The organism is Comamonas sp. BIGb0152, from assembly GCF_024809975.1.
In the GTDB taxonomy this organism is placed as follows: domain Bacteria; phylum Pseudomonadota; class Gammaproteobacteria; order Burkholderiales; family Burkholderiaceae_C; genus Comamonas.
In genome coordinates this window covers 394,818-450,627 of the sequence record NZ_JANUDY010000002.1, presented here as the reverse complement: position 1 = coordinate 450,627, position 55,810 = coordinate 394,818, and the positions used below count along the sequence as shown (strand labels likewise).

The window sequence follows — 55,810 nt, the reverse complement described above, 5'->3', positions numbered from 1 at the left end:
TCAACCTCGAAGACATTGCGGCTGAGCCCTTGATCACCTACCACCCGTCCTTTACCGGCCGGGGCAAGATCGATTCGGCCATGGCCGCCCGCCAGTTGACGCCCAAGATCGTTCTGGAGGCCATCGACTCCGATGTGATCAAGACCTATGTGCGCCTGGGCCTGGGTATTGGCATCGTGGCCGAGATGGCCATGCGCGACGACCCCATCAAGGACCTGGCCGTGCGGCCCATGGGCCATTTGTTTGGCGAAAGCGTAGCGCGCGTGGCTTTCAAGCGCGGTGCTTATATGCGCAATTTCGTCTACAAGTTCGCAGAGTTGATCAGCGATCGCCTCAGCCGTGATCTGATCGGCCGAGCCATGGTGGGCCATGTGGCCGACTATGAGCTCTGATCCGCAACCCCTTCACAACATCTCCTAGTTTGCGGCCCAGCTCTGCCAACGGGCCGCGCTCCTTCGTCCACCTCTGCAAGCCATGTCAGTCTCTGCCACCGCTCTCACCCCTTCCTTCCCCAGCCGCCTGCCCAACGTAGGCACCACTATTTTCACGGTCATGTCGGCATTGGCCACCGAGCACAAGGCCGTCAATCTGGGCCAGGGGTTTCCGGATTTTGGCTGCGATCCGGCCTTGATCGACAGTGTCAGCCGCGCCATGCAGGCCGGCCACAACCAGTACCCGCCGATGACCGGCGTGCCGGCGCTGCGCGAGGTGGTGGCGCAAAAAATCGCTGCCCTCTATGGCAAGCACTACGACGCCAACAGCGAAATCACCGTCACTGCCGGTGCCACCCAGGCCATCCTCACGGTCATTCTCAGCTGCGTCAGCCCGGGCGACGAGGTCATCGTGCTCGACCCCTGCTATGACAGCTATGTGCCCAATATCGAGCTGGCTGGCGGCGTGCCGGTGCGCGTGCCCCTCACGCCCAAAACCTTTCGCCCCGATTTCAGCAAGATTGCAGCAGCCATCACGCCCAAGACCCGCCTGCTGCTGATCAACACCCCCCACAACCCCAGCGGCACCACCTGGACCGCGCAGGAGATGCAGCAGCTCGAAGATTTGCTGGCGCCGACCAACATCCTGCTGCTGGCCGATGAGGTCTACGAACACATGGTGTTCGATGGCGAGCGCCATGAAAGCGCATCGCGCTACCCGGGCCTTGCTGCCCGCGCCTATGTGGTCAGCAGCTTTGGCAAGACCTTCCACGTCACCGGCTGGAAGCTGGCCACCGTGGCCGCACCCGCACCGCTGAGCGCAGAGTTTCGCAAGGTGCACCAGTTCAATGTCTTCACCGTCAATACCCCCATGCAGGTGGGCCTGGCGGAGTACCTGAAGGACCCCGCGCCTTACCTGAACCTGCCTGCCTTCTACCAAAAGAAGCGCGACCTGTTCCGTGCAGGTCTCAAAGGCTCACGCCTTCAACTGCTGCCCAGCTCCGGCACCTACTTTCAGTGCGTGGACATCTCGGACGTCACCGATGCCAACGAGGCCGATTTCTGCCAGCAACTGGTCAAAGACCTGGGCGTCGCCGCCATTCCGCTATCGGCCTTTTACGGCGATCGCTTTGACCAGCAGGTGGTGCGCTTTTGCTTTGCGAAAAAGGACGAGACCTTGTTGGCCGCGTTGGAGCGCCTGCGCAAGCTCTAATGCTCACCCCGCCATAGCAAAAGCCCGGCATGCAGAGAGCAAGCCGGGCTTTTTTGCTAGCGGCACTGCCTGGGTCTACAGCAGCACGATATCGTATTGGTCCGAGCCGTCCCGCCCCTCGGCATGCAGCGAGATGGGCTTGCCGATAAAGTCGGACAGCCCGGCCAGGTGCTGGCTTTCTTCATCCAGCAGCATCTCAATCACCGGAGGGGCCGCAAGCACACGGAACTCCTTGGGGTTGAACTGGCGCGCCTCGCGCAGAATCTCGCGCAGGATGTCGTAGCAGACGGTACGCACGGTCTTGACCTCGCCCACACCGCTGCACACGGGGCAGGAGGTGCACAGCATATGGGCCAGCGATTCGCGGGTGCGCTTGCGCGTCATCTCCACCAGGCCCAACTGCGAAAACTCGCCGCACATGGTCTTGACCCGGTCGCGCTGCAGCTGCTTGCGCAGCTCGCTCAGCACCTGCGCCTGGTGGTCCTCATGCACCATGTCGATAAAGTCCACGATGATGATGCCGCCCAGGTTGCGCAGCCGCAGCTGGCGGGCAATGGCATGGGCCGCCTCCAGGTTGGTCTTGAAGATGGTGTCGTCAAAATTGCGCGCGCCCACATAGCCACCAGTGTTCACATCGACCGTGGTCAACGCCTCGGTCTGGTCCACGATCAGGTAGCCGCCGGACTTGAGATCCACCCGCCGGCCCAGCGCCCGCGCAATTTCTTCGTCGACGGAGTAGAGATCGAAGATAGGCCGCTCGCCCTTGTACAGCTGCAGCTTGGGCAGCGCTGCGGGCATGAACTCTTGGCCAAACTGCTGCAGCAGTGCAAATTGCTCGCGTGAGTCAATGCGAATCGACTGGGTGTTCTCCGTCACCATATCGCGCAGCACCCGCTGCATCAGGCTCAGGTCCTGGTGCAGCAAGCTCTTGGCGGCCTGCTTGGCGGCGCTGTCCTTGATGCGTTTCCAGACCTTGCGCAAATAGCTGATGTCTTCTGCCAGCTCGTCGTCGCTGGAATCCTCGCCATTGGTGCGCAGAATAAATCCGCCACCACCGCCCGTCTCTGCCGTGCCTACCAACGCCTGCAAACGCGCACGCAGCGCGTCGCGCTCGTTTTGGGGGATCTTCTGCGACACACCAATATGGTCGTCCTGGGGCAGAAACACCAGCAAGCGGCCTGCCACGCTGATCTGGGTAGACAGGCGCGCGCCCTTGGTGCCAATCGGGTCCTTGATCACCTGCACCATGATCGACTGGCCTTCGAACACCTGCTTTTCAATCGGTACCTGGGGCTCACCCTTGCGGGCAAACATCGGTGCCAGCCCGCCTTCTTGCCGCTGCCAAACATCGGCCACATGCAAAAAAGCGGCGCGCTCCAGGCCAATGTCGATAAAGGCGGACTGCATGCCCGGCAGCACGCGCGAGACCTTGCCCAGGTAGACATTGCCCACCAGCCCGCGCTCCAAGGTGCGCTCGTGGTGCAGCTCCTGCACGGAGCCACCTTCGATGATCGCCACGCGTGTCTCCTGCGGCGCCCAATTGATCAAAATATCGTTTTGCATGGCAATTTTTCTCAGATGGCAAAGCCGGCTGCGCGCAGCACATTGGCGGTCTCGAAAACAGGCAGCCCCATGATGCCCGAATAACTGCCGTTGATCTTGGCAATATACGCTGCGGCCCTGCCCTGCACGCCATAGGCGCCGGCTTTGCCCATGGGCTCGCCGCTGGCGACATAGGCATCGATCTGCGCGGCATCCATGGGCGCAAACTGCACGGTTGACACGGACAGGGTCGTCAAACGCTTGCGCCCACTTTGCAATGCCACAGCGGTCAGCACCCGGTGCGTCTTGCCGCTCAGTGCTTGCAGCATCTCCTGGGCCTGCAGCGGCGTCTCGGGCTTGCCCAGAATATGCCGGCCCAACGACACGGTGGTGTCGGAGCACAGGATCGGCGCAGCCTCCAGACCGCGCCGCTCCAGCCGGGCCAGCGCCGCATCGAGCTTGAGCGCCGTCACGCGCTGCACATAGTCGCTTGCCGACTCGCGGGCCAGCGCCACTTCCAGCGCTTCCGGGTCCTGGGGCTCGGGGTCGCCATCCTGGGCGACCAGCAATCGGTGGTCGACACCGATCTGCTCTAGCAGTTGACGGCGGCGGGGGGATTGCGAGGCCAGGTAGACGAAGGGATGCATGATGGGGAGCAAAGCGTTGATTTGAAACAAGCGCTTGCGCCCATCTATTAAGCACAAGCAGCTATTATTTTTGCAGCATAACGCATCCGGCAGCCCACTGGCAAGCGCGGGGCTTGCAGCCCGCCCGGCAGCCGGCTAAGCCCAGCGCCGGCCTATTCGCGGTGGTAGGGGTGGCCTGCGTTCACCGACCAGGCACGGTAGAGTTGCTCGATGAGCAGCACCCGCACCATGGCATGGGGCAAGGTCATGTCCGACAGCCGGATGCGCTCGTGCGCAGCGGCCTTGAACTCGGGGTCGAGCCCGTCCGGGCCGCCAATGATCAGGGCCACATCGTCGCCTTCCAGCTGCCAGCCCTTGACCCGTTGGGCCAGCGCCTTGGTGGTCAGGTTGCCGCCGCGCTCATCGAGCACCACAATGCGCGTGCCACGCGGAATGGCCGCTTCGATGCGCTTGCGCTCGGCCGCATACAAGGTCTCCACCGTCTTGGAGCCGCGCGGCTCGGTCTTGACGGCCTTGAGCTCCACCTTCAACTCTGGCGGGAAACGCTTGGCATAGTCGTCATAGGCGGTCTGCGCCCAATCGGGCACATGCTGGCCCACCGCAACAATGAAAATCTTCATGGGGGATTCTCCAAAGAAAAAAGAGCTGTCCTGCCTGGCAGTACAGCTCTTTGGCGTGCTATCACGCGCTGGCACGCAGCGCGTGCAGGCTTTTATTTGGCCTTGCTGGGGGCGCGCTTGGCAGCGGGCTTTTTCACGGCAGACTTGGCAGGTGCCTTGGCGACTGCCGACTTGGCTGCGGGCTTGCTGGCCTTGGGCTTGTTGACCACCACGGTCTTGACGGTGGCAGCGGCCGAGGTCTTCTTGGCAGCAGGCTTCTTGGCCACGGTGCCCGAGATCTTCTTGACTGCAGGCTTTTTGACTGCGGCCTTCTTCACCGGTGCCTCTGCACCAGCATCAGCGGAAGCCGTCTTGCGTGCAGCGGGCTTTTTCTTGGGCTTGGCTGGTGCATCGTCGTCCAGCTCGGCCTTGGCCGCCTTGGGCTTGGGGGCACCGAGCTTCAGGCGCACAGGCAGATCGCCCCACATCTCTTCGAGGCGGTAGTACTGGCGAATCATGGGTTGCATGATGTGGGCCACAACAGCGCCGCAATCGACAATGATCCACTCGCCATTGCCTTCACCTTCGGTGCGCGGCTTGGGAAAGCCCGCTTCCTTGACAGCATCCTTGACGCTGGCGGCCAGCGCCTTGGTCTGGCGGTTGGAGGTGCCGGACGCCACGATCACGCGCTCGAACAGCGGCGACAGGTGTTCGGTATCGAAGACCTGGATATCTTGTGCTTTCACATCCTCCAGCCCATCAACGATGGCACGCTGCAGCAATTGCACAGATTTCTTGGCGGTGGATTCGGTTTTTTTGACGGTGGTCATCAGTTGTTGATGGATGAAAGTGGTTCTACTATAGCGCGTGTTGCAGTTATTGTTGATCGCGTCAACACGCAGTGGCAAAAGGGCAAAGCCTTGTAAAGAAGCCGCCGCGCCGCAAACCCGGAGGGATGCGCGCATTTGCAGCGTAGCAGCGATTATACGCAAGCTGGGTGAAAAACCTGCAGCGATGGCCCTGCAGCCACTCAAAGGCCGGTCTATAACCAGTCGCGCGGCTGCAGAAACTCGCTCAGCAGGCGCTCTTCCGGGGAGCCTTGCGGATCCTGGCGCTGGTAGCTCCAGCTGGCCAGCGGCGGCATGGACAGCAGAATCGACTCCGTGCGGCCGCCCGATTGCAGACCAAAGTGTGTGCCACGGTCCCACACCAGGTTGAACTCCACATAGCGACCGCGCCGGTACAGCTGAAACGCGCGCTCGCGCTCGCCATAAGTCAGCGCTTTGCGGCGCTGGACGATGGGCAAATAGGCTTTGAGAAAAGCATCGCCCACGGACTGGAGCATGGCCAAACCGCCGTCAAAACCCTGCTCGGAAAAGTCATCAAAAAAGATGCCGCCGATACCGCGCGCCTCATTGCGGTGCTTGAGGTAGAAATAGCTATCGCACCAGCGCTTGAAGCGGGGGTACAGCTCCGCGCCAAACGGCGCCACCGCATCGTGGCAGACCTGGTGAAAATGCACCGCATCGTCCGCAAAGGGGTAGAACGGCGTCAAATCCATGCCGCCGCCAAACCAGCAGGTGGCTGGCTGGCCGGGGTGGCCCGCGGCAATCATGCGCACATTCATGTGCACGGTTGGCACATAGGGGTTGCGCGGATGAAAGACCAGGGACACGCCCATCGCCGTAAAAGGCGCACCGGCCAGCTCGGGTCGGTGCTGGGTCGCCGACGGTGGCAGCTGCGGGCCGCGCACTTGCGAAAAGCCCACGCCCGCACGCTCAAACACGGCACCGCCTTCCAAGATCTTGGTCAGGCCCTGGCCTTGCAGCTTTTCCCCGGGCTCTTTTTGCCAGGCATCGGCCACAAAGCGGGCAGTGCTGCCCGCTTCGCGCTCCACGGCTTCGAGTGCCTCGGTGATCGAAGCCTGCAGCCCCTGGAGGTAGCCGACAACGGCCAGTGCCTGCGGCCCGGCGCTTAGTTGGTCAACGGACGATGGCAGCACGATCTTTCCTCACAGCGACAGCATGGCGGTCACTTGACCGCGCGGTAACCGATATCGTGGCGGTATTGCGCGCCATCGAAATGCACCTGCGCAGCCACGGCATACACGCGTTGCTGCGCCTGCTTGACGTTGTCGGCCAAGGCGGTGACGCAGAGCACGCGGCCACCGCTGGTAACGGGCTTGTCGCCCTCCACCGTGGTGCCGGCGTGGAAAACCATGACTTCGTCTCCATCCTCTGGCAAGCCGGTGATCACGTCGCCCTTGCGGGGTGCATCGGGGTAGCCATGCGCGGCCATCACCACGCCCAGCGCGGTGCGGCGGTCCCACTGCAGCTCGATCTGGTCGAGCTTGCCGTCGGTGGCCGCCTGCATCACATCGACCAGATCGCTCTTGAGGCGCATCATGATTGGCTGGGTCTCCGGGTCACCCATGCGGCAGTTGAACTCCAAGGTCTTGGGGTGACCCGCCTTGTCGATCATCAGGCCGGCATACAAAAAGCCGGTGTAGGGAATGCCGTCTTTTTCCATGCCACGGATGGTGGGCAGAATGATCTCGCGCATCGCGCGGGCATGCACATCGGCCGTCACCACCGGGGCGGGCGAGTAGGCGCCCATGCCACCGGTGTTGGGGCCCTGGTCCCCGTCCTTCAGGCGCTTGTGGTCCTGGCTGGTGGCCATGGCGGCCACGCTCTTGCCGTCGCACAGCACGATAAAGCTGGCCTCTTCGCCGTCGAGGAATTCCTCAATGACCACGCGGGCGCCGCCGTCGTTATGGGCAACGCCGTACTTGTTGTCCACCAGCATGAAGTCCACGGCATCGTGGGCTTCCTGGGCGGTGGTGGCTACCACCACGCCCTTGCCAGCGGCCAGGCCATCGGCCTTGACGACGATGGGCGCGCCGAGCTTGTCGATATAGGCATGGGCCTGCACCGGGTCGCTGAAGGTCGCGTACTGCGCCGTCGGGATGCCATGGCGGGCCATGAAATCCTTGGAAAAGGCCTTGGAGCTCTCCAGCTGCGCAGCGGCCTTGGTGGGGCCGAAGATCTTCATGCCATGGGCACGAAACTCATCGACCACGCCAGCGGCCAAAGGCGCCTCGGGGCCCACCACCGACAGTTGCACACCGTTGTCCTGCGCCCATTCGCGCAGCTTGACCACATCGGTGATAGGCAGGTTTTCCAGACGCTTGTCGCGTGCGGTACCTGCATTGCCCGGGGCTACATAGACCTTGGAGACCTTGGGCGATTGCGCCAATTTCCAGGCCATTGCGTGTTCACGGCCGCCGCCACCAATCACAAGTACCTTCATAGCGCCGCGTTATGGTAAACATCTTGCACATCATCCAGATCTTCCAGCGCGTCCAACAGCTTTTGCATCTTGGCCGCACCTTCCTCATCCAGATCTACGGTATTTTCCGGCCGCATCGTCACCTCGGCCACTTCGGGCTTGAAGCCCGCTGCCTCCAGCGCATTGCGCACCGCCTCAAATTCTGACGGCGAGGTCAGCACTTCGACAGCGCCCTCCTCATCGGTGATCACATCCTCGGCGCCGGCTTCCAGCGCCACTTCCATGATCTTGTCTTCATCGGCACCAGGGGCAAACACCAGCTGGCCCACATTGCGAAACTGGAAGGACACCGAGCCTTCGGTGCCCATGTTGCCGCCGTGCTTGCTGAAGGCATGGCGCACATCCGCCACGGTGCGCACGCGGTTGTCCGTCATGGTGTCGACAATGATGGCCGCGCCATTGATGCCATAGCCTTCATAACGGATTTCCTCGTAGGTCACGCCTTCGAGGTTGCCGGTGGCCTTGTCCACATTGCGCTTGATGTTGTCGGCCGGCATATTGGCTGCCTTGGCCTTGTCGATCGCCAGACGCAAACGGGGGTTGGCGCTCAAATCTGCGCCGCCCTGCCGCGCTGCGACCATAATTTCACGAATGATCCGGGTCCATACCTTGCCGCGTTTTTCGTCCTGACGACCCTTGCGGTGTTGAATATTGGCCCATTTGCTGTGTCCTGCCACAGAATTTCCTTTGCTATTGTTTTATCTAGCTAGACTGCGATTTTACTTTTGACTTTGATGCTGGAGAGGAAACCTACGATGGCTGAACCCCTACTGGTTGCCAAAAATGGCACGACGGCGTGTTTTTTACTGCCTGGCCTCGCCAATCGACACGGGCTCATCACCGGCGCAACCGGCACGGGCAAGACTGTAACCCTTCAGACATTGGCCGAGGGTTTCTCGGGCATTGGCGTGCCCGTTTTCATGGCCGACATCAAGGGCGATTTGACCGGCATTAGCCAAACCGGCCAGATCAGCGGCAAGCTGGCCGCCACCTTGCAAGAGCGCGGCATTGACCTGCCCAAGCCCCTGGCCTGCCCCACCACCTTGTGGGATGTGTTTGGCGAGCAAGGCCACCCGGTGCGCGCCACCATCTCCGACATGGGTCCCTTGCTGCTGGGCCGCATGCTGGATTTGAACGACACGCAGATGGGCGTGCTCAACCTGGTCTTCAAGATCGCCGATGACAACGGCATGCTGCTGCTCGACTTGAAGGACCTGCGCGCCATGCTGTCGTATGTGGGCGAGAACGCCAAGCAGTTCTCCACCGACTACGGCAACATCAGCTCGGCCAGCGTCGGCGCTATCCAGCGAGGCCTGCTGCAGATCGAGCAGCAAGGCGGCAGCAACTTCTTTGGCGAGCCCATGCTCAACATCGATGACATGATGCAGACCGTGGGCACCCAGGGGGTGGTCAACATTCTGGCGGCTGACAAGCTGATGAATTCGCCGCGCCTGTACTCCACCTTCCTGCTGTGGATGCTGTCGGACCTGTACGAGAAGCTGCCCGAGATCGGCGACCCCGACAAGCCCAAGCTGGTGTTCTTCTTTGACGAGGCCCACCTCTTGTTCAACGATGCGCCCAAGGTCCTGCAAGAGCGCATTGAGCTGGTGGTGCGCCTGGTGCGCTCTAAGGGCGTGGGCGTGTATTTCGTCACGCAGAACCCGCTGGACATTCCCGACAGCGTGCTGGCCCAGCTGGGTAACCGCGTGCAGCATGCGCTGCGTGCCTTCACGCCACGCGACCAAAAGGCGGTGAAGGCCACGGCCACCACCATGCGCGCCAACCCGGGCCTGAACATCGAGACCGCCATTACCGAGCTGGCCGTGGGCGAGGCGCTGGTGAGCTTTCTGGACGAGAAAGGCCGCCCCAGCGTGACCGAGCGGGTGTATGTGCTGCCCCCTGGCAGCCAGATTGGCCCCATCAGCACCGAGCAGCGCCAGTCTTTGCTCAAGGGGTCGCTGGTCGCTGGCGTGTATGACACTGCCGTCGATCGCGAATCGGCCTACGAGATTTTGAAAGCCCGCGCAGGCCAGGCCACATCGGCCGAAGGCGGCAAGGCCGGTGCAGGCACAGCAGGTGGTGCTGCAGCCCCGGAGGACGGCGGCCTGATGGGCAGCATCAACGACATGCTCTTTGGCACCACGGGCCCACGCGGCGGCAAAAAGGACGGCATTGTGCAATCGATGGCCAAGTCCACCGCCCGCTCCTTTGGCACCAAGCTGGGCAACCAGATTCTGCGCGGCGTGCTGGGCAGCATCATGGGTGGCAAGAAGTAGCGATAAGGCCTGCGCCTTCTCAGCACTGCAGACGTAGAAAAAGCCGGCAATGCCGGCTTTTTCGTGAACGACCTGTTGAGAAGCGCGTGCTCAGCTGCGATCGGCGCGCGCCATGTGGTTCTCCAGCGCCCGCAAGCCCAGGGTGAGCAAGAAAGTCATCAACCAATACGCCAGCGCCACGGCCAGGTAGGGCTCCCAGTAGCGGCCATAGGCACCGGCCACGGTGCGCGCAGCATAGGCCATCTCGGCCAGGCCGATGGCAGACACCAGCGAGGTGTCCTTGAGCAGCGAGATCATGTTGTTGCCCAGGGGCGGCAGCATGCGGCGGAAGGCCTGCGGAATCACCACATAGCGCATCATCTGGCCATGCGTCATGCCCAGCGACATGCCCGCCTGCTTCTGGCCCACGGCAATCGACTGGATACCGGCGCGGAACACTTCGGAGATGTAGGCCGCCGAGTTGAGCGTGAGCGCCACAACGCCAGACATCAGCGCGCCATGGTCCTGCTTGAGCGTTCGGGCCAGGTCCCCGCTGATGAACAAGCCATTGACCGGGTGCACAAACAAGGGCATCACCGCAAAGTGCATCAGCAAGATCTGCACGAACAAGGGCGTGCCCCGGAAAAAGCTGACATAGGCGGTCGATGGCCAGCGCAGCAGGTATTTGCACACGGCCTTCCAGGGCTGGTGGCGCGTATCAGCCAGGCGTGCCAGGGCCAGCATCAGGCCCAGGGCGCAGCCCATGATGATGCAGGCCACCGTCATGCCGATGGTGACCATGGCACCCTGCCAGAACATTTGCTTGTATTCCACCAGGATGTCGGGTCGGAACCAGCCGAACCACTCCACAGGGGTGTTGTTGTCCATCTCTCAATTCTTTCAAACAAAAAGACGGCCTCAGGGCCGTCATTGCAGCGGAAATCGCAGCAGCCTTATTGGGGCTTGTAGTCCTGGTTGAACCACTTTTTGTAGATCACGTTGTAGCTGCCATCGGCGCGGATAGCGGCCAGGCCGGCGTTGATCTTGTCTTGCAGGGCCTTGTCGCCCTTGCGCACGACGATGCCGAAATGCTCTTTAGGAAAGCTCGCGTCATCCACGGTCTTGAGCGCGGGGTACTGCGAGACGCGGTAGGCGATCACACCGTTGTCGCCAATGGCGGCATCCACGCCGCCGGCAGCCAGCTCGGAGATGATCAGCGGCGTGCTCTCAAAGCGGCGGATATTGGCGCTGGTCTTGCCCACTTCGCGGCTCATCACATCGTCACCGGTCGAGCCGCTGACCACCGAGACCTTCTTGTCCTTGAGGTCCTTGAGCGAAGCCACCGGGCTGTCCTTGGGCACCGCGATCAACTGGCGGGCATCAAAGTATGGCTGGGAGAAATCAAAGCTCTGCTTGCGCTTGTCGTTGATGGTGACGCCCGAGATGACAAAGTCCACATCGCCATTGTTGAGCGAGGCAAAGATGCTGCTGAACGGCGTGTTGACGATGCGCAGCTTCATGCCCTGCTGCTTGGCAATGGCGTTGACGATGTCGATGTCAAAACCCACGATCTGCTTGTCTTTGTTCTCGAAGGCGAAAGGGGCATAGGTCGCGCTGGAGGCCACCACCAGATCACGCCCTTGTGCCTGGGCTGCGCCCGCTGCCAGCACGGCGACCGCTGCGGCACCCATGGCCAGCGCAAATTTTTTGTTCAACATACCCCAAACCTTTAGCAACATAAGCCGATACAAGCGGCCGATTATACGTAAACGCCTACACGCAGCCGCTGCACAGCGCGGCGGCAGACCGGCAAGCCTTTGCCGTGGGCAGCGCGCCCGCCAAAGCGGCCACACAAGGGACACAACAATGCCAAAAAACCACTACCATGAATCCCCTCGACGCCTCCGCTCCTGATCGACCATGAACGCCACTGCCCCAGCCCCCGCCCTGCCCAGTTTTGATGATGTGCAAGCCGCTGCCCAGCGCCTGCAAGGCGTTGCCCACCGCACGCCGGTGCTGCGCTCGTCCACGTTAGATAAATTAACGGGCGCGGAGTTTTTCTTCAAATGCGAGAACTACCAGCGCATGGGCGCGTTTAAATTCCGAGGCGGTTACAACGCGCTGGCCCAGTTCTCGCCCGAGCAGGCGCGGCGTGGTGCGCTGGCCTTCTCCTCCGGCAACCATGCGCAAGCCATTGCGCTGTCGGCCCGCATTCTGGGTATGCCTGCCGCCATCGTCATGCCCGAGGACGCCCCGGCGGCCAAGCTCGATGCCACGCGTGGCTACGGCGCCGAGGTCATCACCTACAACCGCTTTACCGAAGACCGTGAAGCCATCAGCCAGCGCATTGCCCAAGAGCGCGGCATGACCCTGATCCCGCCGTACAACCATGCCGATGTGATTGCCGGCCAAGGCACCAGTACCATGGAGCTGCTGCAGGACGTGCCCCAGCTCGACTACCTGTTTGTCTGCCTGGGCGGCGGCGGCTTGCTCTCGGGCTGTTTGCTCGCTGCCAAGGCCATGGCGCCTGACTGCAAGGTCTACGGTGTGGAGCCGGAAGCGGGAAATGATGCGCAGCAATCGCTGCGCAAGGGCGAGATCGTCAAGATCGCCACCCCCAGAACCATTGCCGATGGCGCGCAGACCCAGGCGCTGGGCGATATCACCTATGCCATCATCCGCCGCGATGTGACCGACATCGTGACGGCCAGCGATCCGCAGCTGGTGGACTGCATGCGCTTTTACGCCGAGCGCATGAAGATGGTGGTCGAGCCCACCGGTGCCCTCAGCCTGGCCGGTGCGCGCTTTGGTGGCGTGGATTTGCAAGGCGCCCGCGTGGGCGTGCTGATCAGTGGCGGGAACGTGGATCTGGGCCGCTACGCCCAATTACTCGGTTCTGTCTGAGCCGGTGCGGAGCTAAAAGCCCACCATTTGGTAAATATATTCTCCGGCAGCAAACGCCGCCGGGCCTGCGCTGCTACCATTGCGCCCAAATTGATATTGGCAACTACCATGAGCACCGTTCACCTCATTGACCACCCGCTGGTCCAGCACAAACTCACCCTGATGCGCCGCAAGGAAGCATCCACCAACAGCTTTCGCCGCATGCTGGGCGAACTGTCTACGTTGATGGCCTACGAGATCACGCGCGATTTTCCGCTGCAGGATCTGGAGATCGAGACCCCGATGGAGAAGATGGTCGGCAAGGTCATCGATGGCAAAAAGCTGGCCCTGGTGTCCATCCTGCGCGCGGGCAATGGCTTTCTCGACGGCATGCTCAACGTGGTGCCTGGCGCCCGCATTGGCCACATTGGCCTGTACCGTGACCCGAAAACCCTGCAGCCGGTCGAGTACTACTTCAAGATGCCCGACAACATGGGCGAGCGCGATGTGATCGTCGTCGACCCGATGCTGGCCACCGGCAACTCGGCAGCGGCGGCCGTGCAGCAGCTCAAGGACAAGTGCCAGCCCAAGTCGATCAAGTTCATGTGCTTGCTCGCGGCCCCCGAGGGCATCAAGACCATGCAGGCCGCCCACCCCGATGTCGACATCTACACCGCTGCGGTAGACCGCCAGATCGATGACCACGGCTATATCCTGCCGGGCCTGGGCGATGCCGGCGACCGTATCTTCGGCACCAAGTAAGCCAAGCCGGGGCATGCCCACGATGCGCGGGGCATGCCAGACGCCGCAGCCTGCTTGCGCGTCAAGCACGTAGGACAAATCGCACATCCAACGCGCAGCAGCTTTGGTTAAATGACTTGCAGGGCATCCCTGCTTGGAGTCACACCATGAGCTACCACCTGCTGGTTTTTGCGCCCTCTGCCGCGCCCAAGGAGGCTGCTGCATTTGGCCTCTGGTTCCAGGCACAGACCGAATGGCCCGAGCACCATGACTACGAGGATCCGGCCGTAGCGACCCTGTCGCTCAAGGCCTGGTGCCTGGACATGATGCAGCGCTTTCCGCCCCGTAGCGGCCCCTACCGCGAAGAACTCCCGCCCGAAGACAAAAGCCTGCTGGCCGATTACAGCATTGGCCGCAATATCGTTTTTGTGGCTGTGCAGACAGCCCAGGCAGCAGCAGCACTGGCGCTGGCCCGCGAGCTGGCTGCGCAGCACTGCGTGGGTTTGTACGAGGCCAGCGCGTCCCCTGCGGCCGTGTGCCTGCCCGACGGCAACAATGGCTTGCGGCCCGCCTTCAACAGCAAGCCGGCCATGCCTTAACGTCGGTCTGAACAGTAGGGAGCGGCGCCTAGCGTGAAGCGTCGCTGTCGCGGGGTTTGAGCAGCATGCTGTTGCCTGAGATGCTCACATCAAAGTAGCGCAGGAAGTTCTGCCCCAACAGCGCATCTTTGGCGCTCTCGCCGGTGTAGCCGGTTCCCACCCGCAAGTCATTGACGGCCAAGGGGCCGACCTCAATGCGCTCTGCCCGGCTCATGCTGCCCTGGCGTACGCCATTGGCAGTCTGAAAGCTGATGGGCACGCCCTCGCCCAGGTTGGCGCGCTCGGCCACTGCATCGGTGATGCTGATCAGACTCGCGCCCGTATCCACCATGAACTGCACCGGCACGCCGTTGACGGAACCCGCTACGCGGAAATGCCCATCGCGGTCGCGTGGAATCTCCAGCACGCCATGGGCCATGACCTTGCCTTCATTGGGCTTGCGGTAGACCTCGGTCACCAGGTAGATGGCCACCATCACACCGATCCAGATGGCGACCAGCGTCCAGGTGGTGCGCCGGCTGGCCTCGGGCCCGGTGCTGGCAGGCATGGGCGCCAGGCGCCCAGCGCGCGCTGCAGGCGGCTGATTTGCGGTGGCAGGCGGCGTAGGACGGGCGGAATCGGAATGGCGGGTGCGTAATCGGCTCATGGATCAGAAATTTTGCCCACGCAAGCAAACTGTGCGCTGGCCGGTGACGAAGCATAAATCATACTGGTTATGCGCTGGGCCACGCCGCTGCACTGTGCGCAAGGGCATGCGGCGCTGGATTAGCACTCCCCACCTGCAACCCGGCGGACAGGGCCAGCAGCCTGGAGGACTGCGGTCTGGGTTAGGATGGCCGCCAGTTACCACCCTGCCCTGTTTTTCATGACCATCGACCGTCGCCACCTGCTGCAATCCCTGGCGGGTTTTACCGCTGCCGCCGTTCTGCCCGCCAGCTGGACCAGCGCCCATGCTGCAGATGCACACTGGCCCAGCAAACCCCTGCGCTTTATCGTCGGCTACCCCGCAGGTTCCTCGCCCGACATGCAGGCACGCATGATCGCCCAGCCTTTGGCACAGATTCTGGGCCAGCCCGTAGTGGTCGACAACCGGCCCGGTGCCAGCGGCAATATTGGCGCTGATCTGGTGGCCCGCGCCACGGACGAGCACAGCTTTGGCATTGTGGGCAATGGCCCGCTGACCTCCTCGCAGGCGCTGTATGCCAAGCTGCCTTACGACCCTGTGAAGGACTTCGCACCGCTGGCCCTGGTAGGCGTATCGCCCCTGGCCTGGGTGGTGCCGGCCAGCGCAGGTGCGCAAAGCGACAAGGCGCTGGCCAGCTTGCGCCAAAAAGGCAATGCGGCCAGCTACGGCTCTACAGGGCTGGGCTCGGGCGGCCATCTGGGCATGGAGCTGCTCAAGGATGCCTTGCATTTTGATGCCGTGCACATCCCCTTCACCGGTGCGCCCGGTGTTGTCGGCGCGCTGATGGGCGGCCAGCTTGACTGCGCGCTGCTGCCCATCTCGTCGGTGCTGCCGCTGGTGCAAAGCGGCAAGCTGGCCGCCTTGGCTGTTACCTCCGCACAGCGCACGCAGCTGATGCCCCAGACACCCTCGATGCGTGAAATCGGCGCCCAGGATGTGAATATCGAAGTCTGGAATGCACTGATGGCACCGGCTGGCATGTCCGCAGCCGTGCGCAGCAAACTCAGCGATGCGCTGCTGAAAATCATGAACAGCGCCGATATCCGCGATCAACTGCTGCGCCAGGCCTGGACTTTGGACGACGCATCACCGGGCGCGCTGCAGCAGCGCATCACCAGCGACCGCAAGATGTACAACACCTTGATTGCAAAGAAGAAGCTGCAGCTGGAGTGATCTGCACACTGCGATGGCACCGGGGCCCCTTTGCAGGGCCATTTTTTTGTCTTCCAGGGCCTGTAAGGCGCCTATCTGCCCTCTGTCTCTGGGCTGGGCCAGACGCAGCGTATCAGCGGCGCACCTGCAGGGCGCCGGGATTGACGATGTTCGAGGGCCGGCCTTTGATGAAGTTGACCACGTTGTCAAAGGCCACCCCAAAGTACTGCTCGTAGCTGTCCTGCTCGACATAGCCGATATGGGGCGTGCAGATGCAGTTCTCCAGGCGCAGCAGTGCATGGCCTTGCAAGATCGGCTCACTCTCAAACACATCGACCGCCGCAATGCCGGGACGCCCGCGGTTCAGCGCCGCAATCAGGGCATCGGGCTGCAGCAGCTCGGCGCGGGAGGTGTTGACAAAGGTGGCCGAGGGTTTCATCAGCGACAGATCCTCAAAGCTGATGCAGCCCTTGGTCTGCTCGCTCAGGCGCAAATGCACCGACAGCACATCGCTGTTGGCGAAAAAAAACTGCTTGCTGGAGGCCACCTTATGGCCTTCTGACAAGGCCTTGGCGCGCGAACTATCGCTACCCCAGACCAGCACCTCCATACCAAAGGCCTTGCCGTAGCCGGCAATCAGCTGGCCAATGCGGCCATAGCCCCAGATACCCAAGGTGCGTCCCCGCAGCACCGAACCCAAGCTGAAATTGGGCGGCATATTGGCCGCCTTGAAGCCCGACTGCTGCCAGGCCCCGTGCTTGAGGTTGGCAATGTACTGGGGCAGGCGGCGCGCTGCGGCCATGATCAGGGCCCAGGTCAGCTCGGCCGGTGCCACGGGCGAGCCCACGCCCTCAGCCACCGCCACACCGCGCTCGGTGCAGGCCGTCAAATCCACGTGCGAGCCGATGCGCCCGGTCTGGGCAATGAGTTTGAGACGGGGAAGCTTGTCGAGCAGCAAGCGGTTGATATGCGTGCGCTCCCGGATCAGCACGATGATGTCGGCATCCTTGAGGCGTACGGACAATTGTCCCAAACCTTTGACCGTATTGGTATAGACCTTGGCGGAATAGGCGTCGAGTACCGATGCGCATGGCAGCTTGCGCACCGCATCCTGATAATCGTCCAAGATCACAATATTCATAGGAGGACCATTTTCATCGAACGCCAACCAGGCGGCCTTGCCCCACGCATGCCGCCTGTCCACGATGCTCGCTGGCAACGAAAATTCTGGGAAAACCGATTTCCGAGCACAGCGGAGCACCGCATCAGCTATGAACATCATAGCATTGAATAATCCTGCGTCTTAGTCAAGCAATAAGGCTGGCGACAAGCCGCCACCCAACCGGCCCGGCGCAAGCGGCCATTGCCGGCACCCGACCTATCCCTCATGGCCTCTGTGGGCCCGATTTCGCTGTCATCGTGCAGGCCGGCTACTGCGTTATGCAGGCTGCATCCTACATAGCCAGACTGTTGCTTTCAGCGCAAAAATTGCCGCTCAAGCCCTGCAGCCCTAGCTTTGGCGGAAGTGAAGCGCTATAACAATTGCTTATCTCTTAGTTTTGTCGGTCGATACCACTATGACGAATTTGGTCGCTCCATCCCGCAGCCGTTGCCCGCAACAAATGTTCGCGCAAACCATGCAGGAATGGGGAGGAACGGAGGACCTTTGGGTCTTTGCTTACGGCTCCCTGATCTGGCGCCCTGAGTTCGAATTTCAGGAATGCCGCCATGCCAGGGTTTTTGGCTGGCACCGCGCGCTCAAGATGTGGAGCCACATCAACCGGGGCACGCCCGAGTGCCCGGGTCTGGTGTTTGGCATGTTCTCGGGCGGCAGCTGCCGGGGCATGGCCTTTCGTATCGCACGCCAGCACGTGGCGGAGATGATGCCCCGGCTGTGGCAGCGCGAGATGGCGACCGACTCCTATGACCCCAAATGGCTGGACTGCCAGACCGAAGACGGCCCCGTCAAGGCACTGGCCTTTACCCTGTCCAAATCCAGCCCCCGCTGCACCGGCACCCTGAGTGAAGAAGACTACCGCCGCATCTTTGCCCAGTCCTGCGGCATTTACGGCAGCACCTTGGACTATGCCGAGTCCACCTATACCGCACTGAAAAGTCGTGGCATCGAGGACCGTGCGCTGGAGCGCCTGCTGCGCCTGTCCGCCTCGCGCAGCGCAGCAGCGGCGAGCCAGGATGCCGCTGCCAAGCTCACCCTGCTGGCCAAACGCCCACTGATGGCGGCCAGCGCAGACAGCACCGCCGCCTGAAAGCCCGCATGCCAGGACAGCCGGAGCACGCAAGGCTCCGGCTTTTTGCTGCGCACGTGCGGTGCACCAGAAAAGCAAACACCCCGCCTTGGGGCAGCCCATTGGGCAGCGCAAGCGAGGTGCATATTGGGTGAAAAGCTGGACTTGCCTGCATTCTGCAGTCCAGGTTGGGAGCAAGCGCTGCTTGCAGCCTATTCGCAAGTAACGGCTCCAAGGGGGAGCCGTTTACGGGGTGGTTGCCGATAGCAGCGTATCGGCAAGCGGGAAAAAGAGTTACTGGCGCTGGGGCTTAGCGCTTGCGATCACGTTCGTCTTCTGGCCAGATGCTGAAAACATTTGCGGTGGTCATGTGAACAATCTCCTAAAGATGCGTGTACAACGCCGGTGCAAATCGGGCGGTTGACAGCGGAGTCATCATTTATGGATGTTTACTTTTTGTTTACTTTAATGACTTATACCCATGCAAAACAAAAGCATGACATCGGTCAAGATTCTCATGAATGCCAGGATTTTTCAGCTTTCATTTTATAAATCATGTACCTAAAGAGAAAACATCAAAAGTAACTTAAATTAACAGCACGGCCTGTGAGGCGCCTGCAATCGCAGCATTCTGTCGTTGAATTCGCCATTTAAAGCATCATTTAGATGATATTTTCTTGAATTTATCGTCAATAAGACGTAATTTTCGACAAAAAAACCAGCTTATGCCTGCCCTCACCGCTGCTGACAGCGTCTTTGGCGCATTCAAGTTTGGCGCAGCACCACCTGCGTTTGCGGATTCCAGCCATGGTTCAGCGGCCCATGGCCTTTGCCCGTGTGCACATCGGCGCCCGATGCGATAGCGCCCAGAATGTACTGGCGCGCCAGGCTCACCGCCGCCGGCAGCGGCTGCCCCAGTGCCAGCTGGCAGGCAATGGCCGATGACAGAGTGCATCCGGTGCCATGGCCGTTATGGGTCGTGATGCGGGTGGACGCAAGCCGCAAGCGCTCACCGTCTGCCGTGGCCAACAGGTCCACCACCTCGTCTCCAGGCAAATGGCCACCCTTGATCAGCACTGCCTTAGCCCCCAGAGCCAGCAAGTCCTGCGCGGCCTGCTCTAGCTGGTCGGCATGCACGAGGCTGCGGCCCAGCAACAAACCCGCCTCATCCAGATTGGGGGTGATGAGCGCAGCGCGCGGAAACAGCTCGCGCACCAGCTCCGCCACGGTGGCCTCGGCAATCAGGCGGTCGCCGCTGGTGGCCACCATGACCGGGTCCAGCACCACATGCGGCAAGGCATAGCGGTCAATCGCAGCGGCCACCACGGCCACAGTCTCGGGCGCGTGCAGCATGCCAATCTTCACGGCATCGCAGCCAATATCTTCCAGCACGGCATCGAGCTGCGCTTGCAAAAAGCCGGGCGGCACGCCGTGGATGGCTCGCACGCCCTGGGTGTTCTGTGCAGTCAGCGCCGTGATAGCTGTCATACCAAAGCAGCCCAGCGCCGACATGGTCTTGAGATCGGCCTGGATACCGGCCCCCCCCCCGCTGTCAGAGCCTGCAATCGACAGCACCCGCGCGTAACGCGGCAAGGAGACGGGAGAGAGTGGATTCATTGAGGCCATGGCTGCAGTCCAAAAACAATGCCGGGCAACACTGGCCCGGCCTGGGCAAAATTATCCACGATTGTGACCACGGCTTGACACAGCACCGGGTCCCCAGCGTAGCGCTGTGCTTTAATGCTGCCTGAGACGAAACAGGGGTGTCCCTGCAGCAGTTTGGCTGCAGCGCGACTGAGATTACACCCTGGGGCGCGCCACCATGGCCGCGCTCCGCAACCCGATCCAGGTCATGCTGGCGTGGGGAGTTTTCGGCAGTTGCGCGCACTGTTTTGTCTATTGCCAAGCACAAAACATGTCTTCTCAGCCACTCATTTCCCCCAACGCCCGCATCAGCATCCTGGGCGGCGGCCTGCTGGGCCGCCTGATGGCGCTGGAGCTGTCGGGGCGGGGCTTTTCCGTTGATCTGTACGACCGGGGCGGGCCCGATGCCGAGCATGCCGCAGCGCGCGTGGCGGCGGCCATGCTGGCGCCCCTGGCCGAATCGGCCGTCACCGAGCACGGTGTGGTGCGCATGGGCCAGTACGGGCTGCAGCGCTGGCCGCAGCTGATTGCCCAGCTGGATGCACCCGTGTTTCTGCAGCAGGCAGGCACCATGGTGGTCTGGCACCGGCAAGACGCGCCCGAAGCCCAGCGCTTTCACGGGATCTTGCAGCGCACCCAGGCGGCCATCCCCCAGCTGCCGCCCTTGCAAACCCTGGGCCGCACGCAGATGGCCGAGATGGAGCCGGCCCTGGCCGGGCATTTTCAATCCGCCTTCTACCTTCCCGGCGAAGGCCAGCTGGACAACCGCCAGCTGCTCGCCGCCCTGGTGCCGGCATTGCAGGCGCGCGGTGTGCGCCTGCACTGGCAGCAGCCCCGCGAATTGGATGATTTTGCGCCTGGCGAGCACGGCCAGCCTGACCTGCTGATTGACACGCGCGGCCTGGGCGCCAAGCCGCAGTGGGGCCAGCTGCGCGGTGTGCGTGGCGAGGTCTTGCGCGTGCATGCCCCTGAGGTACAGCTGCGCCGCCCCACCCGTTTGATGCACCCGCGCTACCCCATCTACATAGCGCCCAAGCAAGACCAGCATTACGTCATCGGTGCCACCGAGATCGAATCCGATGACATGTCGCCCGCCAGCGTCCGCTCGGCGATGGAGCTGCTCAGCGCTGCCTACACCGTGCACAGCGGCTTTGCCGAGGCGCGTATCCTGGAGATCAACACCCAGTGCCGCCCGACTTTGCCGGATAATCTGCCAGCCATCCGCCAAGTCCGGCCTCGGGTACTGGAGATCAATGGCCTGTACCGCCACGGCTTTATGATCTCGCCAGCCGTGCTGGACTGCGCGGTCGAGCTGCTGCTGACCGGCCAATCACCGCTGGCCACACGCTTTGATCTGGATGTGCGCCTGCTCGCGGGCGCCTGATGGCCCGCAGCCCCTGATGAGCCTAGACAAATGACGATACAGATTCTTTTGAACAACCAGGCCACGGCCTTGCCCGAAGGCGCCACCGTGGCCCTGGCCTTGGCACAGCTGCAGCCCCGCCCGCCGTTTGCCGTGGCCCTCAATACCATCTTCGTGCCCAAAGGCCAGTACGACAGCCGCCAGCTGCAAGCGGGCGACAAACTCGAAGTCATCTCGCCCGTCACTGGCGGCTAATCAGACAGGGGGCCATCCGCCCTTGCCAAAGCAGGCTGGATGCGCGACCTGTATTTACACCCAAGGCCTTTGCCATGAACGCCACTCCCTCCTCCGACGACGCCCTGGTGCTGTATGGCCAGCGTTTTCAAAGCCGCTTGCTGCTGGGCACCTCGCGCTATCCATCGCCCGCTGTGCTGGAGGCGGCAGTCGCCCGCTCCAAGCCGGCCATGGTGACCGCATCCTTGCGCCGCCAAGGCAGCAACGCGGCAGAAACCGGCAGTGATTTTTGGGCGCTGCTCAAGCGCCTGAATGTGCCCGTGCTGCCCAACACCGCAGGCTGCATGCGCCTGCAAGAGGCCATCACCACCGCCCAGATGGCCCGCGAGGTGTTCGAGACGCCCTGGATCAAGCTGGAGCTGATCGGTGACGACTACACCTTGCAGCCCGACACCCTCAACCTGGTAGAGGCCGCCTCCATCCTCATCAAGGACGGCTTCCAGGTGCTGCCCTATTGCACCGAAGACCTGGTGCTGTGCCAGCGCCTGGTCGATGTGGGCTGCCAGGCCGTCATGCCCTGGGCTGCGCCGATTGGCACAGGCCGTGGCCCCGTCAACCCCTATGCCATGCAGACCTTGCGCGAGCGCCTGGATGTGCCGCTGATCTGCGACGCCGGCCTGGGCTTGCCCAGCCATGCCTGCCAGGTCATGGAATGGGGCTTTGACGGCGTGCTGCTGAACACGGCCGTGGCGCTGTCGCAAGACCCCGTAGCCATGGCCGGCGCCTTTGCCGATGCCACCGCTGCCGGCCACGCCGCCTACCGCGCCGGCGCCATGCAAGCGCAGGACATGGCCCAGCCCAGCACCCCCGTCTTGGGCACCCCGTTCTGGCACCAGAGCAACTGATACCCCATGTCCATGCACACCAGCCCCACCGCAACCCAGATCCAGCAGGCCATCACGACCGCCCACCAGGCCGCCTTTGCCAGCTTTCCCCCACAACCCGCTCCTGCGCTTCCGGCAGATCGGCAGCTCGATGCCGTCTATGCCGGTGCCTTGGCCGCCTGCAGCGCCCTGGGGTTTATCGCCATCGATGCCGACTGCCTGGCCAGCGCCTGGAGCGCGCAGACCGCTCGCACGGGCCAGTTTGATGCCCAGACCTGGCCCGCGCAGGCGGCTGATTTTGGCCTGCTGCGCAGCGGCGGCCCCCAAGCCTTTGCGCCCTGCCCCCAGCAGCTGGGCCTGTATGCGGTTTTGCCCACGGCCGAATGGGTCGGCCGCATGGCGCGCGCCGGCGTGCCCACGGTGCAACTGCGCTTCAAATCAGACGATGCCCAGGCCATTGCGGCAGAAATTGCCGCTGCCGTTGCGGCTGTTGAGGGCAGCGGCGCGCTGCTCTTCATCAACGACCACTGGCGCCAGGCCATTGCGGCAGGTAGCTACGGCGTACACCTGGGCCAGGAAGACCTGGATGCACTCAGTCCCGCGGAGCTGGCCGAGCTGCGCGCCAGCGGCGTGCGCCTGGGTGTCAGCACCCATGGTTATGCCGAGATGGTGCGGGCCAGCCAGGCGCAGCCCAGCTATATCGCCATGGGCGCCGTCTTCCCCACCACACTCAAGAAAATGGCCACCGTGCCCCAGGGCCTGGCGCGGCTGGAGCGCTATGCCGCATTGACCCGCAGCTACCCCCAGGTGGCCATCGGCGGTATCTCTGCGGCGGAATTTCCGCAAGTGCGAGAAAGCGGCGCCGGCTCCATCGCCGTCGTCAGAGCCCTCGTCAATGCCGAGAACCCCGAGGCCGCTGCCGCCGCGTTGATGGCGTTGCTGGGCTAAGCCCCGCCCGCGCTACACCACGTAAAGCAGCACGGCATCGCGCCGCTGGGCCGCTGCCTGCCAAAAGCAGCGCAGCGCGGCCTGCCGGCGCACCCACAGGCGCAGCGCTTCGAGACCGGGCGGCGTGCCATCCTGCGCCTTTTGCCAGGCATGCATGCGCTGCACCAGCTGGGCAGCGCTGATCCCCGCCAAACTTTGCGCGCAATCGTTCACCAAATCCGCTGGCCAGGCCCAGCACTGCAGGGCCAAGGTGCCCTCCACCGCTACGCCCGGCTCGATCTCGGGCAGGCGCTGCATGTCCTGCTGCCAGAAGCTGCCCTGGTCCAGCATGGCCAGCGGGCCGCCTTGCGTGGCACTGCGCTGCAGGTAGTCATCCATCGTCGATGGCTCCACCAGCAAGCCCCGCAGGCCATGGCGCGGCAGCGCATAAAAAAGCCCTTGCACGCTCATACCGCCTCCCTGATCGCTGTTTTCAGCTGCTGCAGATGCGCGCTGTTGTCCGGGTCACAGATCTGCACCAGCAACAGCGCTTTTTTCAGGTAGCTGCGGCGGGCATCAGTCTGTCCATGCGCCGCCAGAAAATCTGCAAACACCGCATAGGCCCGCGCGGCGGCCAGCGAGTAGCCCCGGCAGCTGCGCTGCTGTATGCGCAAGGCCTGCTGCACCAGGGGTTTGACCCGTGTGGGTTGGTGGCTGATGGCGAAGGCTGCGTAGGCGGTCAGCATGCCCGACACGGCCTCCGGGTCGGGCATGCGCTGGCCTTGCTGGTCCAGCCGGTCAAAGCTGTCCACGTACAGCGCCAGCCGCTGCCAGCATTGCAGCGCTTGCGCAGTCTCACCCAGAGCCGCATGGCTGCGGGCCATGCGCTGCAACAGCGCGCACAGCGCCAAGGCCTGCGCTGCCGCGTTGCCCCCGCTGCGCACATCCACCAGCGCCAGCGCTTGCGCATAGTGCTGGTGGGCCCGGTGGTGGTCCGCCTCAGACTGGTACACATCGCCCAGGCGCTCCAGCGCCTGGCGCCGCAAAGCGGTGGGCACGGCAGCCCCCTCGCGCGCGGCCAGCGCCAGCAAGGCCTGGCCATGCCCGCGTTGGCGCTCGCTATCGCCCAGGTGCTGGGCAATTTCCATCGCATGCAGGTGGTGCTGCGCCAGATCGGGCACATCCCCGTCCTGGCTAGCTGGGCGTGAGGCAATGGTCTGCTCACACAGCGCCAGTGCCTGGGCCCAGTCCTGCGACTGCATCAGCAGCGGATACTGCCCTGGCTGCAGCGCAGGGGCAGCAGCGGCGCCCGGCGCCATCTTGGGCGCGCGCAGGCGCTGCAAACAGGCTTGCGCCTGCTGCACAGGTTGCGCCAGCTCGGCAAAAGCTGCGCCCAGGTGCACACCCATCTGCAGCTTTTTGCGCGCGGCATCCAGGTGTTCGGTTTGGTAGAAGGTCATCCCCTGCAGCAAATAGGCCATCGCCAAATGGGGGTCGCTTTGCGGTTTGCGACTGCGCTGCGCCAGGTACCTGACCAAGCTATCCGCCTCGGCGTGCGCAGTCTGCACATCCTGGCGTGCCAGCGCATCGCCAATGTGCTTTTGCGCCATCTGGATGGCCAGCGATTTTTTGTCGGTGTGCAGTTCGGCTGCGGGCTGGGGCGTGGGTTCAGGCAGCGCTGGCGCGGCTACCAAGGCTTGGGTCAAGGGAGCAAGCGCCAGGGTTGCGGGTGTCTGTGCCTTGACCGCTGGCTGAGACGCCTGCTCATCGAGCTGCGACTGGGAAAAAGCGGACAGGCGCGAATCCATGTCCTCTTCGACCCGAAAGTAGTCAAACAACCAAAAGCCATCACGCAGCAGCCAAAAGACCACTGGACCGAGCAGGTAAGGCGCGTAAGCTGCGGCAGCGCCGCCCCATAGCCACAGCGCCGCGCACAGCACGGTCAAGGCCAGTTGCCCCACAGCGCTTGCATAGCGCCCCAGATAAAAGCGGTGGGCGCCCAGCCACCCCAGCGCCAACAACAGGCCCAAGGCCCATCGCGAATTCTTTTCCCCCATCCCTCGTCCCTTGTGCTTTGTTTGGTCTGCACTTTGCGGCCCAGGCATGCGCCTGCTTGGCGCTGCCTGGGGCGGCATATATCGCGGGAAGTATAGCAACCGCTACCGGCTGCGCCAGGCCTGCCGGCATGCGCTGGGCCGCCGTTTGCAGCCCTGTATCTGGCGCCCAGAATGGGCCGAGGGGGATTTTGGGTCTAAGAACCCCGCATGTGTCGGGGTGCCACCGGGGACAGTCCCGCACAAGCCGCTACGCAAAGCCGACCGGTAGCACCCGGCTGCCATCGGCGTTGCCGTATCAAATACTTACTAAAACGGGCGTATCGGTAGTGCGTTCCGGCTTGGTACGCGCGGCCTGCATGACCTCGTGGGGCGGCAGGTGCTTCATGCGGTGGTCGCTCCAGACCTGGCGCCAGCGGCGGGCACCGGGCATGCCCTGGCGTAGGCCCAGCATATGGCGTGCAATGGAGGACCAGTGCGTGCCGTGCTCGGCCGCCTCGCGCTCCATGTAGCGCACCATCTCTTCTTCCACCGATTCGCGGCTGATGTCGTTGTTGGGCTCAGCCCCATAGAACAAGGCATCCCAACGGGTCAGCCACCAGGGGTTGTGGTAGGCCTCGCGCCCCACCATGACCCCATCCACCTGGGCCAGCTGCGCCAGCACCGTCTCGTCATCCGCAATGCCGCCGTTGATGGCGATCGTCAAATGGGGAAAGTCTTTTTTCAGCTGCGCGACCACTTCATAGCGCAGCGGCGGGATCTCGCGGTTCTCTTTGGGCGAGAGGCCCTTGAGCCAGGCATTGCGCGCATGCACCACAAACACCTCGCAACCGGCATCGGCCACCGTCCCGATGAAATCGCGCACAAAGTCGTAGCTCTCGTTCTTGTCGATGCCGATGCGGTGCTTGACGGTCACGGGGATGTCCACCACATCGCGCATGGCCTTGACGCCGTCCGCAACCAGCTCTTTCTCATTCATCAGGCAGGCACCAAAGGCACCGCGCTGCACGCGCTCGCTGGGGCAGCCGCAGTTGAGGTTGACCTCGTCATAGCCCCAGTCCTGCGCCAGCTTGGCGCACTGGGCCAGATCCGCTGGCTCACTGCCGCCCAGCTGCAAGGCCACCGGGTGTTCTTCGGCATGGAAACGCAAATGCCGCGCCACATCGCCATGGATCAGCGCGCCAGTGGTCACCATCTCGGTATAGAGCAGGGTCTGGCGGCTGAGCAGACGGTGAAAAAAGCGGCAATGGCGATCAGTCCAGTCCATCATCGGCGCAACAGACATGCGCCAGGGGCTGTGGGGGTGAGATTCAGTCATGGTGGTTGCGCGGCCAAGGCATGGCCCAAGAATGGGTGGCCCACACAGGCGGTGGCAGCAGGTGCAGGCAATCCGGTATTTTAAATCTTGCGCAGCCAGGGTGCCGATCAGTGCCTTAAAAGCCTGTTCAGCCCTGGCTGAGCCGTGCGCTGAACCGCCGAGCGTGAACCCTAGTAATAGTTGCCCAACAGCGAAGCCACCTCGATGAGCAGCAATATGGCAAACATGCGTGCCAGGCCACTGAGGTCCGAGTCGGGGCCCAGGACCTCGTCCTGGCGCGCGCCATAGGGCCTGTACATGGCCGAGGCCGTGGGAATGAGCGCGACCGCCAGGCAAAAGAGCAAGGTTTTGAGGCCGAACAACCAGGTGACCATGGGCGTGAACACGCTGGCAAACATGCGGGTGTACAGATCAAACCCGACCCAGGTCAATCCATAAACACTGAGATAAACCATCACCAGCGAGACCACACAGGACAGTGCAGCCAAGGTAACCGAGGCATACATGCTGGCCACCACCAGGGGCAGCATCTCCGTGCGTACGGGGTCATAGCCATGCTGGCGCAGGCGCTCAAAATGCCCGGCCTCGCGCATCTTGGCCAGTTGCGCACCCGCTGGGATCGAGCAGCGCATGGCGACAAACAAGGCTGCCGTCAGCGGGATCAGCTCCAGCACCAGCACGCGGATGACCATCTCCACCGCCACCCGCGACAGCCCATAGCTGGTCGCGGTGACAAAGACGATCCGCGCCACCACCAGGCACATCAAGGCGGCCAGCGCGGTAAACCCCAGCAAGATGGGTGCCGTGTCGATATACATGCGGCGCATCAGGCGCGCGCGGGTTTGCGGCCCGTAGCTGCTGGGCGACATCAGCATCACCAGCACCACGGCCCCCAGGTAAAAGATGCGCCACCAGGCCACCGCCCAGCGGCGCGCAGTGCGCCATGTCCGGTGGGGCCATTGGGGTTGAAGCAGACTTGCCAGCATCCGCGCATCATAGGCCATCCGTGCTGGCCTGATCGCTGCCGCCACCGCAGCGAGGCGTGGGCGTGGCGGTTTTGCGGTTTAAGGCTTCTGGCGCGCCTTCCAGGCCTGCACCGCCTGCAAGGTTTGCTGCACATGCGCCATCGGATCACTCCCCTCATGGGCAAAGATCACCTTGCCGTCGGGTGCGATCACGTAAGAGATACGGGATGCCGTGCCGGGCCTGGCGGCCGAACCCGCGTCATAGGCCTGGATGGCCTTGGCATCAGGGTCCGACGCCACGCTGAACTGGTCACGACAGGCCTCGCTGGAGAAGCGCTGCATCGTGGCAATGTCGTCATGCGAGATACCCACCACCTGCGCGCCCGATGCGGCAAAGCTGGGCGTGGCTTCGGCAAAGGCATGGGCTTCGATCGTGCAGCCCTGGCTGAAGGCCTTGGGGAAGAAGTACAAGACCACCGGTCCGCGCTTCAAGGCCTCCGCCATGTCAAAGCGCTGCACCTTGCCAGCCAAGGCCGACTGGGTACTGAACAACGGTGCCTGGGTGCCAACAGCCAGCGCTGCGTGGCTGGGCAGGCTCACCAAGGCCGCACAGCCCATGACCACCGAGGCCAAAGCCCCAACGAATTTTGCTTTCATAGTTGATCCTTCTGTTGCCATCTGTATACGCCTGGAGCCTTGGCCATTGACGCCTAGCCATGTTTTGCATACTGCAGCACGCCTCAGCCACATCGCTCCGAACCACAGCCCCTAGAATATGCCACCTAGCGTGATGGCATACATCATCACCCCTTTGGCTGTTTATGCAACTACCCATCCTGCCTGCCATGCACAAGCCATGCGAAGGTGTGACCCTCAAGGAGACAACAAAATGATGAAACAGATTTTGCAATGCGCCACCGTGGCGATCACGGTCGGCGCTGCTTCTGCAGCCATGGCCCAGGGCCCAGCTGCTGACTACCCCGGCAGCAAGCCGGTGCGCATGGTGGTGCCGTTTCCACCAGGCGGTGGCACCGATATTCTCTCGCGCATCATCGCGCAAAAGCTCAGCGAGCAAAACCACTGGACCGTGGTGGCCGACAACCGTGCAGGCGCTGGCGGCACCATCGGCATCAGCGAAGTGGCCAAGGCCCAGCCGACAGGCTATGACATCGTAATGGGCCAAAAGGACAACGTCGTTCTGGGCTACTACCTGTACAAGGGCCTGCCCTGGAATCCCGCCAAGGACCTGACCCCGATTGCCCATATCGCCTATTCGCCGGTCATCATCGCCACCGCAGAAAACAGCAAGTACAAGAGCTTGAACGATGTGATCGCCGCTGCCAAGGCTGACCCCGGCAAGATCACCTATGGCTCGCCCGGCAATGGCACCAGCATCCATATCGCCGGCGTGCTGTTTGAAAAGGCCGCTGGCGTCAAGCTGACCCATGTGCCCTACAAGGGCTCCAACCCCGCGTTGCTCGATACCTTGTCCGGCAATGTCGACCTGCTGGTCTCTTCGGTGCCTTCGGCCATTGGCCAAATCAAGGCTGGCAAGTTGCGCCCCCTGGCCGTTACCTCCGCCAAGCGCAGCACCTCGCTGCCCGATGTGCCCACTGTGGCCGAGCTGGGCATGAAGGGCTTTGACGTGAGCACCTGGTACGGCCTGTTTGGCCCCAAGAACCTGCCCGCACCCATCGTCAGCAAGCTCAACACCGAAGTCAACAAGCTGCTGGGCCAGAAGGAAGTGCAGGACGCCATCCTGGCCCAAGGCGCCGAGCCCCAGGCCATGTCTGCGTCCGACTTTGACAAGTTCTTCCACAAGGACTTCCAAGATGCCAAGGCCATCGTCGAGGCATCGGGCGCAACCATCCAGTAAGCACCGGGCTCAGATACGACAAGGGCACCTGCACAGGTGCCCTTTTTTGTGGCTGTCTCAGATCGCCAAGTTCGCGGCGATCAGACGCCGTCGCCCTGAAACGCCTGCCTGCGCAAAGTCACCACCAAGGTATCGCGATGGCCTGGCTCCTCCCCCAGCGGCTGGATCGGCGTGCTCTCATGGATCATGCGTGCATCGTCAAGCAGCATCAGCGACCAGGGCTCGGTCAAGGTAAAGCGCAGGCCCTGGGGGCCTTGGGCATCAAAAACACGGGTCTCGCCCCCTTTGATACCTTCGCGCGCCACCAAAAATACGGCGACCAGGTCCACGCCATCGCGGTGGGCGCCTTCGGGTGTCGGCCGGCCAATGCCTTCGGCGGTGTCGATGCGGAACTGGTGGGCCTCGGTGTACCAGCGCTCAGAACCGCTGCTCGGAAACAGCGCCTTTGCGCTATGCCCCAGCGCCTGCAGGATGCGGGTCCAAGCAGGCAAGCTTTGGGTGTTCGCCTCCACGGGCTCAAACCAGCGCTGCATGCCGCCATGCAAGGCGTTGTACTCCACCGGCTGCCAGTGCGCGCGGTGGGCCACGGCCTCCACGCCGTCGCCCTGCACGATATAGCAGGAATGGCGGCGCTTGCGGTAGCGCCCGCCGTCTTTCAGGTAGGCGTCGTGCGGCATGGCCTCCCAGTGGCGGCTGAGCGCGGCCAGGTCATCAGGCGGGCAGGCCGCCCACTGCGCCACTGCAGCGGGGCTGAGCACCGCATAGCCATAAGCGCGCAAGGTGCCGTCCACTTGGTCGGCATCACAATAAGGAGGAGGAAAAGACTGCATGTAAAACTCCGTCAAGCGGGCGAGCTTACGGCGGTCCCAAAAGCATTGCGTGCTGCACAAGATTGGGCAGCACGCAGGGTGGGCGATCTACGCGTGCCGCCGAGGGTGCGCGGCGACTTGGCGTTAATGGTGTTACTGGCGCACGACCAAAACGGGAATCAGGCTGTCGCTCAGCACCCGCTGTGTCACGCTGCCGAGCACCAGCTTTTCCAGGCCCTTGCGGCCATGCGAGCCCATCACAATCAGATCGGCACCGGTGGTTTTGACGGCTTCCATCACGCCGTCATGCACGGAGTGGCCTTCGCCCATGACGGCATCGACGGCAATGCCGGCCTGCTCCATCGCCGTTTTCACGGCATCCAGGGCCGTGTGGGCATCTGCGGTGGCAGCCGACAAGTACTGGGCCTGGCCATAGGCAAAATCGGCACCTACACCGGTGAAGGGATAGGGATCGATCACATAGACGGCGGTGACCTGGCTGCCAAAGGCCTTGGCAAGGCCAGCGGCTTTGCTGACGGCGAGCATGGAGGTGGCAGACCCATCGACCGGAACCAGAATATGTTTAAACATAGCGTCACTCCTTTTTGTTGTTGCCTGCATAACTTACTCTAAAACGCATGGCCCGGCAAACTGTCCAGCGACTGAGACACTGGCCCGCATGCGACGATTGCGCGCCGTTTGCGCTGCATCAACGATGGCATTGCTGCAAGCCGGGTCGCATAATGTTTGCTCCGCCCGCTGGGCCTCCACGCTTGCACAAACTATGACTACACCCCTGCGCTCTCTTGGCCGATCCTCCCTGCAAGTCTCGCCGCTGTGCCTGGGCGGCAATGTGTTTGGCTGGACTGCCGATGAGGCCACCAGCTTTCGCCTGCTCGATGCCTGGCTGGATGCCGGCATGAACTTTGTCGATACCGCCGACGTGTATTCGCGCTGGGCCCCTGGCCACAGCGGCGGTGAGTCCGAGCGCGTGCTGGGCAAATGGCTGCGCAGCTCGGGCAAGCGCGCGCAGGTCGTGCTGGCCACCAAGGTGGGCAAAGACATGGGCGATGGCAAGATGGGCCTACGCCCAGAATATATTCGCCAAGCGGTGGATGCCTCCCTGCAGCGCCTGCAAACCGATTACATCGATCTTTACCAGTCGCACGACGACGACCCGCAGGTGCCCTTGGCAGACGTGATGGGCACCTTTGGCGAGCTGATTGCTGAGGGCAAGGTACGCGCCGTGGGTGCCAGCAACTACAGCGCCGCACGCTTGGCCGAAGCCCTGCGCACCAGCGAGCAGCACGGCCTGGCCCGCTACGAAAGCCTGCAGCCGCTCTACAACCTGTATGACCGTGCGGTGTTCGAGAAGGAGCTGCAGCCGCTGTGCGTAGAACACAAGGTGGGCGTGATCAATTTCTACAGCCTGGCTGCCGGCTTTTTGACCGGCAAATACCGCACGGCAGAAGACGCCAGCAAAAGCCCACGCGGCGCAAAAACCACCCAGCTCTACCTCAACGACCGGGGCCTGCGCATTCTGGCCGCGCTGGAGCAAGTCAGCAGCCGTTTAGACGCCCCTTTGGGCGAAGTGGCCGTTGCCTGGGTCATGCGTCAGCCGGCGATTGCCTCACCGATTGCCAGCGCCAGCAATCTGGAGCAGTTGCAGTCCCTCATTCGCGCCAGCCAATTGCCGCTGGATGATGACGCCATGGCCGTGCTCAATGCGGCGAGCGCTGAGCACTAAGCAACTGGGGCAACAGCTGCGCTGATGGCGCGCGCAAACAGATATCGGCCACGCCATCCAGCGCCGTAGGCTCGGGGTTGATGACCACGACATGGGCACCACCTCTGGCTGCGGTATGCGCCAAGCCGGCTGCCGGGTAAACATGGCCTGAGGTCCCAATCACCAGCATCAGATCGCAAGCCTTGGCGGCATCTTGCGCCTGCTGCAGCGCAGCATGGGGCAAGGCCTCACCAAACCACACTACGCCAGGGCGCAGGTAGTTGCCGCAACCGGGGCACTGGGGCGGGGCATCGCCTTCGGTAAAGCGGGCATCGCAGCAAGGCTTGGGCGGCAGCAGCCAGCGGTTCTCCATCAGATTGCCATGCAGGCACAGCACCGGCGCACTGCCCGCACGCTGGTGCAGGCCGTCCACATTCTGCGTGACCAGGGTCATGCGGTCGGGGTGGCAGGCTTGCCACTGGGCCAGCGCCACATGGCCCGCATTGGGCAGCACCTGGCTGATGAGCTGGCGGCGGTACTGGTACCAGTCCCATACCCGCTGCGGATGGGCCAGAAAGCCCGCCTCGCTGGCCATCTCCTCGGGGCTGAACTGCGCCCAATAGCCCGTCTGCGCATCGCGAAACGTCGGCACCCCGGATTCCGCACTGGCGCCAGCCCCCGTCAACACCAGCACATGCCGTGCTTCCTGCAAGCGCTGTCGCAGGCTGGCAATATCTGTATCGGCGATGGGCGGGGCTGCCGGGGCATGCAAGGAATCAAGGGACATATAAAAAGCTGTGAAAACCAAGCGCACAGCATAAGGCAGGGCCCAAGCGCTGCCGCCCCACTCCAGCATCCTGGGTGAAAGCAAGGCCTCGGTTAATTACATTCAGACACCGTCCTAGCCATTTGCTGATGGACAGGGCCGCAGGGCAGAGCCCAGAATGTCTGACCCACGACCAGGAGAGAACGATGCAATTCATCCCCTATCTCAATTTTGACGGCCAATGCGCCCAAGCCATGGCGTTCTACGCGCAGCTGTTTGGCGGCCAGATGGTGCAACAGATGCGCTTTGCCGACATGCCCGCCAGCGAGGGCATGCCACCCCTGCCGCCCGAGGCACAGGCCCGTCTGATGCATGCCCACCTGCAAGTGGGCAGCCAGGCCATCATGGCCTCGGACACCCTGCCCGCCATGCCTGGCGCCAGCACTGATACCTGTGGCGGCGGCTACCTCAAGCCCCAGGGCCTGTGGGTGTCCATCGGTGTGGATTCTGCCGACGAGGGTGCGCGGGTGTTTGCAGGCTTGGCCGAAGGCGGCCAGGTGAGCATGCCCTTTGCCGCGACCTTCTGGTCCCCCGGCTTTGGCATGGTGACCGACCGCTTTGCCATCCCCTGGATGGTGAATGTCCAGACACCGCAACCCCATGCCTGAGCCCACCATGTCTGTCCAAGCCCATCCCCAGGATCTCGTGCTCAGCCGCCTGATCAACGCCCCCGCCGCCACCCTTTACCGCTGCTGGACCGAACCTGCCCTGCTCCAGCAGTGGTTTGTGCCCAAGCCCTGGACGATTGCCAGCGCCGACGTGGATGTGCGCGTCGGCGGTGGCAGCCAGATCGTGATGTGCGACCCGCAGGGCAACCAGTACCCCAATGCCGGCGTGTACCTGGAAGTGGTGCCGGACCGCAGGCTGGTGTTTACCGATGCCTACACCGCAGGCTGGGTGCCCAGCGCCAAGCCGTTCATGACGGCCATCATCAACTTCGAGCCCGAAGCGGGCCAGACCCGCTACACCGCCACCGTGCGGCATTGGAGCGAAGAGACCCGCAAGCAGCATGAGGCCATGGGTTTTCACACCGGCTGGGGCGTGGCCACGGACCAGCTCGTGGCCTTGGCTGCGACCTTGTAGTTGGGCCTTCTCGCTGCCCTGTAGCGCACACCAAATATCGGCGCCGTTTGAGCGCCCAGGAGACCACCATGCCTTATGTCGATGGATTTGTACTGCCCGTACCCCGCGCCAAGCTCGATGCCTACCGGGCCATGGCCGAGGCGGCCGGCAAAGTCTGGATGGAACATGGCGCGCTGCAATACTGGGAATGCGTAGGCGACGATGTGCCTGATGGCGAAGTCACCTCGTTCCCCATGGCCGTCAAGCTCCAGGGCGATGAAGTCGCCTGCTTTTCCTGGATCGTCTACACCTCGCGCGCTGAGCGCGACCGCATCAATGCCGCGGTGATGGCCGACCCGCGCCTGGCAGACATGCAGCCAGCGAATATGCCATTTGATGCCAAACGCATGATCTTTGGCGGCTTTGTGCCTGTCGTGCAGTTGGGCGGCTGATCGCGCAGCGCTCAGGCCAGCACCCCCGCCATCTCGACACGCACCAACAAGCCCTTCAAGGCCGCGCTTTTGCGCAACTGGAGTTGGCCGCCGTAGCCCCGCACAATGTGCTGCGCAATCGCCAGGCCCAGCCCGGTGCCGGCCACCGATTCATCAAAGCGCTTGCCCCGCTCGCCTGCTGCCTGCATTTGCTCGGCCGTCATGCCGGGGCCATCATCTTCGATCTGCAGCACCAGGCCTTGGGCGGAACTGCCCTGCACCGTCAAGCGCACCTGCGAAGCGGCCCATTTGCCGGCGTTGTCGAGCAGGTTGCCCAGCAGCTCTTCCAGGTCGGCCCGCTCGCCCCGCCACCATAGCGTGGTGCCCTCGCCCAGCAAGCGCCAATCCAGGTCACTCGCCTGGTGCAGCTGGCGCATCATGGCCAGCATTTGCTGGCTGCAGGCCAGCACATCCATGGGCAGACCTGTGCCGCCGCCATGCACCAAGGTCGCATCGCTGAAGGTGCGTGCCTGGTAGCGGTCAATCAGCCGCGCCATCGCGGTGGTCTGCTGCAGCACCACGGCAGCCGGTATGGCATTGCCCGTGCCGGCATGGGCCACCAGCAAGGACAAGGGCTTTTTCAGCGCATGGTTCAGGTCCGCCGCGTGGGAGCGCGAGCGCTCCACCACCTGGGTATTGCGTGCCAGCAAGGCCGCCAGCTCCTGCTGCAAAGGCTGCAAATCTGCACCCAGCGGCAGCTGGGCGATCTGCTCGGTCGCAGGCTTTGCGCCCTCTGCGGGCTTGCCCAGACCCGCGATCACCTCGACCAGGCGCGTCAGCGGTGCCAGGCCCACACGCAGCTGCAGCCATACCAAGGCGCCGATGACCAGCAGCAACACGGCGCAGGTGGTGGCGAGAATCTGGTCAATTCTGCGCAGGCTGGCCACCAAGGGCTGCGCCGGGCCAAATACTTGCAAATACATGGGCGCAGTACCGGCGGCCAGTTGCACCGCAAAGTGCTGCACCAGCAGTGGCTCCTGCTTGGGCCCCAGCGCTTGCTGCAAGCGCTCGCTGCCCCACAAGGTAGCGGGGCTCAGCACCAGGTCCGGCTGGTCCCACAGTGAGCGCGAACGGGCCAGCACCACTGGGGTGGCGGCGGTTCGCAGTTGCGCTGGCGCCTGGCCCTGCAGCTGCCAGTACCAGCCCGAGAAGATGGCGCTGAATTCATCGCTGCCGCCTGCCGTCTCTTGCACCCGGCCGTCGGCCAGCCAGGCCAGGCGTGCATGGATGCGTTCGGACTTCTCCTCCAAGGTGCGGGACATGCTGGCCAGCAAGCTGGCGTGCACCTCGTAGCGCAGCCACCAGCCGCCCAGCACCATCACCAACAAGCTGGGCACGATGACCAAGGCGGCCATGCGCGCGGCCAGCGACCAGCGCCGCGCGGGATGGCGCCGCGCTGGATAGCGGCGGTCGGCGGCAGCAGAGCGAGACGAGACCATGGCGCTAAGGGCTCACACCGCTGCTAGCCAGGGGCATTCAAACGAAAGCCCTGCCCCCGCTCGGTCACCAGCAGATCGGACTGGCGCAGCTTGCGCCGTATGCGGCCAATCAGCACATCGAGTGTGTTGGAGTCCGGGTCCAGATCGCGGGCATAGACATGCTCGCTGATCTCGGTGCGCGAGAGCACGCGGTTGGGGTGGTGCATCAGGTAGGCCAGAATCTTGTGCTCCTGCGCCGTCAGCTGCAAACCCTGGCCGTCTTGCAAAAAACGGCCAGCGGTCACGTCGTATTCCAGGCAACCGGCGCGCAGCACCGTGGCCGCACTGCCGGCCGTGCGGCGCAGCATGGCACGCAGGCGCAACACCACCTCATCGAGCATGAAGGGCTTGGTCAGGTAGTCGTCTGCACCGGCACCAAAACCCGCGACCTTGTCGCTCCAGCGGTTGCGGGCCGTCAAAATCAGCACCGGCCAATGGCAGCCGGCCTCGCGCCAGTCGCGCAGCACCGTCAGGCCATCGCGCTGGGGCAGGCCCAGATCCAGCACCGCCGCGTCGTACGGCTCGGTGCTGCCAGCAAACGAGGCCGCATCGCCATCGGCCTCCACATCGACAGAAAAGCCGGCAGCTGCGAGTGCCTGCTGAATTTGCGCTGCCAGTTCGGCATCGTCTTCGACCACCAAAATTCGCATCGGCGCTCAATCCTCCACTTTTTGTTTAAGCACCTGCAGACTGCGTGCATCCACTTTCAGCGCCAAGGTGCTGCCATTGCCCTGCAGCAACTCGATTTCATAGTAAGAAGCCTGCGTGTCGTCGTGCTCCAGCTCCACCTCCAGCACCAGGCCTGGAAAGCGCGGTGCCAGCGCCTGCAAGAGTTCATCGACCCGCTTGAGCGGCGCAGGGTTACGGGGTTTGGCCTGGGCCGACGGCAGCACCTGGCCGGTCGCGGCATCCATGACCAGCTTGCGGTAGCCCTGCTGGTCGGCACTGAGCTTGATCTCATAGACGCCACGGCCCTGGCTGTCGCGCTCAAACTCCACATCGGTGATACGGCTGGCGTGTTGCTGCGCCACCTTGGCCAGGTACTGGGCCAGCTCCAGCATGCCCAGCGCCTGCGAGCGGTCCTTGGCAACGCGTTGCACCGTCTGGCCGCTGGCCGCATCAATCAGCAGCTCTTGCTTGAGGCCCTGGTTGTCCACCAGTTTGATCTCGTAGCGCAGCTCGCCCTTGGGGCCACGCTTGGTCTCCACATCCACCACCCGCCCGGCATGGGCCGCAGCGACTTCGGCCAGGATGGCAGACAAGGGCTTGTACTGGCCGGTAGCAACAGCGGCGCGCACCGCATCGTGCTCGGCCGCCTGGCTGGCGCTGCCCAGCAGCAGCCCCCCGGCCAGGAGGCATGCTGCGATGCGAGGAAACCGACATTGAACTTGCGCCATGGCAGGCATTATGACAAGCGCGGTTAAACGCAGCATGAACGATCACTTCACAGTACGTTTAGCCCAGGTTTTCCATACTTCAATCCATGACGAATCAGCCATCCGCTGGTTTGCATGCCACAACACACAAGGGATTGAACCATGAAGAAAACCACCATCGCCTGGATCCTGGGTGCCGCCGGCTTGGCCGCCAGCCTGCCATTTGCCGCACAGGCCTACAACGCCCAGGAAGTGCTCAACAGCATCACCGCCAGCGGCCTGGTTGCCCCGCAGGACCTGGAAAAGCAATACGGCTACTGGACGGCCAAGGCCACCCAGCAAGATGGCAACCGCGCCTATGTGCTGGTCAGCGATGCCGATGGCAGCCTGGTGGCGTTGCGCAAGGCCGAGCTGGGCACCACCTACCCCGGTGCCAGCCAGGTCGCTGCCAAGCTGCAGTCGCTGGGTTATGGCCAGATCAAGGAAGTGGAGTTTGACGACGGTTTCTGGGAAGCCAAGGTGCGCGGCGCCAACGGCGTCAAGCAAAAGCTGGTGCTGCACCCGGTGAGCCTGGAGCTGCTGTCCCAGCCCGGCCAGCCCAGCCCCACCCCAGGTGCCGGCGCAGGCAGCGCTATTTTGAGCGCCGCGCAAATCCAGCAACTGCTGGCCCAAGCCGGCTACAGCCATGTGCGCGATCTGGAACTGGACGACGGCATCTGGGAGGCCGATGCCATCAATGCCCAGGGCTTTCGCGTCGAGCTGAAGATCCACCCTGAAACCGGCGTGGTGCTGCACGAGAAGCTGGACGACTAAGTCCCCCACCGGGCCGGGCACTGAGGCCTGATCAAAAAACAAAAGGCTGAGCCCCAAGGGGTTCAGCCTTTTTTTTGGTGTAGCCAAGTGTGGCCAATCGCCATTGCCATTGGCAGGCAACGCCTGCCCAATGCCTTAAGCCGCCTTCGGGGGCGTGCGCTGGCGCAGGGCCTCATACAGGCACACGCCGCTGGCCACCGACACATTGAGGCTGGAGACCGCCCCCATCATCGGGATGCCGATCAGCTCGTCACAGGTCTTGCGGGTGAGCTGGCGCATGCCATCGCCTTCGGCGCCCAGCACCAGGGCCACGGGGCCCTTCAGGTCGACCTGGTACACCGTGTTGGGGGCATCGTCGCTGGTGCCGATGATCCAGACATTGCGGGCCTTGAGCTCTTTCAAGGTCCGCGCCAGGTTGGTGACCATGAAATACGGCACTGTCTCGGCCGCACCACTGGCCACCTTAGCCACGGTGGCATTGATGCCGACCGCGTGGTCCTTGGGCGCAATCACCGCATGGGCACCAGCGCCATCGGCCACGCGCAGGCAGGCGCCCAGGTTGTGGGGGTCGGTCACCCCGTCAAGCACCAGCAGCAAGGGCGATGCAACGCCCGCTTCTTCCAGGTCGTCGAGCAGCTCGTCCAAGGTGCGGGTGTCCCTGATCTCTTCGACCCGGGCGGCCACGCCTTGGTGGCCGTGCGAGCCTGCCAACTTGGCGATGCGCGGTGCATCTGCTTCAATCAGGCGCACGCCCGCTTCTTTGGCGCGCTCCAGAAACTGGCGCATGCGCGCGTCGCGGCGCGTGGTCTCGAAATAGACTTCGATGATCGATTTGGGCGCAGTCTTCATGCGCACACCAACGGCATGGAAGCCGAACAACACTTTGGGGGATGACATAGGCCAGCATTATCGCCGCTTGCCCATACCCCAGGGGCGCCAGGGCCCAGCCGCTGCAGCGCCGGCCTGGCGGATGGGTGCAGCCGGCCGATACCGATGGCAGGGACCGGCCCATAAAAAAAGCGGCCAGTTCAAGCTGGCCGCGTTGCTGCATCTGCGCCGATTTATCGGCTGCCAAAGCGGCCACGGCAACCGCGCGTTACCCAGATGCGCCGGGCGCGTTCATCATAGCCCCAGGTGTAGCCTTCGCGGCAGGTATCGCTGGACAGCTGCTCGAGCAAGACAGGGTAGCCCCAGCGCGGGTTCCAGTCGCAGCTGTTGTCACGCCGGTCGTCGCTGCTGCAGGTCAGCTCACGCCCTTGCCCATAGCCCGGGTTGGGGCGGCCACCGCCATAGCCCCCACCGATGGCAAAATCAGCGCGGCAACCACGGCTGACCCAGACCATATCGCTGCGCTGGCCCCAGTTGCGCCCTTCTTCACAGCGGGTGTCGGAGAGCTGGCGTGCGATCTCGACCCGCGCGCCACGCGGAATGGCGCATTCGCGCATGCGGCCGTCGTTGCTTTCGCAGCGCACCAGCTGGTTGCTGCCGCCGCCTCCGCCACCGCCTCGGCTGTCCGTAAAGCGGGCACGGCAACCATCGGTCACCCAGACCACGCCGCCGCCCCGGTGTCCCCAGCTGCGGCCTTCCACGCAGGAAGCGCTCGACAAGGTCTGGCTCACCACCGGATCGCGGAACGGCGTGCGGCACTCGCGGGTGCGCCCGTCCTGGCTCTCACAGCTCACCTCACCGCCACGCCCATACTGGGCCTGCGCCGCAGGGGCGATAGCGGCCAAAGCCAGTGCCAAAGCGCCCAAGGCAGCGCTGCTCCATGTTGTGTTCAGCATTCATCTCTCCTCGTTGTAGTCCTCGATGGGGGCCAAGGTTAACCCGAAATCGCCGCCGATTTTGTAAGTAAAACCAGCAAAAAGGCGATCCGCAGCCCGCCTTGTTCTGTCGCAACGGCACGAAGGCGGGAGAGGCGCTGCACAAGCCCCGCCCAAGGAGATGGACGCGCAACGGGATGCGCGAAGCGATGGCTGCCGTGCAGACACAAAAAAGCCTCCTGCAGTGCAGGAGGCTTGTTGGTGCGTCTGACGCGGCGGCTCTAACGCGGTGGAAGCTCGGTCAAACCCGTTCGGCCACCCAGGCCTGAACACCCGCCAGCGCCTGGGCCAGGCCTGCGGGGTTGGTGCCGCCGGCCATCGCCATGTCCGGCTTGCCGCCGCCCTTGCCGCCCACTTGCTGGGCCACAAAGTTCACCAGATCACCGGCCTTGACTTTGCCGATGCTGTCCTTGGTCACGCCTGCGGCCAGTTGCACCTTGTCGCCGTCTACCGCCGCCAGCACGATGGCAGCGGTGCCCAGCTTGTCCTTGAGCTTGTCCATGGTGTCGCGCAATGCCTTGGCATCGGCGCCATCCAAGGTGGCAGCCAGCACCTTGATGCCCTTGACGTCCACCGCCTGGCCGGCCAGCTCGTCGCCCTGGTTGGAGGCGAGCTTGCCCTTGAGCTGGGCAAGTTCCTTCTCCAGCGCCTTGATCTGGTCGAGCGCGCCACCGATGCGGTGGTTGAGCTCGGCCACCGGGGCCTTCAAGGTCGCGGCAGCTTCGTCCACCGCCGATTCCAGCGTTTGCAGGTAAGCCAAGGCGTTCTCGCCCGTTACCGCTTCGATACGGCGCACGCCAGCGGCCACGCCGCCTTCGGCCACGACCTTGAACAGGCCGATATCACCGGTGCGCTGCACGTGGGTGCCGCCGCACAGCTCACGGCTGGTGCCGATGTCCAGCACGCGCACGGTCTCGCCGTACTTTTCGCCAAACAGCATCATCGCGCCGGTCTTTTGCGCGCTCTCGATGTCCATCACGCGCGCGCCGGTTTCGGTGTTCGCCAGGATCTCGGCATTCACGCGCTTTTCGATCTCGCGCTTTTGTGCATCGGTCACGGCGCTGTTGTGCGCAAAGTCAAAACGGGTGCGCTCGGCATTGACCAGGCTGCCCTTTTGCTGCACATGGTCGCCCAGCACTTCACGCAGCGCCTTGTGCATGAGATGGGTGACCGAGTGGTTGCGCATGGTGGCGGCGCGCAAGGCGGTATCCACCTCGGCCTGCACCGCGTCGCCCACCTTCAGGCTACCTGCGGCCAGCTGACCATGGTGGCCAAACACATCGGCCTTGATCTTCAAAGTGTCTTCGACGACAAAGCGATTGGCTCCCGCCGAGATCACACCTTGGTCGCCCACCTGGCCGCCCGATTCAGCATAGAACGGCGTGGTATCCAGCACCACCACACCCGTCTGGCCTGCGTTGATCGCGTTGACGCTGGTGCCATCGACATACAGCGCCACAACCTTGGCCGCTTCGCTCAGCTGCGTGTAGCCCGTGAATGCATTGGCTGCGCCGGTGTATTCCAGTGCCCGGTCCATCTTGAACTTGCCTGCGGCACGGGCCTGGCTCTTTTGCTGCTCCATGGCCGCATGGAAGCCCGCCTCATCAACGCTCAGGCCGCGTTCGCGCGCCACGTCGTTGGACAGGTCGAGTGGGAAGCCATAGGTATCGTGCAGCTTGAAGGCCACATCGCCAGGCAGCACCTGGGCACCACCGGCCAGCGCGCTGTCTAGGATTTCCATGCCGTTGGCGAGGGTCTCGAAGAAGCGCTCTTCCTCGACCTTCAGCACCTCGGTGATACGCGCTTCTTGCTCGCGGATCTTGGGGTAGGCATCGCCCATCACGGCGACCAGGTCCTTGACCAGCTTGTGGAAGAAAGGCGTCTTCTGGCCCAGCTTGTAGCCGTGGCGGATCGCGCGGCGGATGATGCGGCGCTGCACATAGCCGCGTCCTTCGTTAGACGGGATCACGCCATCAGCCACCAGGAAGGCGGTGGCGCGGATGTGGTCGGCAATCACCTTGAGCGAGGGGGTCTCCAGGTCTTCGATATGCGTCTCGCGCGCAGCGCCCTTGATGAGGGCCTGGAACAGGTCGATCTCGTAGTTGCTGTGCACATGCTGCAAGATGGCAGCCAGGCGCTCCAGGCCCATGCCGGTATCGACGCAAGGCGCTGGCAGTGGTTTGACCGAGCCGTCTTCGGCCATGTCGAACTGCATGAACACGTTGTTCCAGATTTCGATGAAGCGGTCACCGTCTTCATCGGGCGAGCCCGGAGGGCCGCCAGCAATGTGGGGGCCGTGGTCGTAGAAGATTTCGGAGCAAGGGCCGCATGGGCCGGTGTCGGCCATCATCCAGAAGTTGTCGCTCTTGTAGCGGCCGCCCTTGTTGTCGCCAATGCGGATCACACGCTCAGGCGGCAGACCGATTTCCTTGGTCCAGATGTCGTAGGCCTCGTCGTCTTCTTCATAGACGGTGGCCAGCAATTTCTCGGCCGGCAGCTTGTAGACCTCGGTCAACAGCTCCCAGGCCCACTTGAGCGATTCGCGCTTGAAGTAGTCACCGAACGACCAGTTGCCCAGCATCTCGAAAAAGGTGTGGTGGCGCGCGGTGTAGCCCACGTTTTCCAGGTCATTGTGCTTGCCACCGGCTCGCAGACAGGTCTGCACACTCGTCGCGCGGGTGTAGGGGCGCTTGTCGGTACCCAGGAACACATCCTTGAACTGCACCATGCCGGAGTTGGTGAACATCAGCGTCGGATCATTGCCCGGCACCAGCGGGCTGGACGGAACAATGGTGTGCCCCTTGGACGCAAAAAAGTCCAAAAAGGTCTTGCGGATCTCAGCGACGGAAAAAGTGGGTGTACTCATGGTGTGCAGCAGTGGTGGCGCCTGCCCGGCTTCCCCTGAAGCGGTGCGGGCGCGAATCTTCCATTATAGGGTTTGGTCTTTACCAGCGGGGCCGGGCCACCAGGCCCTGGCTGCTGGCTTACTGGGGCACAGGCAGTGGCGCGGCCTTGCGCTTGCCTTCTTGCTCCTTCATGCGCTTGTCATGGGCCTCCAGCTTGCGCTGTGCGGCTTCCTGCTTGGCATCGTATTCCTCTTGGGCCTCGCTGATGCTGTCAGCGCGCTCTTGGTTGTGGCGCTGCTGGGTGCGCTGCTTGCTGTCCACCTTGCCGGCCTGGCTGCTGGCACGGCGGGCGGCATCTTGCTCGCGGCGCTGCTGCTGCTCGGCAATGCTCTCGGCGTTGCGCTTGGGGCCTTGGCTGCTGCGCTGGGCAGCCTGCTCGTTGTGCTCCTTCTGGCGCTGCTCCAGATCGGGCTGGCTCAAGGCGCCGCCATCGAGCGGCGGGTGCTTGCGCTCAAAATCATTTTGCTTGTTCGCTCTGGCATCGCGCTGGTTGGCGGTTTTCTCATCCCGCTCTTTGGCATTGATGGCCAACTCGCGTTGGCGCAGCGCGCGCTCTTCGGTGTTGTACTGGCGGCGCACTTTCTGCAGGCAGTCCGTCACGGCAAAGTGCTGATAGCAGATTTTTTCATTGTTGGCCAGGCGCGCTTCGCTGTCCTTGCGCTCCAGCGCAATTTGCGCGCGTGCCTGGGTGCGCTCTTGCGCATTCGAGGCCTGGCCCGTGGCGGCCTGGGCCAGGCTGCTGGTGACCAGCAGCAGCACCAGGGTCAGCGTGTTCAAACGAGGCATAGATCCCTCTTCTCTTAAGTCAGCGCGGTATCGACCACGCGTCGCTCCAGCGACAAATACTCCTGCGACTGCATCTCGTTGAGGCGCGAGACCGTGCGCGGGAATTCATGGGCCAGCGGCCCTTCGGTGTAGAGCTGCTCGGGCGGCACGGCGGCCGACAAAATCAGCTTCACGCGGCGGTCATAGAGCACGTCGACCAGCCAGGTAAAGCGGCGCGCGGGCGAGGCCATGTTGACAAACATCTGCGGCACATTGGACAGCAGCACGGTGTGGAACTGGGTGGCCAGCTCCAGGTAGTCGTTTTGCGAGCGTGGGTTGACGCACAACTCATGAAAATCAAACCAGATCACGCCCCCTGCGCGGCGGCGCGGCTTGAGCTCGCGCGACTCGATCTTGAACACCGGTTTTTCATCGGGCACCTCGGCGAGTTTCGCAAAGGTCAGCTCCATCGCAGCATCGGCCTCGGGGCCCAGGGGGCAATGGTAGAGCTGGGCCAGCTCCAGCGCACGGCGGCGGTAGTCGGTGCCGTTGTCGACGTTGATCACGTCCATGCGCGCATTGAGCAGGTCAATGGCCGGCAGGATGCGGTCGCGGTGCAGGCCATCGGGGTAGAGGCCATCGGGCGTGAAATTGGAGGTGGTGACAAAGCCCACGCCGTTGTTGAACAAGGCCAGCAGCAGGCGGTAGAGGATCATCGCATCGGTGATGTCCGCCACATGGAACTCGTCAAAGCAGATGAGCTTGTACTTCTTGGCGATCTTGGCGCCCAGCACGTCGAGCGGGTCCTGCGTGCCCTTGAGCAAGGTCAGCTCGCGCTGCACCTCGCGCATGAACTCATGGAAATGCAGGCGCACCTTGCGGCGCAGCGGCACGGCGTTGAAAAAGCAATCCATGATGAAGCTCTTGCCGCGCCCCACCCCGCCATACATGTACACCCCGCGTGGAATGTCGGGGTGGTTGATCAGCTTCTTGAGCGGGTTGGAGCGCTTGTTCTTGTACTGCTCCCACTCATCAGCACAGCGCTGCAAGGCGTCCACTGCACGCATCTGCGCGGGATCACTCTGAAAACCCTTGGCCTTGAGTTCGGCCTCGTATGCATCTCTTACCGCTGTACCCATGGGTGTCTCAATCTCTCGTTGCTATAAGAACCTGTTTACGGTCTTCTAAATGACATAGCCTCTGGCGCAGAACCAATCTGCACCAGAGGCTATTTTCGCCTAAAACTTCAGGATCAGAAGTTCAGGGTGCGCTTGTCCACGGCCAGGGCCGCTTCCTTAGTCGCTTCCGACAGCGACGGGTGGGCGTGGCAGATACGGGCGATGTCTTCGCTCGATGCCTTGAACTCCATGGCCACCACGGCTTCGGAGATCAGCTCCGAGACCATCGGGCCGACCATGTGCACGCCCAGGATTTCGTCGGTCGTGGCATCGGCCAGGAACTTGACCATACCGGTGGTATCGCCCAGCGCACGTGCGCGGCCATTGGCCAGGAACGGGAAGGTGCCGGCCTTGTAAGCCACGCCATCGGCCTTGAGCTGCTGCTCGGTACGGCCCACCCATGCGATCTCGGGGCTGGTGTAGATCACCCATGGGATGGTGCCAAAGTTCACATGGCCGTGTTGGCCGGCAATGCGCTCGGCCACGGCAACGCCCTCTTCCTCGGCCTTGTGGGCCAGCATCGGGCCACGCACCACATCGCCCACCGCCCACACGCCAGGCAGGTTGGTCTTGCAGTTCTCGTCCACCACGATGGCGCCACGCTCGTCCAGGGCCAGGCCCACGGCTTCGGGGTTCAGGCCGATGGTGTTGGCCACGCGGCCGATGGACACGATCAGGCGGTCCACATCCAGTTGCTGGGCTTCGCCCTTGGCATTGGTGTAGCTGATCTGCACGCCCTTCTTGTCGGCCTTGATCTCGCCAACCTTCACACCCAGCTCGATCTTCAGACCTTGCTTGTCGAAGGATTTCTTGGCTTCCTTGGCAATTTGCTCATCAATGGCAGGCAGGAACTTGTCCATGCCTTCGAGCACCGTCACTTCGGTGCCCAGACGGCGCCAGACCGAACCCATTTCCAGGCCGATCACGCCAGCGCCGATCAGGGCCAGCTTCTTGGGCGTAGCGCCCAGGCGCAGAGCGCCGTCGTTCGACAAAATCTTGTCTTCGTCGAAAGGCACGCCAGGCAGTGCGCGGGCATTGGAGCCGGTGGCCACAATGATCTGCTTGCCGGTGATGGACTCTTCGTCCTTGCCAGCGACCTTGATTTCGTAGCCGCCATCAGCGGCCTTCACGAAGGAGCCACGGCCGTGGAAGAAGGTGATCTTGTTCTTCTTGAACAGGTACTGGATGCCGTCGTTGTTCTGCTTGACGACGGTGTCCTTGCGGGCAATCATCTTGGCCACATCCATGCTCACCTTGCCGGTGGAGATGCCGTGGTCGGCAAAGTGCAGGTTGGCATGCTCGAAATGCTCGGACGACTGCAGCAGTGCCTTGGAGGGAATGCAACCCACGTTGGTGCAGGTGCCGCCCAGTGCGGGGCCGCCAGCAGCGTTCTTCCACTCGTCGATACATGCCACTTGCATGCCCAGCTGGGCTGCACGGATGGCAGCCACATAGCCGCCGGGGCCGCCGCCGATCACGACGACATCAAATTGCTTGCTCATGATTAATCCAATGGTGTTAGTTCAAAACTGCCCTGGTGCAATGCCACACCGAAGAGGCCCGTTTTGGTGGTCAGTTGTTCGTCGTTCTGCCGGCCGAACGACAAGGTGGTACCGGGGTGCGTGCGGCAGACGAACATGAAGGAGCCGGACTCCAGGCATGCGATCTGGCCGCCAGCGCGCATCGCTGCCCAGCCCATCTCTTCATAGCCTTGGGCCTTGAAGGGGATGAGCGGCAGCGGCGCGCCCGGCTCGCCGACAAACGAAATGGCCCATTGCGGGCCATTGCCGTCCGCCTTCGCACCCGGCACCTGCTTGGCAGAGGTGATGGGGCGGATGCGAACCTGTGCCGGAGCCGGCAGGCCACGGCGCGCAGCTTGCGTGCCTGCGGCCCACTGGAAGCGGTAGTTCCCGCTCCAGCTTTGCGCTGCCACATCCTGCGCTGCAGGACGGGGCATGGTGCCGCAGGCGCCCAGCACAAGTGCGGACGCTGCAGCCACCAAAACGCGTAGCATCACTGCCGGGCGACCCGATTACAGGTCGAACAGCAGACGCGATGGATCTTCCAGCGCATCCTTCATCGCCACCAGGCCCAGCACGGCTTCGCGGCCGTCGATGATGCGGTGGTCATAGGACATCGCGAAGTAGTTCATCGGACGCACCACCACTTGGCCGTTTTCAACCACGGCGCGGTCCTTGGTGGCGTGAACGCCCAGGATGGCCGATTGTGGTGGGTTGATGATGGGGGTAGACATCATCGAGCCGAAGGTGCCACCGTTGGAGATGGAGAAGGTGCCGCCGGTCATGTCTTCGATGCCCAGCTTGCCGTCCGCCGCCTTCTTGCCGAATTCGGCAATCTTCTTTTCGATGTCGGCGAAGCTCATCTGGTCTGCATTGCGCAGGATGGGCACCACCAGACCGCGTGGCGAGCCCACGGCGATACCGATGTCGAAGTAACCGTGGTAGATGATGTCGGTGCCATCGACCGAGGCGTTCAGCACGGGGTACTTCTTCAAGGCATGCACTGCTGCCTTCACGAAGAAGGACATGAAGCCGAGCTTGACGCCGTGTTCTTTGGTGAAGTCGTCCTGGAACTTCTTGCGCAGGGCCATCACCGGCGCCATGTTCACTTCGTTGAACGTGGTCAGGATCGCGTTGGTCGACTGCGATTGCAGCAGACGCTCGGCGATACGGGCACGCAGACGGCTCATCGGCACGCGCTGCTCTGGGCGCTCACCCAGGTCTTGGGCAGCGGCGGGCGATGCCACCTGGGGCAGCGACTTGGTCGGTGCACCGGTAGGAATCACCGCAGCGGTGGACTTGACGCCACCAGCCACAGCAGCCAGCACATCACCCTTGGTGACGCGGCCGTCCTTGCCGGAGCCGGCCACAGCGCCGACTGCCAGGTTGTTGTCCGCCAGCAGCTTGGCAGCAGCGGGCATGGCCACATCGCCCTTGTTACCACCGGCAGCTGCGGGTGCAGCAGCCGGGGCAGGAGCGGCAGCGGCTGGTGCAGCTGCTGCGGCAGCAGGGGCTGCAGCGGCGCCGGCCACGGCTTCGGTGTCGATCTTGGCGATCAGCTGGTCAGCGATCACGGTGGCGCCGTCGCCTTGCACGATCTCGGTCAGCACGCCAGCGGCGGGCGCAGGCACTTCGAGCACGACCTTGTCGGTTTCGATCTCGATCAGGATTTCGTCGACTGCAACAGCTTCACCGGCCTTCTTCTTCCAGGTGAGCATGGTGGCTTCAGCGACCGACTCGGACAGCTGCGGGACTTTGACTTCTACGATTGCCATAACAATTCTTTCTGTATTCGTTAAATACTGAGGTCGTGCTTACTTGGTCAGCACAAAGCCTTTGAGCTTGCCGAATGCGCCTTCGACCAGCGCCTTTTGCTGCTCTTGGTGCAGGTGCGAGTAGCCCACCGCAGGCGATGCCGAAGGAGCACGGCCGGAGTAACCCAGCTTCTGGCCATCGAGCATGTTCTCGTGGATGTAGTGCTGCACAAAGAACCAGGCACCCTGGTTTTGCGGCTCGTCCTGGCACCACACGATGTCCTTGGCGTTGCTGTACTTCTTGAGTTCAGCAGCAAAGGCCTTGTGCGGGAAGGGATAGAGCTGCTCGACACGGATGATGGCCACGTCGGTGCTGCCTTCTTCGGTGCGCTTCTTGACCAGGTCGTAGTAGACCTTGCCCGAACAGGCAATCACGCGCTTGACCTTGTCGGCAGCGGCAACAATCGCCTCGTTGCGCTCGCCAATCACGGTCTGGAAGCCACCGGAGGTGAATTCCGACACGGGCGAGGTGGCGTCCTTGTTACGCAGCAGCGACTTGGGCGTCATGATGATCAGCGGCTTGCGCAGCGGACGCACCATCTGGCGACGCAGCAAATGGAAGATCTGCGCAGCCGTGGTCGGCTGGGTCACTTGCATGTTCTGGTCGGCCGACAGCTGCATGAAACGCTCCAGACGTGCCGAGCTGTGCTCAGGGCCCTGGCCTTCGTAGCCGTGTGGCAGCATCAAGGTCAGGCCATTGACACGGCCCCACTTGACTTCACCGGAGGCGATGAACTGGTCGATCACCACCTGCGCGCCGTTGGCAAAGTCGCCGAACTGCGCTTCCCAGATCACCAGGGTGTTGGGATCGTTGGAGGCGTAGCCGTATTCGAAGCCCAGCACCGCCTCTTCCGACAGGATGGAGTCGATGACGGTGAACGGTGCCTGGTTGTCGGCCACGTTCTGCAACGGGATATAGGTGCCCTCGTCCCACTTCTCACGCTTTTGGTCGTGCACGACCGAGTGGCGGTGGGTGAAGGTGCCGCGGCCGCTGTCTTCGCCCGACAGACGGATCGGGTAACCGGAGGCCACCAGCGAGGCGTAGGCCATGGTCTCACCCATGCCCCAGTCCACGTTGATGTCACCACGGCCCATGGCTGCGCGGTCGTCATAGACCTTCTTGACCAGCTGGTGCGGGTTGACCGAGTCCGGCAGGGTCGTGACGCGCTCGGCCAGACGCTTCCACTCGGCCACGGGGATGGCGGTGTCGGCGCTGTCGGTCCACTTCTTGTTGAGGAAGGGGCTCCAGTCCACGGCGTACTGGCTCTTGAAGTTGGTCAGCACCGGATCGACCGTGTGCTTGCCCGCATCCATCGCAGCGCGGTAGGCCTTGACCATGTCATCGCCCAAGGTCTCGCCCAGGCCTTGCGTGGCCAGCTTGTCGGCGTAGAGCTTGCGGGTGCCAGGGTGCTGGGCAATCTTCTTGTACATCAGCGGCTGGGTCAGTGCAGGGGTGTCCTGCTCGTTGTGACCGAGCTTGCGGTAGCAGATGATGTCCACCACGATGTCTTTGGAGAATTCCATGCGGAAATCCAAAGCCATCTGCATGGCCAAGGCCACCGCTTCGGGATCATCACCGTTGACGTGCAGCACCGGCGAATCGATCATCTTGACGATGTCGGTGCAATACGTGGTCGAGCGCAGATCGCGAGGATCGGAGGTCGTGAAACCAATCTGGTTGTTGATGATGATGTGCACCGTGCCGCCCGTGGTGTAGCCACGGGTTTCGGACAGGGCCAGCGTTTCCTGGTTCACGCCCTGGCCGGCAAAGGCCGCATCACCGTGCACCAGCACGGGCAGCACTTGCTTGCCTTGGGGGTCGTTGCGGCGGTCCATGCGCGAGCGCACCGAGCCTTCGACCACAGGGTTGACGATTTCCAGGTGCGAGGGGTTGAAGGCCAGCGACAAGTGCACGGGGCCGCCAATGGTCGACACATCGGAGCTGAAGCCCTGGTGGTACTTCACGTCACCGGCCGTGAGCTCTTCAGGGGCGGTGTGGTCGAACTCGGCAAACAGGTCCTTGGGCATCTTGCCCAGGGTGTTGACCAGCACGTTCAGACGGCCACGGTGGGCCATGCCGATCACGATTTCCTGCACGCCGGTCACGCCAGCGGCATTGATCAGCTGGTCCATCGCGACGATAAAGGACTCGCCACCTTCCAGCGAGAAACGCTTTTGGCCCACATACTTGGTATGCAGGAAGCGCTCCAGGCCTTCGGCTGCCGTCAGGCGATCGAGGATGCGCTTTTTCTGGTCGGCGTTGTAGGCGGGCTTGCTGCGGATGGTTTCGAGCTTTTGTTGCCACCAGCGCTTTTGGTTCTGCTCGGCGGTGTACATGTACTCGGCGCCCAGGGTGCCGCAGTAGGTTTCGCGCAGCGCGTTCAGCAGCTCACGCAGCGGCATGGATTCCTTGCCGAAGAACGTGTTGCTGGTGTTGAACACGGTTTCCTGGTCCGCATCCGCGAAGCCGTAGAAAGCCGGATCCAGCTCTGGAATCTCAGGGCGCTCTTGGCGCTTCAAGGGATCGAGATCCGCCCAGCGTGCGCCGACATTGCGGTACGCAGCAATCAGCTGCTGCACAGCGGTGCGCTTGCGACCCAGTTCAGAATCAGCACCAGAGGCTACAACAACCTTGGTACCACCTTGCTTGGCACGCTCGGCAAAAGCGTTGACGACCGGGAGATGAGGGACATCTTTGGCGTTGCTGCCGTCCAGTGCGGGGACGTTTTGCAGTGCATCAAAGTAAGCGCGCCAGGTGTCTGGTACGCTGCCTGGGTTATCCAGATAGTTCTCATACATCTCTTCGACATAGGGGGCATTGCCGCCGAAGAGATAGGTGTTGCCTTGGTAGGCTTGATACACAGAATTCGTATCGCTCATTTTCTCCGCTGACCTCCGCTTTCCTCTGGAAAGCATTAGCTGGTGCATATAAACAACCTTCCGCGACACGGCTGAACCGATTGGCGGATGCGACTGTGGCTGGGAAGGGCCGATCAACCGGTATTGTGCCACTTCCGCCTGTTGTTGTCCTTGGATGGCCCCGTGGCTTGCGGCGTGGGATTGGGATGACGCTGGTTTGGGCCAGACTCAGATACATTTGCGCTATCCAATCACACCCTTGCGCGCGATGTTCAACAACCACCCTCTTCACGACAAAGCATTCATCTTGCTGCTAATAGGCGTCACCATTGCCTTTTTTGCCGTGCTTTTCCCCTTCCAGGGGGCCGTTTTCTGGGCGGTGATCTTCGCTGTTGTGTTTACGCCTCTACACAAAAAAATCCTGGTCCGCCTCCCCAAATACCCGACTATTGCGGCCTTGATTACCCTGATCCTCTGTCTGGTGCTGGTGATCCTGCCGCTGATCCTGCTGTCCATTTCGCTGGCCAAGGAAGCGGCCACCATCTACGAGAGCGTGCACTCGGGCGAGATGAACTTCGGCCAGTACTTCCAGCAGATCTATAACGCCATGCCCCAATGGGTGCTGGACCTGCTGACACGCTTCAACCTGAACGACCCCAAGGTGATCCAGGAGAAGATCTCCGGCATCTCGGTGCAGGCCAGCCAGTATGTGGCGACCAAGGTGCTGGCCATTGGCCAGAACACCATGGGCTTTCTGGTGAGCTTCTGCATCATGCTCTACCTGCTGTTCTTCTTCTTGCGTGATGGCAAGACCTTGATTCGCAAGATTCTGGCCGCCACCCCGCTGGACGATGCCCACAAGCGCAAGCTCGGCGCCAAGTTCATCACCGTGGTGCGCGCCACCGTCAAGGGCAACCTGGCAGTCGCTGCCACCCAGGGCGCCTTGGGCGGCATCATTTTCTGGATTCTGGGTATCGAGGCCTCGCTGCTCTGGGGCGTGGTGATGGCTTTTCTGTCCTTGCTGCCCGCCGTCGGCGCCGCCATTGTCTGGGCACCGGTCGCCATTTATTACTTTGCCACCGGCTCCACCACCGAAGGCCTCATTCTTACGGGCTACGGCGCCGGCATCATGGGCATGGTCGACAACGTGCTGCGCCCACTGCTGGTGGGCAAGGACACCAAGATGCCCGACTACCTGATCCTCATCTCCACCTTGGGTGGCCTGTCGCTGTTCGGGCTGACCGGTTTCGTCATCGGCCCGCTGATTGCCGCCTTGTTCATCGCCGTTTGGGATCTTTTTGCACCGCAGGCGCACATCAGCGATGTCGCCGAGGTGGACAATAGTGCCAAGTAACCTCTTGTCTTTGGTGGGCGCGCTGCGCCCGCCCTTCTACTCTGCGCCCCTAACCCATGCCCGCACGCGACTTTGAATCCCGCAAACAGGAGTTCCTGGATTTCTATGCGGCCCAGCTGCCCACCCTCAAGGCAGCCGCTGCTTCTTACAACGCGCTGATCCATGCGATCTTGAGCAACCTCGAAGGCGTCAACATCGCCAAGTTTGAGTGCCGGGTGAAAACGGCCGACGAATGCGTGCGCAAGTTCAAGCGCAAATACCGCAATTTTGTCGAAGACCGGGCCGAAGACTATGCCATCCAGGACTACATCACCGACCTGATCGGCGTGCGCGTGGTCTGCCTGTATGAGGACGAGCCGCCCGCCATCATGTCCCGGGTGCGCGAGTACTTCGATGTAATCGACATCACCGACAAGACCTCGCCGATGGAAGACTCGGAGTCCGAGTTCGGCTACAAGGGCATCCACATGGACCTGCGGCTCAACCAGCAGCAGGCGCAGCTGACCGAGCACCAGGCCTATGCCGATCAGGCCTTCGAGCTGCAGATCCGCACCATCATCCAGGACTCCTGGAGCGAGCTGGACCACAAGATCAAGTACAAGAAGTCGATCCCGACCAACCTCAAGCGGCGCATCAACATCCTGTCTGCGCTGTTCGAGCTGGCCGACCGCGAGTTTCTCCAGATCCGCAATGAAACCAGCCAGGCGCTGGCCTTGTCGCGGGCCGAGGAAGAGGCAGACAACCTGCTTGCCTCCGGCCTGAGCGAGACCAACGAGCCGCTCGATGCCTTCAGCTTTGTCGCCTTTGGGCACAAGCACTTTCCCGGCTACGAGTTCGATCCGCAGAAGGTGGAGTTTTTCCTCGACGAGCTGCTGCAGGACTTTGCCGTGCGCCATGCCTCCTGGCTGTTTGGCGTGGTGCAAAAGCATGTCACCGCCGTGCGGCATTACAAGGCGGATTTTCAGCACCGCTACCCGTCGAGCAGCTTCAACCCCTTCACCGTCATGCGCCACTGCCTGTACCTGGAGGACAAGCAGCGCTTTCGCAAGGCCTTGCGCAACTCGGCCCGAGAGGCCTTTGAAGAATGGCTGCAGCGCCAGCCGGCCAACAGCACCCATGACGATTGAAAACCGGTCTGGCCGGCATACGCCCGGCAGCGCAATACTTTAGCAAGACCGTCAGTCATTAGTTAAAATTAATCTCTATAACCAGGCATGTACCGCAGGCCACTTTGCAGCAGCCATGCGGGTGGCAGACGGGTTTAGCACAGGCCTGGAGGGCGCGCAAAGCCAGATTTTCAGGCCCTCCCCGTGTTTACGAGCATGCATGGCCGTGCTTTTTGACACGGGCTGCTGCTATATTGCAACGCAACATTCACGGAGTTTTGATGCTGTATCAACTGTATGAAACCCAGCGGGCCCTGATGGAGCCCTTTGCAGAATATGCCCACGCCACATCGAAGATGTTGAGCAATCCGCTGTGGCCTGTCAGCCAGACCAGCACGGCACAGCGCGCCTCTGCAGGTTTCGACCTGTTCTACCGCCTGGGCAAGGACTACGAAAAGCCCGCCTTCGGTATCAACTCCGTCGAGGCCAATGGCCATGAGATCGCCATCCATGAACGCATCGAGCTGACCAAGCCCTTTTGCGAGCTGCGCCGCTTCAAGCGCTTCTCGGACGACCAGACCAGCCTGGCGGCGATGAAGCAGCAGCCGGTGGTCCTGGTGGTGGCCCCCCTGTCGGGCCACTACGCCACCTTGCTGCGCGAAACCGTGCGCACCATGCTGACGGACCACAAGGTCTACATCACCGACTGGACCAATGCCCGTTTGGTACCGCAAAGCGAAGGCATCTTCCACCTCGATGACTACGTCAACTATGTGCAGGAGTTCATCCGCCACATCCAGGGCATCTACGGCAACTGCCATGTGGTGAGCGTCTGCCAGCCCACGGTGCCGGTGCTCGCCGCCGTCTCGCTGATGGCCAGCCGTGGCGAGAAGACCCCCTTGTCGATGACCATGATGGGCGGCCCCATCGATGCGCGCAAATCGCCCACCACGGTCAACAACCTGGCAACCACGCACGATCTGCAGTGGTTCGAGTCGAATGTGATCCACCCGGTGCCCGGCAATTTCCCCGGTGCAGGCCGCCTGGTCTACCCCGGCTTCTTGCAGCACATGGGCTTTGTCAGCATGAACCCGGACCGCCATGCGATGAGCCACTACGACTATTTCAAGGACCTGCTCAAAGGCAACGAAGACAGCGTCGAACACCACCGCAAGTTCTACGACGAGTACAACGCCGTGCTGGACATGGACGCCGCCTACTACCTGGAAACCATACAGACGGTGTTCCAGGACTTTGCGCTGGTCAAGGGCACCTGGCAGGTGCGTTCGCCTGAGGGTGAGCTGGAGCTGGTCAAACCCCAGGACATCCGCCACAGCGCGCTGCTGACGGTCGAAGGCGAGCTCGATGACATCTCCGGCTCAGGCCAGACCCAGGCGGCCCATGACCTGTGCACGGGCCTCAAGGAAGTCGACACCCGCCACTTCGAGGTCAAGGGCGCGGGTCACTATGGCATCTTCAGCGGCAAGCGCTGGCGCACCATGGTCTACCCGATGCTCAAGGATTTCATCTTGGCCAACAACCGGGTGGAAGAGCGTCCTGCCGGCAGCGTAAAATCGGCAGCTTCCAAGCAGAATACTTTGCACACGGTGTGATCGATACCCACAAAACCAGCCACCAGCCAGCCTCAGCGCTGGCTGTTTTCATTGGCACCATTGATGCGGCCTTGCCGCAGACCCAGTGCACGCGCTGCGGCTACCCCGATTGCCGCCACTACGCCCAGGCCATTGCCCAGGGCGAGGCGGCCATCAACCAGTGCCCTCCCGGCGGCCAGGAAGGCGTGCTGCGGCTGGCCGCCATCACCGGGCAGCCCGCGCTGCCGCTGAACCCCGACAACGGGCTGGAAGCCGTGCGCGTGGTCGCCCGCATCGATGAGAACTGGTGCATTGGCTGCACCCTGTGCATCAAGGCCTGCCCCACCGATGCGATTTTGGGCGCCAACAAGCGCATGCACACCATCATTGCGGATGCCTGCACCGGCTGCGAGCTGTGCCTGCCGGTCTGCCCGGTGGACTGCATCGAGCTGGACAATGCCAGTGGCGAGGCCACCGGCTGGGCCGCCTGGAGCCCGGCGCAAGCCGACGAGGCCCGGCAGCGCTACCAAAAACACCAGCAGCGCCTGGACCGCGCCTACCGCCCGAAAGACCCCAGCCCGGTGGCCCCTGCGGCCATCACCGCCCAGGCGGCCCAAGCGACCGCCGTCAGCGCTGCCGCATCGCAAAATACCGCAGCCAGCAAGGCCAAGCTGGCAGTCCCGGCCACGGCCGACAAAAAGGCAAT

Annotated in this window: 54 protein-coding genes (2 of these 54 only partly in view); 22 read left to right on the top strand and 32 right to left on the bottom strand. The window is 62.8% G+C overall.

The features are described from left to right. Both M2375_RS05575 and M2375_RS05570 read left to right on the top strand, forming a co-directional pair. Positions 1-392 carry the end of a CysB family HTH-type transcriptional regulator gene (locus M2375_RS05575; RefSeq protein ID WP_259164465.1) on the top strand. The gene continues 550 nt to the left of window position 1, outside the view, so only the last 392 of its 942 coding nucleotides appear in the window; its start codon lies off the left edge, out of view; it ends in the stop codon at positions 390-392. Between the two features lie 82 nt (positions 393-474). Beyond that, positions 475-1,644 (top strand): pyridoxal phosphate-dependent aminotransferase, encoded by a 1,170-nt coding sequence (locus M2375_RS05570; RefSeq protein ID WP_259164464.1) that lies wholly within the window; start codon positions 475-477, stop codon positions 1,642-1,644. 75 nt (positions 1,645-1,719) lie between these two features. Here M2375_RS05570 and rng read toward each other — a convergent pair whose 3' ends face one another. The 7 genes from rng to M2375_RS05535 form a co-directional block, all read right to left on the bottom strand. Next, entirely contained in the window at positions 1,720-3,207 is a 1,488-nt protein-coding gene (rng, locus tag M2375_RS05565) for a ribonuclease G (protein WP_259164462.1), read from the bottom strand. An 11-nt stretch (positions 3,208-3,218) separates the two neighbouring features. Beyond that, on the bottom strand, positions 3,219-3,833 hold the full coding sequence (locus M2375_RS05560) for a nucleoside triphosphate pyrophosphatase (protein WP_259164461.1): 615 nt from the start codon (positions 3,831-3,833) through the stop codon (positions 3,219-3,221). Positions 3,834-3,985: 152 nt separating this feature from the next. Further along, the gene (gene rlmH, locus M2375_RS05555; protein WP_259164460.1) at positions 3,986-4,453 is read right to left on the bottom strand and encodes a 23S rRNA (pseudouridine(1915)-N(3))-methyltransferase RlmH; all 468 of its coding nucleotides are present in this window, start codon (positions 4,451-4,453) and stop codon (positions 3,986-3,988) included. Positions 4,454-4,545: 92 nt separating this feature from the next. Further along, a complete protein-coding gene (gene rsfS / locus M2375_RS05550; protein ID WP_259164459.1) occupies positions 4,546-5,262 on the bottom strand; it encodes a ribosome silencing factor in 717 nt (238 codons plus the stop codon). Between the two features lie 212 nt (positions 5,263-5,474). Then, the gene (gene hemF / locus M2375_RS05545; RefSeq protein ID WP_259164457.1) at positions 5,475-6,434 is read right to left on the bottom strand and encodes an oxygen-dependent coproporphyrinogen oxidase; all 960 of its coding nucleotides are present in this window, start codon (positions 6,432-6,434) and stop codon (positions 5,475-5,477) included. 29 nt (positions 6,435-6,463) lie between these two features. Beyond that, the gene (gene purD, locus M2375_RS05540; RefSeq protein WP_259164455.1) at positions 6,464-7,741 is read right to left on the bottom strand and encodes a phosphoribosylamine--glycine ligase; all 1,278 of its coding nucleotides are present in this window, start codon (positions 7,739-7,741) and stop codon (positions 6,464-6,466) included. Beyond that, entirely contained in the window at positions 7,738-8,457 is a 720-nt protein-coding gene (locus M2375_RS05535; protein ID WP_259164454.1) for a YebC/PmpR family DNA-binding transcriptional regulator, read from the bottom strand. The genes purD and M2375_RS05535 overlap by 4 nt, the downstream gene beginning before the upstream one ends. Positions 8,458-8,535: 78 nt before the next feature. Here M2375_RS05535 and M2375_RS05530 point away from each other — a divergent pair, with 78 nt between their 5' ends. Beyond that, a complete protein-coding gene (locus M2375_RS05530) occupies positions 8,536-10,056 on the top strand; it encodes a helicase HerA-like C-terminal domain-containing protein (protein WP_259164453.1) in 1,521 nt (506 codons plus the stop codon). Positions 10,057-10,146: 90 nt separating this feature from the next. Here M2375_RS05530 and M2375_RS05525 read toward each other — a convergent pair whose 3' ends face one another. Next, entirely contained in the window at positions 10,147-10,923 is a 777-nt protein-coding gene (locus M2375_RS05525) for an amino acid ABC transporter permease (RefSeq protein WP_259164452.1), read from the bottom strand. A 65-nt stretch (positions 10,924-10,988) separates the two neighbouring features. Then, positions 10,989-11,753 carry a basic amino acid ABC transporter substrate-binding protein gene (locus tag M2375_RS05520; protein ID WP_259164451.1) on the bottom strand — a complete coding sequence of 255 codons (765 nt, stop codon included), beginning with the start codon at positions 11,751-11,753 and terminating at the stop codon, positions 10,989-10,991. A 202-nt stretch (positions 11,754-11,955) separates the two neighbouring features. Between M2375_RS05520 and M2375_RS05515 the strand changes: the two genes are divergently transcribed. From M2375_RS05515 to M2375_RS05505, 3 genes are all read left to right on the top strand, one after another. After that, a complete protein-coding gene (locus tag M2375_RS05515; RefSeq protein ID WP_259164450.1) occupies positions 11,956-12,939 on the top strand; it encodes a threo-3-hydroxy-L-aspartate ammonia-lyase in 984 nt (327 codons plus the stop codon). A gap of 108 nt (positions 12,940-13,047) precedes the next feature. Continuing rightward, a complete protein-coding gene (gene upp / locus M2375_RS05510; protein ID WP_259164449.1) occupies positions 13,048-13,680 on the top strand; it encodes a uracil phosphoribosyltransferase in 633 nt (210 codons plus the stop codon). A 146-nt stretch (positions 13,681-13,826) separates the two neighbouring features. Beyond that, positions 13,827-14,258, top strand: coding sequence for a hypothetical protein (locus M2375_RS05505; RefSeq protein ID WP_259164447.1), 432 nt, complete (start codon positions 13,827-13,829; stop codon positions 14,256-14,258). A gap of 28 nt (positions 14,259-14,286) precedes the next feature. On the opposite strand, the gene M2375_RS05500 is transcribed toward M2375_RS05505, so the two are convergent. Continuing rightward, entirely contained in the window at positions 14,287-14,904 is a 618-nt protein-coding gene (locus M2375_RS05500) for a TIGR02281 family clan AA aspartic protease (protein ID WP_259164445.1), read from the bottom strand. A 219-nt stretch (positions 14,905-15,123) separates the two neighbouring features. Between M2375_RS05500 and M2375_RS05495 the strand changes: the two genes are divergently transcribed. Then, complete coding sequence (locus M2375_RS05495) at positions 15,124-16,116, top strand: tripartite tricarboxylate transporter substrate binding protein (RefSeq protein WP_259164444.1); 993 nt, start codon at positions 15,124-15,126, stop codon at positions 16,114-16,116. Positions 16,117-16,228: 112 nt separating this feature from the next. Here M2375_RS05495 and M2375_RS05490 read toward each other — a convergent pair whose 3' ends face one another. Next, the gene (locus M2375_RS05490) at positions 16,229-17,236 is read right to left on the bottom strand and encodes a D-2-hydroxyacid dehydrogenase family protein (RefSeq protein WP_259164443.1); all 1,008 of its coding nucleotides are present in this window, start codon (positions 17,234-17,236) and stop codon (positions 16,229-16,231) included. A 436-nt stretch (positions 17,237-17,672) separates the two neighbouring features. On the opposite strand from M2375_RS05490, the gene M2375_RS05485 reads away from it, so the two are divergent. Further along, a complete protein-coding gene (locus tag M2375_RS05485) occupies positions 17,673-18,362 on the top strand; it encodes a gamma-glutamylcyclotransferase (RefSeq protein WP_259164442.1) in 690 nt (229 codons plus the stop codon). Between the two features lie 744 nt (positions 18,363-19,106). Here the strand turns inward: M2375_RS05485 and thiD are convergent. Further along, positions 19,107-19,967: a bifunctional hydroxymethylpyrimidine kinase/phosphomethylpyrimidine kinase gene (thiD, locus tag M2375_RS05480; protein WP_259164441.1), complete on the bottom strand. Its 861-nt coding sequence runs from the start codon at positions 19,965-19,967 to the stop codon at positions 19,107-19,109. A 289-nt stretch (positions 19,968-20,256) separates the two neighbouring features. On the opposite strand from thiD, the gene M2375_RS05475 reads away from it, so the two are divergent. The 4 genes from M2375_RS05475 (at position 20,257) to M2375_RS05460 (ending at position 23,414) form a co-directional block, all read left to right on the top strand. Then, on the top strand, positions 20,257-21,369 hold the full coding sequence (locus M2375_RS05475) for an FAD-dependent oxidoreductase (RefSeq protein WP_259164439.1): 1,113 nt from the start codon (positions 20,257-20,259) through the stop codon (positions 21,367-21,369). Positions 21,370-21,405: 36 nt separating this feature from the next. Further along, on the top strand, positions 21,406-21,603 hold the full coding sequence (gene thiS, locus M2375_RS05470) for a sulfur carrier protein ThiS (protein WP_259164783.1): 198 nt from the start codon (positions 21,406-21,408) through the stop codon (positions 21,601-21,603). A 74-nt stretch (positions 21,604-21,677) separates the two neighbouring features. After that, positions 21,678-22,487 carry a thiazole synthase gene (locus M2375_RS05465; RefSeq protein WP_259164438.1) on the top strand — a complete coding sequence of 270 codons (810 nt, stop codon included), beginning with the start codon at positions 21,678-21,680 and terminating at the stop codon, positions 22,485-22,487. A 12-nt stretch (positions 22,488-22,499) separates the two neighbouring features. Further along, complete coding sequence (locus tag M2375_RS05460; protein WP_259164781.1) at positions 22,500-23,414, top strand: thiamine phosphate synthase; 915 nt, start codon at positions 22,500-22,502, stop codon at positions 23,412-23,414. Positions 23,415-23,426: 12 nt separating this feature from the next. Here M2375_RS05460 and M2375_RS05455 read toward each other — a convergent pair whose 3' ends face one another. The 5 genes from M2375_RS05455 to M2375_RS05435 all read right to left on the bottom strand — a co-directional run bounded on the left by M2375_RS05455 (position 23,427) and on the right by M2375_RS05435 (position 28,387). Then, on the bottom strand, positions 23,427-23,864 hold the full coding sequence (locus tag M2375_RS05455; protein ID WP_259164437.1) for a YfbM family protein: 438 nt from the start codon (positions 23,862-23,864) through the stop codon (positions 23,427-23,429). Beyond that, entirely contained in the window at positions 23,861-25,450 is a 1,590-nt protein-coding gene (locus M2375_RS05450) for an NINE protein (protein WP_259164436.1), read from the bottom strand. The genes M2375_RS05455 and M2375_RS05450 overlap by 4 nt, the downstream gene beginning before the upstream one ends. A gap of 295 nt (positions 25,451-25,745) precedes the next feature. After that, on the bottom strand, positions 25,746-26,765 hold the full coding sequence (gene dusA, locus M2375_RS05445) for a tRNA dihydrouridine(20/20a) synthase DusA (protein ID WP_259164435.1): 1,020 nt from the start codon (positions 26,763-26,765) through the stop codon (positions 25,746-25,748). Positions 26,766-26,935: 170 nt separating this feature from the next. Then, a complete protein-coding gene (locus tag M2375_RS05440) occupies positions 26,936-27,751 on the bottom strand; it encodes an ABC transporter permease (RefSeq protein WP_259164434.1) in 816 nt (271 codons plus the stop codon). A 78-nt stretch (positions 27,752-27,829) separates the two neighbouring features. Beyond that, the gene (locus tag M2375_RS05435; protein WP_259164433.1) at positions 27,830-28,387 is read right to left on the bottom strand and encodes a peroxiredoxin; all 558 of its coding nucleotides are present in this window, start codon (positions 28,385-28,387) and stop codon (positions 27,830-27,832) included. A 232-nt stretch (positions 28,388-28,619) separates the two neighbouring features. Here M2375_RS05435 and M2375_RS05430 point away from each other — a divergent pair, with 232 nt between their 5' ends. Then, positions 28,620-29,606, top strand: coding sequence for a tripartite tricarboxylate transporter substrate binding protein (locus M2375_RS05430; RefSeq protein ID WP_259164432.1), 987 nt, complete (start codon positions 28,620-28,622; stop codon positions 29,604-29,606). Between the two features lie 80 nt (positions 29,607-29,686). Here the strand turns inward: M2375_RS05430 and M2375_RS05425 are convergent, their stop codons facing one another. After that, positions 29,687-30,436 carry a 2OG-Fe dioxygenase family protein gene (locus M2375_RS05425; protein ID WP_259164431.1) on the bottom strand — a complete coding sequence of 250 codons (750 nt, stop codon included), beginning with the start codon at positions 30,434-30,436 and terminating at the stop codon, positions 29,687-29,689. 132 nt (positions 30,437-30,568) lie between these two features. After that, positions 30,569-31,006 carry a universal stress protein gene (locus tag M2375_RS05420; protein WP_259164430.1) on the bottom strand — a complete coding sequence of 146 codons (438 nt, stop codon included), beginning with the start codon at positions 31,004-31,006 and terminating at the stop codon, positions 30,569-30,571. 193 nt (positions 31,007-31,199) lie between these two features. Here M2375_RS05420 and M2375_RS05415 point away from each other — a divergent pair, with 193 nt between their 5' ends. Then, a complete protein-coding gene (locus tag M2375_RS05415; RefSeq protein WP_259164429.1) occupies positions 31,200-32,162 on the top strand; it encodes an aldo/keto reductase in 963 nt (320 codons plus the stop codon). Here M2375_RS05415 and M2375_RS05410 read toward each other — a convergent pair. Further along, a complete protein-coding gene (locus M2375_RS05410) occupies positions 32,137-32,928 on the bottom strand; it encodes an NAD-dependent deacylase (RefSeq protein WP_259164428.1) in 792 nt (263 codons plus the stop codon). The two genes, M2375_RS05415 and M2375_RS05410, sit on opposite strands and share 26 nt — an antisense overlap. 185 nt (positions 32,929-33,113) lie before the next feature. Here M2375_RS05410 and M2375_RS05405 point away from each other — a divergent pair, with 185 nt between their 5' ends. The 3 genes from M2375_RS05405 (at position 33,114) to M2375_RS05395 (ending at position 34,481) form a co-directional block, all read left to right on the top strand. Beyond that, on the top strand, positions 33,114-33,575 hold the full coding sequence (locus tag M2375_RS05405; protein ID WP_259164427.1) for a VOC family protein: 462 nt from the start codon (positions 33,114-33,116) through the stop codon (positions 33,573-33,575). 7 nt (positions 33,576-33,582) lie between these two features. Then, the gene (locus M2375_RS05400) at positions 33,583-34,050 is read left to right on the top strand and encodes an SRPBCC family protein (protein WP_259164426.1); all 468 of its coding nucleotides are present in this window, start codon (positions 33,583-33,585) and stop codon (positions 34,048-34,050) included. A gap of 68 nt (positions 34,051-34,118) precedes the next feature. Next, the gene (locus tag M2375_RS05395; RefSeq protein WP_259164425.1) at positions 34,119-34,481 is read left to right on the top strand and encodes a DUF1428 domain-containing protein; all 363 of its coding nucleotides are present in this window, start codon (positions 34,119-34,121) and stop codon (positions 34,479-34,481) included. A gap of 11 nt (positions 34,482-34,492) precedes the next feature. On the opposite strand, the gene M2375_RS05390 is transcribed toward M2375_RS05395, so the two are convergent. Genes M2375_RS05390 through M2375_RS05380 form a run of 3 tightly spaced genes read right to left on the bottom strand, consistent with a single transcriptional unit; the run spans position 34,493 to position 37,395 of the window. After that, entirely contained in the window at positions 34,493-35,959 is a 1,467-nt protein-coding gene (locus M2375_RS05390) for a sensor histidine kinase (protein ID WP_259164424.1), read from the bottom strand. A gap of 23 nt (positions 35,960-35,982) precedes the next feature. Next, entirely contained in the window at positions 35,983-36,648 is a 666-nt protein-coding gene (locus M2375_RS05385) for a response regulator transcription factor (RefSeq protein WP_259164422.1), read from the bottom strand. Between the two features lie 6 nt (positions 36,649-36,654). After that, positions 36,655-37,395, bottom strand: coding sequence for a PepSY domain-containing protein (locus M2375_RS05380; RefSeq protein WP_259164420.1), 741 nt, complete (start codon positions 37,393-37,395; stop codon positions 36,655-36,657). Positions 37,396-37,536: 141 nt separating this feature from the next. Between M2375_RS05380 and M2375_RS05375 the strand changes: the two genes are divergently transcribed. Beyond that, positions 37,537-38,187 carry a PepSY domain-containing protein gene (locus M2375_RS05375; protein ID WP_259164419.1) on the top strand — a complete coding sequence of 217 codons (651 nt, stop codon included), beginning with the start codon at positions 37,537-37,539 and terminating at the stop codon, positions 38,185-38,187. Positions 38,188-38,322: 135 nt separating this feature from the next. Here the strand turns inward: M2375_RS05375 and rlmB are convergent, their stop codons facing one another. The 9 genes from rlmB to M2375_RS05330 form a co-directional block, all read right to left on the bottom strand. Next, positions 38,323-39,084 carry a 23S rRNA (guanosine(2251)-2'-O)-methyltransferase RlmB gene (gene rlmB / locus M2375_RS05370; protein WP_259164418.1) on the bottom strand — a complete coding sequence of 254 codons (762 nt, stop codon included), beginning with the start codon at positions 39,082-39,084 and terminating at the stop codon, positions 38,323-38,325. 164 nt (positions 39,085-39,248) lie between these two features. Beyond that, positions 39,249-39,971, bottom strand: a complete 723-nt coding sequence (locus M2375_RS05365) for a DUF3011 domain-containing protein (protein ID WP_259164417.1) — start codon at positions 39,969-39,971, stop codon at positions 39,249-39,251. A 280-nt stretch (positions 39,972-40,251) separates the two neighbouring features. Beyond that, on the bottom strand, positions 40,252-42,876 hold the full coding sequence (gene alaS, locus M2375_RS05360) for an alanine--tRNA ligase (protein ID WP_259164416.1): 2,625 nt from the start codon (positions 42,874-42,876) through the stop codon (positions 40,252-40,254). 118 nt (positions 42,877-42,994) lie between these two features. Further along, positions 42,995-43,702 carry a hypothetical protein gene (locus M2375_RS05355; RefSeq protein ID WP_259164415.1) on the bottom strand — a complete coding sequence of 236 codons (708 nt, stop codon included), beginning with the start codon at positions 43,700-43,702 and terminating at the stop codon, positions 42,995-42,997. 14 nt (positions 43,703-43,716) lie between these two features. Beyond that, entirely contained in the window at positions 43,717-44,820 is a 1,104-nt protein-coding gene (zapE, locus tag M2375_RS05350) for a cell division protein ZapE (protein ID WP_259164414.1), read from the bottom strand. A 113-nt stretch (positions 44,821-44,933) separates the two neighbouring features. Next, on the bottom strand, positions 44,934-46,361 hold the full coding sequence (gene lpdA / locus M2375_RS05345) for a dihydrolipoyl dehydrogenase (protein WP_259164413.1): 1,428 nt from the start codon (positions 46,359-46,361) through the stop codon (positions 44,934-44,936). Between the two features lie 2 nt (positions 46,362-46,363). Then, a complete protein-coding gene (locus tag M2375_RS05340) occupies positions 46,364-46,816 on the bottom strand; it encodes a hypothetical protein (RefSeq protein WP_259164411.1) in 453 nt (150 codons plus the stop codon). Between the two features lie 75 nt (positions 46,817-46,891). Continuing rightward, on the bottom strand, positions 46,892-48,154 hold the full coding sequence (gene odhB, locus M2375_RS05335; RefSeq protein WP_259164410.1) for a 2-oxoglutarate dehydrogenase complex dihydrolipoyllysine-residue succinyltransferase: 1,263 nt from the start codon (positions 48,152-48,154) through the stop codon (positions 46,892-46,894). Between the two features lie 39 nt (positions 48,155-48,193). Then, positions 48,194-51,073, bottom strand: a complete 2,880-nt coding sequence (locus M2375_RS05330; RefSeq protein WP_259164409.1) for a 2-oxoglutarate dehydrogenase E1 component — start codon at positions 51,071-51,073, stop codon at positions 48,194-48,196. Positions 51,074-51,320: 247 nt separating this feature from the next. On the opposite strand from M2375_RS05330, the gene M2375_RS05325 reads away from it, so the two are divergent. The 4 genes from M2375_RS05325 to rsxB all read left to right on the top strand — a co-directional run. Next, positions 51,321-52,406 carry an AI-2E family transporter gene (locus tag M2375_RS05325; protein WP_259164408.1) on the top strand — a complete coding sequence of 362 codons (1,086 nt, stop codon included), beginning with the start codon at positions 51,321-51,323 and terminating at the stop codon, positions 52,404-52,406. 56 nt (positions 52,407-52,462) lie between these two features. Continuing rightward, positions 52,463-53,533, top strand: a complete 1,071-nt coding sequence (locus tag M2375_RS05320) for a GTP pyrophosphokinase family protein (protein ID WP_259164407.1) — start codon at positions 52,463-52,465, stop codon at positions 53,531-53,533. 260 nt (positions 53,534-53,793) lie between these two features. Further along, positions 53,794-55,125, top strand: coding sequence for a polyhydroxyalkanoate depolymerase (locus M2375_RS05315; protein ID WP_259164406.1), 1,332 nt, complete (start codon positions 53,794-53,796; stop codon positions 55,123-55,125). After that, positions 55,125-55,810, top strand: partial view of an electron transport complex subunit RsxB gene (gene rsxB / locus M2375_RS05310; protein WP_259164780.1) — the 5' portion only. 58 nt of this gene lie beyond the right edge of the window; 686 of the gene's 744 nt are visible here — the first part of the coding sequence; it begins with the start codon at positions 55,125-55,127; its stop codon lies beyond the right edge, outside the window. The genes M2375_RS05315 and rsxB overlap by 1 nt, the downstream gene beginning before the upstream one ends.

Excerpts from the sequence above, each read along its gene's own strand:
- M2375_RS05355 (WP_259164415.1), bottom strand. The coding sequence starts at position 43,702 with ATGCCTCGTTTGAACACGCTGACCCTGGTGCTGCTGCTGGTCACCAGC.
- M2375_RS05530 (WP_259164453.1), top strand. The coding sequence starts at position 8,536 with ATGGCTGAACCCCTACTGGTTGCCAAAAATGGCACGACGGCGTGTTTT.
- M2375_RS05455 (WP_259164437.1), bottom strand. The coding sequence starts at position 23,864 with ATGAGCGTGCAAGGGCTTTTTTATGCGCTGCCGCGCCATGGCCTGCGG.
- M2375_RS05475 (WP_259164439.1), top strand. The coding sequence starts at position 20,257 with ATGTCTTCTCAGCCACTCATTTCCCCCAACGCCCGCATCAGCATCCTG.
- M2375_RS05340 (WP_259164411.1), bottom strand. The coding sequence starts at position 46,816 with ATGCCCCGTCCTGCAGCGCAGGATGTGGCAGCGCAAAGCTGGAGCGGG.
- M2375_RS05400 (WP_259164426.1), top strand. The coding sequence starts at position 33,583 with ATGTCTGTCCAAGCCCATCCCCAGGATCTCGTGCTCAGCCGCCTGATC.
- M2375_RS05380 (WP_259164420.1), bottom strand. The coding sequence starts at position 37,395 with ATGGCGCAAGTTCAATGTCGGTTTCCTCGCATCGCAGCATGCCTCCTG.
- M2375_RS05485 (WP_259164442.1), top strand. The coding sequence starts at position 17,673 with ATGACGAATTTGGTCGCTCCATCCCGCAGCCGTTGCCCGCAACAAATG.
- M2375_RS05315 (WP_259164406.1), top strand. The coding sequence starts at position 53,794 with ATGCTGTATCAACTGTATGAAACCCAGCGGGCCCTGATGGAGCCCTTT.
- zapE (WP_259164414.1), bottom strand. The coding sequence starts at position 44,820 with ATGGGTACAGCGGTAAGAGATGCATACGAGGCCGAACTCAAGGCCAAG.
- rng (WP_259164462.1), bottom strand. The coding sequence starts at position 3,207 with ATGCAAAACGATATTTTGATCAATTGGGCGCCGCAGGAGACACGCGTG.
- M2375_RS05505 (WP_259164447.1), top strand. The coding sequence starts at position 13,827 with ATGAGCTACCACCTGCTGGTTTTTGCGCCCTCTGCCGCGCCCAAGGAG.
- M2375_RS05430 (WP_259164432.1), top strand. The coding sequence starts at position 28,620 with ATGATGAAACAGATTTTGCAATGCGCCACCGTGGCGATCACGGTCGGC.
- M2375_RS05460 (WP_259164781.1), top strand. The coding sequence starts at position 22,500 with ATGCACACCAGCCCCACCGCAACCCAGATCCAGCAGGCCATCACGACC.
- M2375_RS05365 (WP_259164417.1), bottom strand. The coding sequence starts at position 39,971 with ATGCTGAACACAACATGGAGCAGCGCTGCCTTGGGCGCTTTGGCACTG.
- M2375_RS05415 (WP_259164429.1), top strand. The coding sequence starts at position 31,200 with ATGACTACACCCCTGCGCTCTCTTGGCCGATCCTCCCTGCAAGTCTCG.
- purD (WP_259164455.1), bottom strand. The coding sequence starts at position 7,741 with ATGAAGGTACTTGTGATTGGTGGCGGCGGCCGTGAACACGCAATGGCC.
- M2375_RS05520 (WP_259164451.1), bottom strand. The coding sequence starts at position 11,753 with ATGTTGAACAAAAAATTTGCGCTGGCCATGGGTGCCGCAGCGGTCGCC.
- rlmB (WP_259164418.1), bottom strand. The coding sequence starts at position 39,084 with ATGTCATCCCCCAAAGTGTTGTTCGGCTTCCATGCCGTTGGTGTGCGC.
- M2375_RS05570 (WP_259164464.1), top strand. The coding sequence starts at position 475 with ATGTCAGTCTCTGCCACCGCTCTCACCCCTTCCTTCCCCAGCCGCCTG.
- rlmH (WP_259164460.1), bottom strand. The coding sequence starts at position 4,453 with ATGAAGATTTTCATTGTTGCGGTGGGCCAGCATGTGCCCGATTGGGCG.
- M2375_RS05440 (WP_259164434.1), bottom strand. The coding sequence starts at position 27,751 with ATGCTGGCAAGTCTGCTTCAACCCCAATGGCCCCACCGGACATGGCGC.
- thiD (WP_259164441.1), bottom strand. The coding sequence starts at position 19,967 with ATGGCCTCAATGAATCCACTCTCTCCCGTCTCCTTGCCGCGTTACGCG.
- rsfS (WP_259164459.1), bottom strand. The coding sequence starts at position 5,262 with ATGACCACCGTCAAAAAAACCGAATCCACCGCCAAGAAATCTGTGCAA.
- odhB (WP_259164410.1), bottom strand. The coding sequence starts at position 48,154 with ATGGCAATCGTAGAAGTCAAAGTCCCGCAGCTGTCCGAGTCGGTCGCT.
- M2375_RS05375 (WP_259164419.1), top strand. The coding sequence starts at position 37,537 with ATGAAGAAAACCACCATCGCCTGGATCCTGGGTGCCGCCGGCTTGGCC.
- M2375_RS05325 (WP_259164408.1), top strand. The coding sequence starts at position 51,321 with ATGTTCAACAACCACCCTCTTCACGACAAAGCATTCATCTTGCTGCTA.
- alaS (WP_259164416.1), bottom strand. The coding sequence starts at position 42,876 with ATGAGTACACCCACTTTTTCCGTCGCTGAGATCCGCAAGACCTTTTTG.
- M2375_RS05395 (WP_259164425.1), top strand. The coding sequence starts at position 34,119 with ATGCCTTATGTCGATGGATTTGTACTGCCCGTACCCCGCGCCAAGCTC.
- M2375_RS05450 (WP_259164436.1), bottom strand. The coding sequence starts at position 25,450 with ATGGGGGAAAAGAATTCGCGATGGGCCTTGGGCCTGTTGTTGGCGCTG.
- dusA (WP_259164435.1), bottom strand. The coding sequence starts at position 26,765 with ATGACTGAATCTCACCCCCACAGCCCCTGGCGCATGTCTGTTGCGCCG.
- lpdA (WP_259164413.1), bottom strand. The coding sequence starts at position 46,361 with ATGAGCAAGCAATTTGATGTCGTCGTGATCGGCGGCGGCCCCGGCGGC.
- M2375_RS05320 (WP_259164407.1), top strand. The coding sequence starts at position 52,463 with ATGCCCGCACGCGACTTTGAATCCCGCAAACAGGAGTTCCTGGATTTC.
- M2375_RS05490 (WP_259164443.1), bottom strand. The coding sequence starts at position 17,236 with ATGAATATTGTGATCTTGGACGATTATCAGGATGCGGTGCGCAAGCTG.
- M2375_RS05500 (WP_259164445.1), bottom strand. The coding sequence starts at position 14,904 with ATGAGCCGATTACGCACCCGCCATTCCGATTCCGCCCGTCCTACGCCG.
- M2375_RS05435 (WP_259164433.1), bottom strand. The coding sequence starts at position 28,387 with ATGAAAGCAAAATTCGTTGGGGCTTTGGCCTCGGTGGTCATGGGCTGT.
- upp (WP_259164449.1), top strand. The coding sequence starts at position 13,048 with ATGAGCACCGTTCACCTCATTGACCACCCGCTGGTCCAGCACAAACTC.
- M2375_RS05385 (WP_259164422.1), bottom strand. The coding sequence starts at position 36,648 with ATGCGAATTTTGGTGGTCGAAGACGATGCCGAACTGGCAGCGCAAATT.
- M2375_RS05525 (WP_259164452.1), bottom strand. The coding sequence starts at position 10,923 with ATGGACAACAACACCCCTGTGGAGTGGTTCGGCTGGTTCCGACCCGAC.
- M2375_RS05515 (WP_259164450.1), top strand. The coding sequence starts at position 11,956 with ATGAACGCCACTGCCCCAGCCCCCGCCCTGCCCAGTTTTGATGATGTG.
- M2375_RS05420 (WP_259164430.1), bottom strand. The coding sequence starts at position 31,006 with ATGTTTAAACATATTCTGGTTCCGGTCGATGGGTCTGCCACCTCCATG.
- M2375_RS05410 (WP_259164428.1), bottom strand. The coding sequence starts at position 32,928 with ATGTCCCTTGATTCCTTGCATGCCCCGGCAGCCCCGCCCATCGCCGAT.
- M2375_RS05390 (WP_259164424.1), bottom strand. The coding sequence starts at position 35,959 with ATGGTCTCGTCTCGCTCTGCTGCCGCCGACCGCCGCTATCCAGCGCGG.
- M2375_RS05465 (WP_259164438.1), top strand. The coding sequence starts at position 21,678 with ATGAACGCCACTCCCTCCTCCGACGACGCCCTGGTGCTGTATGGCCAG.
- M2375_RS05425 (WP_259164431.1), bottom strand. The coding sequence starts at position 30,436 with ATGCAGTCTTTTCCTCCTCCTTATTGTGATGCCGACCAAGTGGACGGC.
- M2375_RS05495 (WP_259164444.1), top strand. The coding sequence starts at position 15,124 with ATGACCATCGACCGTCGCCACCTGCTGCAATCCCTGGCGGGTTTTACC.
- M2375_RS05560 (WP_259164461.1), bottom strand. The coding sequence starts at position 3,833 with ATGCATCCCTTCGTCTACCTGGCCTCGCAATCCCCCCGCCGCCGTCAA.
- M2375_RS05405 (WP_259164427.1), top strand. The coding sequence starts at position 33,114 with ATGCAATTCATCCCCTATCTCAATTTTGACGGCCAATGCGCCCAAGCC.
- M2375_RS05330 (WP_259164409.1), bottom strand. The coding sequence starts at position 51,073 with ATGAGCGATACGAATTCTGTGTATCAAGCCTACCAAGGCAACACCTAT.